This window comes from Paradesulfitobacterium aromaticivorans, assembly GCF_054657415.1.
On record NZ_BAAHYT010000010.1, the window covers coordinates 1 to 57,671 of the forward strand.

The window sequence follows — 57,671 nt, forward strand, 5'->3', positions numbered from 1 at the left end:
TGCTCTTCTTATCAAATGAACAGGAGGTCATACAAATGAATGCACAAAACCTACAGGATAATTATCCCAAACTCATTTCCTACATGGAAAACAATGGCTACTCAAAAACATACGTTGATAGGTTCAAACGGGAGATTACAAAAATTCTGGTGCTTGCAGATTCAGAGGATTGGTCCTGCTATACGGATGTATATCTGGAGTATACAAAAACATCTCATTCTCCTGATTATCTCCGTGATAAGCGGACTATCATAGGAGCCATTGAACAGTTTGATGTCCATAGCAGATTCCCAGATGGTAGACGCAGACATGAGCTTTTCAAAAGAGGTGCTTATCCGTTGTTGTCACCAGAGTTCAAATCAGTCATTGACTATTACTGTGAAGCAGAAAAGAAACGTGGCAAGAAAGTTACCACCATTTATACAGAATCTCATAATACATCCACATTTTTCTTATCCCTCCAGCAAAAAGGAATAGATAGCCTGGTTAAAATTACAGAAGAAGCCGTGCTTTCCATATTTATGTCTCCTGATGAAACACTGCTAAGGAGCTGTTCTTACAAGAAAAACATTACTGCCGTATTGAAGGCGTGTATCCCCTATTATCCAGAAGCTTGTCATCGGATTTTGGCTTTTCTTCCTGCCTTAAGGGAAACTAGAAAAAATATACAGTATCTAACATCAGAAGAAATCCAGAAGGTTAAGGAAGCACTAGCTAATGGTGAAAATCTCCTTACGCTCTGTGATAAAGCTATCGGGATGCTTGCACTTTACACAGGACTGCGTGGCTGCGATATTGCAGGAATGACACTTGACTCCATTGACTGGGGCAGGGATTTAATCTATATCAGACAGCAGAAAACGGAGTTTCCTCTTGAACTTCCTTTAACAGCAGTTGTCGGTAATGCCATTTATGACTATCTGACTTCTGAGCGTCCCCACACAGAAAGCAGGTATCTTTTTGTTTCACAAAATAAACCATACGATAGATTGAAAAGCAGAAGCATTGGCAACGTGGCAGTCCGGATCATGATAGCTGCAGGCATCCGTCAGTCCAAAGGCGACCGGAAAGGATTCCATATCTTCCGCCATCACCTTGCTACAGCCCTTTTGGGAAACGGAGTCCCTCAGCCTGTCATCAGCAGGACACTTGGTCACACTTCGCCAGATTCCCTTGAGGCATATCTAAGTGCAGATTTTCTGCATCTGAAGGAATGCTCTATCAACATAGAGCATTTTCCTGTGTCAGAGGAGGTGTTCTCTCATGAATAAGTTCACTTCTTTTCTTGCACCGCTCATGCAGGCATATGTTTCCTACCAGAAAGCATCCGGACATTGGAATGAAGCTTCTTATGAACCAAACCTCTTCCTGTTTGACCGGTACTGCAAGAAACAGTATCCGGAAGCTGCTCTTCTGTCCCAGGGAATGGTGGATGGATGGTGCCATAAACGCGACACGGAAACCAACAATTCATGCAGATCAAGAACCTATGTTGTTGCCAGTTTTATACAATATTTGAGAAAGCGCGGAAAAACAGACGTTATGGAGCCTGATATTCCAAGGAAAGAGCGACTCACGTATATTCCCCATTCTTTTACAGATGCTGAACTGGAAAATTTTTTCCGTGCTTGTGACAGTCTGCCTTCCGTATCGCGCACTCCCGAACAGCTTTACAGGAAGATAACCATTCCTGTATTCTTCCGTCTTCTTTACAGTAGTGGAATACGAACCAATGAGGCAAGAATGCTGAGGGTTGAGGATGTCGACTTGTGCCATGGGATTCTGGACATCCATTATTCCAAAGGGCATGACCAGCATTATGTAGTGCTGCACGATTCCATGCTTGAACTTTTGAAAAAATATGATGCAGCAATACGGAAGCAGTACCCTCACAGGGCTTATTTTTTTCCTGCAAGGAGAAACTCTTTCCATAAAAGGAAATGGATACAGACAAATTTCCGGGAATTGTGGAATAAATATAACAGCTCTCATGCTACTGCATATGAGCTCAGACACCATTATGCCATAGAAAACATTAACCACTGGACAGATGAAGGCTTTGGATTTGACGCAAAGCTGCTTTATCTCAGCAAAAGCATGGGACACAGCACACTGGAAAGCACAAAGTATTACTATTCCCTTGTCCCAGGACTGGCTGACATTCTGGAAGAAAAAACAGGAATGGATTTCGAAAGCATTGTGCCGGAGGTGGATTATGAAGAAAGCGACGAATGAATCCGTCATAATCGCACGCCATATCAATGCCTTTTTGAGTGAATATGTCCCTTCCCAGAAGAGCCGCAGCAGCCAAACATTGAAATCCTATCAGTATGCGCTGGCATTATACATCGGTTTTCTGGAGACAGAAAAAGGAATCCGTGCAGAAAGCCTGTGTGGTGGATGTTTCAGCAGGACAATAATCGAGGAATGGCTGCAATGGCTAATGGAACAGCGTGGCTGCAGCCCAGAAACCTGTAATAACCGGCTGGCATCCTTAAGGACGTTCCTAAAATACCTGGGGAGTAGAGAAATCTCCCTGTTGTACCTTTCTGAGGATGCAACAAGAATTCCACGGAAAAAGGAATTACGCCAAAAAGTAAAAGGGATGAGCAAAAAAGCAGTACAGGTATTGTTATCAGTTCCGGATTTATCTACAAAAGCAGGGCGAAGGGATCTGGCACTTATGATTATCATATACAGCACTGCCGCCAGAATTGATGAAATCCTGTCTTTAAAAACAGGACAGCTGCATTTGGATGCGGAAAAACCGAATGTCACCATCATTGGTAAGGGAAGCAAAATCAGGACCCTGTATCTTCTACCTAAGGCAGTTGCACATTTAAAGAAATATCTGAAAGAATTCCATGGTGATAATCCGCATCCAGAAGCTTATGTTTTTTATTCAAGGAATACTGGGTCACATGGGAAAATGAGTCAGACTGCAGTAAACAAGCAACTGAAAAAACATGCCAGAGTAGCACATGAAATGTGTAATGAAGTACCACTGGATCTTCATGCTCATCAGCTGAGGCATGCCAAGGCCTCCCACTGGTTGGATGACGGCATGAATATCGTACAGATTTCCTTTCTGTTAGGACATGAACAGCTCCAGACAACAATGGTATATATTGACATTACCTTAGAGCAAGAATTAAAAGCCCTTGCAACACTTGAAGATGAGAACGACAAAAAGGTATCAAAGAAATGGAAAAATGTAAAAGGTGGACTGGCAGAATTCTGTGGTGTTAAGTTAATGAAAAAGTAAAGAAAAATATCCAAACCTTTTTTCATAAAAATCCTTAAATATCAGGCATATTTGAAAAAGGTTTGGATTTTATTTAAGTTTGGATAACGAAGGTCGTGAACCCTTGGCCCGGCAGACGTATGCGGAATGTCTGCCATAAGCAGATAATCTCGAAAACGACGGTAAACGGCACTTTTATCTGTTCTGTTTCCAGTCATACTAGGAAACAAGAAGGAGTCGTCCTTATTGAACCTGTGGTATGTATCCAGCAGAAGCTGTATCCGTTTGGTCAGACTCTGTGCAATAGGGACAAGCCGATCTTTGTTATTCTTGGCATGACGTATGACGAGAACATTTTTCTCAATGTCGATGTCCTTAAGCTGCAGGTTTAGTGTTTCTGAGACTCGCAAACCACTTCCATACAGAAGACGGAACAGTATCGGATCAAGCACGTTGCGGTTGTTGGTTCCTTCCAAGGGGTAGGAATCGACTGCCATAAAGAACTTATGCAATTGCTTTTTTGTAAATATATAAGGAATATGAGAACTCCTCTTCTGGGAGGCGGATTTAATTATGGGTATATGAACTAAATGTCCGTGCCTGCTTAGGAATTCAGCAAAATTCCTCATAAGGATTTCCTTTTTGTAATGAGTACACGGCTTTTCAAATTCACCATAGATGTAGCGGTCTAGCATCGGCTTTGTCAGATTAATTCCGCTGTAGCCGTTGTAATAGTAATAAGCATCGAATCGTTCCAATTCTCTAGTCTGTTTCTTGTATATGAAGTTAGTCATCTTTTTCTCTTGGATGAATGTACAGAGAAGGCCCTTCATGTCACTTTTCCACTCATAGATTTTTTTCATAGGTCCACCTCATCAGGATCAAGGGCACATCGGCGAAGGCCTACAAGATCAATCTTTAAATAGATGCTCGTTGTATTTATGTTCTGGTGCCCAAGAGTCTCGGAAATAACAGGAAGCGTTGCATTGCTTTCCAGCATCTTCTTGGCCAGCGTGCTTCGTAACGAATGTAGTCCGCAGTGGACATCAAGAGGTATATCCAGCCCAGCCTTGACCATGTAGCGATGCAATTCTCTATGAAAACTTTCGTTCTCACCAAATGCGTCGAATGGCGCCCTATGGCGAACAAATACCCTATCACTTGGTGTCTGAGGACGTCCGTTCTTTAGGTAATCAATGATCGCCCAGCCAATATCCTCAAGAAGAGGAAGCTCAATCGGCCGCTTCGTTTTTTGCATACTGATGCTTATGGTCTTCCGGTTCCAGTTGAGGCTAGAAAGCCTCAATCCACGAAGGTCGCTGACACGCAATCCGAGCCGGACAACAATCAGCAGAATGGCATAATCCCGTTTCCCTTTTGGGTCTGCCCGATCAACTGCCCCTAGCAGTTTCTTAACATCTTCGGTGTTCCATGAATAAGGAATAAAAGCGTTGCGCATCGTCCGAACTCTAGGAAGAGATTTGGAGAGGTCTTCCTTTGTAAATCGCTGCTGATACAGGAAGAAGAGGTAATTACGCATAACATACAGGATAGTGCTTACATATTTAGGTTTTGCAGTGCTGTAATTTCCCAGAAATTTTGTGACTACAGAAGGAGTAATATCTAAGGAGCTCTTAATATTTTCGTCATTAAGGAAATAAAGAAACTTATGTAAGATATTATTATTGCTCACGATGGTTGAGCTGGCGTAATAACGTTCTTCATAGGAGTCCTGGAAAAGAAGATATTCTTCGTTAAAACATTCTGGACACTGAAAGTCGGAAATCTTTGACCGCATGTAGAAGGATATGTTCCCGGTCTTTATGAATACGAGAAGGTTCTGGACCGGCTTCATAAATATATTGGTCTTCCTGTCACCTCGTCCATAAAAACCGTCCATAGATGTTCCGGTACGGTTATGCACATACTCAAGGCCGACTTCTTCATTCAAGGTTGCGTAATTATTGGATTGCATGAACCTGAGAAGGCCATTGTATACACCCCGATGAACCTTGAGAGTGGTTAACGCATACCCCTGCTTTTCCTGAAGTAAAAGCACTTGATCCATAATTTGTTTCAAATCGAGTAGTTCATCCAAAATAATCATCCTTTCTTTTTCTAGTTAGGATGATTATGAAGTATTATGGTGAGTGATCCAATAAAAAAAGACCTACAATTGGTCAAATCATAGCAACACTCCCCATAATCTGAGGCTCTACATAATGCCGGAGATCGTGTTTCAATCCACGCACCCGCACGGGGTGCGACGGGGCGTGAGAAGTTGCTTGAGTTGTTGAGCGTCGTTTCAATCCACGCACCCGCACGGGGTGCGACTTACAAACGAAGGCAGAAGGAACAGACGTACAAAGTTTCAATCCACGCACCCGCACGGGGTGCGACGAACTACAGGCAGCGCTGCTTAACTTCTTAAGCGGTTTCAATCCACGCACCCGCACGGGGTGCGACAGTGACAGCAAAAAAACAGGCAATATCAATAGCTAGGGATCTAATTATCGCGAACCCAATCTATTGACGACAGAAGGTCTTTCGTAAAACTTACCTTTTGGACAAGAATCCATCTTTTAAGCTGCTTGCGATACCCCTAGCAAACCATGTTCACATCGGGTTCGCACTTATTCTAAACAATTATCACTCCTTCCGGATCAAATGTCGTTTTTGCCCCTACATGTTCTACTCTTTTCTTCCAGTTACTGCCTAGGAAATAATATCTCAAACTGTCCACCTCTACATCTATTATCCCCTCCAACTTATTTTTTAGCTGGGCAAACTGCGTAGGGTCAACGAGACATTCGAAAACGGAATTTTGTACCCTTTGCCCGTAATTAACACATTGCTTAGCAACCTGCCGAAGCCTCCTTTTACCAGTTTCTGATGTGGTACTAACGTCATATGTGATCAATACCATCATTGCCAACTCACCTCCCTATTTCCAAACAAAAGGCGGATAATCGTCCATATCACCTCTTAAATATCTGGAAAGCAACAAAGCTTGGGCATATGGTAATAACCCAACGGTGATTTTCTCATTTAAAAAAGGATGGGTTGTTTCTTCTCTCTTTCTTGTTTGCCAAGCCTCTAAAACTGTTTTTCTTGCCTTTTCCTTTAAGATCACACCACCTGACTCCTTCTTGACAAAGTCATCAGCTGTAACCTGTCGACGGTTAATAAGACTAAGAACAAGTCTATCTACTAAATAGGGCCGGAATTCTTCCATTAAATCCAATGCCAGACTAAGTCTGCCTGGACGATCACGATGCAAAAAACCAACATATGGATCCAGGCCCACCGTTTCGAGGGCACTTCTTGTTTCATTTGCTAATAAGGTATATAAAAAAGAAAGTAAGGCATTTAAATTGTCCATTGGGGGCCTTCGGCTTCGTTCTTTCATAAAAAAATAATCTTTCTGGTTTAGCACCATGTCGTCAAACACTGAGAAATAATCTCGTGCAGTTTCTCCCTCTATACCTCTGATTTCATCCATCGATGAAGCCCTGCTGACTCTAACGATATTGCGAGCTAAATCTTTATTGATCGGCCCAATCCTATCAAAACTATACTTGTCTCCATGATCACTGATAAAACGCCTCAGAACCGTTCTACAGTTAGCTATTTTACCAATGATAAAGCGCGAAGCTAATTTTGTGCAATCATTGGGTGAATCCGCCATTCTGTATTGCTTGCGCCTTAATAGTACGTTGCCCTTAATCGGTCCGGAAACACTTGCAAGAAATTTTCCATGTTCATTAAGAAATGTAAGTGAAACTCCCCTTTCTGCACATAAACCTAATAAAGCGGGACTGCCCCCTGTATAGCCGAAAGTTACTATTCCTTCCAGATAATGAATCGGAGTGCGGAAGACCTCTTTATCCTGTACCTTAACCACCAAGTTTTCCCCGTCTTTTGCTAAATATGCTTCAGGAGTTGTTACATATAGAACATTCAACATTTTCTTCATAAGGGTTAATCTCCCGCTTCCTGTTGCGCTTCCTCAACCAGATGCTTGAGGTAACGATCAGCCACATTCCTTTTCTTACCAAGTTCCGGTACGCATATGTTTTCCAAGGAGCAGTTCCTACATTTTGACTGTTTCATAACGGTAGGGGTTATTCCTTTTTCAAATAGGTCGTGCATTCTTTCTGCAAGCTCTCTAACCCTTGTTCTCAATGTTTCGTCAAGATCAACTTTCTGCCTGTGCCTTGTTTCACCATAAAATAAATAACTGCAGTCGATTTTTACCCCTAACATCTCCTCAATACACATAGCCTGGGCACATAACTGAACTTCATCCCTGTCATCTGCTTTTGGTTTACCCCTTTTATACTCGACAATACTTATTATCGTGGAGGCGATGTCTCCCGAATCCTGCCAGTACTCGATTGCGTCAGCTACTCCATACAAGCCTAGGCTTCTCGATACTAAAGGAACAGAACGCACAATCCTAATGTTATTTCTGGTTTCCGAAAAGTATGGGTCATCCACTCTCTCATGCATTTGTTTGCCTTCTACGGTTCGCACGTTTTCTTCCCACTGTTTTTCTATATGGATTAATGCCCACTGCCTCTCGCAGAAAGCAAAATGCTGTATTCCTGATAAGGCCAATAAATCTTCGTCATCATAAAATATGGAATTCGTCATTTTTCTATTATGTTCACTCCAACTGGCAATTGGGAGCGGTCTAAATTGATTTCATAGTCATTAAAACTGCGGGCTGGGCGCAGAGGTTCTTTCCTGGAAACTTGCAATAGGTCTAACAGTTTATATGCTGGGGCATTACCCAACGCAGACTCGTGTTGAAACACAACTAATTTACGAGTAGCCATTTTACCCCTAGCAGCGGAATGATCATGGTCAAACATATTGACTAAGGCCTCCCACAGCAGTTCAAGATCAGCGCCGGAAAAGCCAGTCTTCCCTGCCAAATGGGCGGACACATATCCTTCTACCCTATAAAGTGCATAAGGAACAATATGCTTGCGGCCCATCTCCCGGTCTTTCTTCTCGGCATCTTTTTCTGAGGTAACAGCCATTCTGGTAATCGTTACCTCCTGTTGCACAATTGGATCGATACTCCTGGCGAAATTAAGCTGGACTGGGCCACGAACTTGGCCGCAGTTAACTTCAGTAGTCATAACTGCCCCAAACGCCCTGATATCGAAAAAATGATGACACATAAACCCAGTAACTTTCTTAGCATCCTCTTCATCTTTAGGCAGTTTTTTATCCTTAGTGTTGGGCTCGATCCCTACAGCTGCATAGGCCTTGCGATGCTGGGTATTTAGTACAGCTCCCTCACGGACATAAATGTCGTATCCTTCAGATTCTCCTTTTACAATATCAACATAATTTCTGATCTTACGTTTTAAGGATACGTCTGTCACCAGTCCAAGACCAGTCTCGGCATCAATTCGCGGCATGTTTCCAGCGTCCGGATCGCCATTGGGATTACCGTTTTCCACTTCAAATAAGAGAACAAATTCATACCTATTTTTGATAGACTCAGCCATTAATTATCCCTCTTTTCTTCTTTTTTCGTAAAGAGTGCCTGGCGTTGATGATAATAACCGAGGACAAAGAGCCCCTGTTCATCCAGGTTCAGATGTGCTGGAAAGGTTTGAATGGAGTTAATTACTTCTTCAATTCGTTTATCCGTTGAACGACCGTATTCGGCCTTAGCTATATGATGTTGAGCTAATCTGAGTAAAATAGGAAAAACAGAACCAGGAGTAGCAGATGCCGCACCAAAAAACCTGTCCTTAATCGTAGCATTCAAGCCTGGAGTGGCATCTTGTTGAGCTTTTTCCAGAAGGGCAAATAATCGTCCCAGCCTGTAGGCTACATTTGTACTCTCACTATCTAAAGCCATATTAATTCTCACCTCATCCCTTCCATTATTCCGTTGCTTTCTTACTAAATAGGCCTTAACCATAGCCGCCCGCACATAATTAATTTTGTAATCAGCCTTGATGCGTACGATTATTGAGTTATATAAAACTTCCGGGTAGGGAGCGCCTGTTAAGATTGAGCGCATCAACACCCCGCCTAAGAGCGGTGGGATCCTTTTAGAGTCTCCCAAAGGAGCAGTTTCCTTCAAAATCATGCTGATGGGTATAAAATTCGGTTCGTTTTGATAACTCTTCATTATAGCCATATCACTGTAATGCTGACCGATTTTGTCCAAGAACTTCCCGTATTCATCAACATGCCAGAACCTAACCGCAAGTCGGCTGGCATTGGGAGCCAATCCTAAAATGTAGAAGTTTACGCCTTGGTCAACACCTGTCAACCCTTCACGAATCGGTGCCCCTATTCGTATTCTGCTTAAGACATCATGCAGGAGTTGTACTGTACGCGGATCCCTAGTCCTTTGCCATGTGTTACTTTCTTCTCCATTATTTTCTGCTTGTTCATTAGGGAAGAACAAAGCCTGTATCAAGTCTTCCTCGACCCCATCATTCGAACGTTCTGCCCAAAACACCATGGACGTATCTCCAATACGTATACGGTGTTTCTGGCTACCTAATAGATAGTTAATAGCAGTTGTATAGCCAAAAGCAGCACTTTCACTAATTGGTGCATTATAACTTTGGCTCTTGCCATAAGACGTAAAAGCATTAAGATTAAACGAAACCAAGGAAGCACCGCTTGATTGTGCCCCCGTTACTCCTTTGATGTTAGGATGCAGTCGTGCTATAGGCGACTTCTTGCCCGTAACTAAACATTGGCTAATGACTTCGGACTCGTGGCTTGAACGAAAGTAATCCCAAGCTTCCATGATAGCGGGCCGTTCGTGAAGATAACCCTCTTTTCCTTCCAACCTAAATACAAGGTTTCCCCCTTTAGATAAGTCCCCTAAAACTTCCTCTACTTTAGGATGGTTAGGTGCTCTGGCAATATCCCAGTTATGCAAGAAAGTTAATAAAGCTTCTGCCCCCTCATCGCGTATTCCACTCAATACCTCTTCATGAAGATTAACAAAAGCCTCAAATGCTTCTGTTCTCCGTTTGGGTTTATCTTTTTTTCCCTCTTGTTGAAGGCACAGCACATATGTACAGTTGTCACACATGAAATTAGCCGCTACCCCAGAAGCACGTTTTATCTGTTCAGGCACGTTCATTTCTCTTGCAACAAGTTTTTTGTCTCTTTCCACTTGTAAATCTACAAAATTAAGTAAATCACCCTTCGAAGAAAGGATTATAGCATAAGAAACTCTAACCCTGCTGTATCCGGGCCTGCTAACCCCGGAATCCTCATCTTCGAGCAGCCTTTCGTAGTATTGGTATAAAGCATGAATAATCACCCAGGTATCCCCCCTTCCTCCATGCGGGGTATTTCAATTGCTCCATCTTTCATCACAGCCTTGAAAAACCTTGGATTCATATTATCCTTAAAATCAATATCTAAAAGCATCCATCCCAGATCCTTTTCACCTTGATGCAGTGAATGCGGAAATGGCTCGTCTTCTTCCAGTAAACGGAACTTAGCAGGAAACTCTCGGCATCCAAGGTAAGGTTGGTGATAACACTGCCCCTGTCGCGCGCGCCGAAGCACAATATTATAATGCTTTTCAGAGGTATCACCAGGTCCAACCTTGTCCGTGAGTTCAAAATGTGCCTCTATAACATACGCGACATCCCTTAATAGGAGGGTTGCCCTTTGCTGCCTGTCATCTGCCGCATACTGGCAGAGTATGACAGGCTCACCTTTCATAGCCTTTTTAACATTTCCTGCCGGTATCTTACTTCCTACTTCATTACGGCGCAAATTGTCAAAGCGAATATTATTTAAGACATGTATTTTGTCTACTGTCCATTTAATTGCGGGTTTCCAGTGAACAGCTTCAAGAATTCCTCTGGCAGCAGAGGGTGTCATCACATCATAACTAACCCTTTCTACCTTCATTTCCGGCCTGGTAAAGCAAGCATAATCCCCCCATACTAATAGGCGAATACCGTAACCCATTTCAAAATCCCTCCTTTCCTAAATGATTAAAGTATCTCTAAGAAACATACTGTCGGTACAGGGCAAAAGTCCTGTTGCAGTGTTGTAGTTCGCTTTGTATCTTTCCTCACTCAAAGCGAAAAAGCAGCCCGCAATATCTTCGAGTATACCGTACCGGAGCATGTCCTTAAATTCAACATCATAGACCTGCACTGTATAGCGCTGCAACTTCCTAGCGTATTGGCGGGGGAACTTACTCCACTTGGCTTCCTCTAGCAACTTTCTACACTCATCATCCCAAGGTATTATTACTGCGTTTGTACTTTCATCAATGAGCTTAAACTTGTCCGCGATAAACCGAAAAGGAAATCTCAATCCCTTTTCTTGTTCTTTGATTTGAGCCATGATTCTCTCTTTGTCCAGATTTTCATCCTCAATATCATAAAGCAGAGTAAAATACTCCTTAACTTGTTCTAAGCTTAAAGGATCCTGCGCTTTACTAAAAATGCTTTCGCCAATCGATGCTGTTCTACTAAGCCAGCCTGCCGGTAAACCATGTTTCTCCGGCCTAAAAACACACACTTCTCCCTTGTCTCTCGTACCTTCTCTGTTGCACCTCCCGGCCGCCTGGGCAACCGAGTCAGTCCCTGCTATACTGCGGTAAACAACTGGAAAATCCACGTCAACCCCAGCCTCAATCAACTGTGTGGAAACTACCCTGCAGGTATCTCCACTCTTTAATCGTGTCCTCACAGTCTGCAATATTTCCGATCTGTGAGCAGGACACATGCGCGTACTTAAATGAAAAGTTCCTTCCTCCTGTATTTTTTCGAAGATTATGCGGGCATGTTTTTTAGAGTTGACTATGCACAAGACCTGCTCGTACATTAACAATTTATCGGCGAGCGAATCATCTGACAGTTCTCCTAAATTATTAACCCGCACCCGCTGCAACGCTTGATATAACCCCTCGGGGTCATCAATTATCTCAAACGTTTCAATATCGAAAGGCAGAAATTTTCCGATGGCCGGCTGAGTAGCGGTACATAAAACCACCGTAGTATTATAATTTGTCACTAGCTCAACCAACGCATTAAGGCACGGTCGTAAGAAACCTGTGGGAGTCATTTGCGCTTCATCTATGATCACTACACTGTTTGCAACATTATGTAGTTTCCGGCACCTTGAGCTTTTTGATGCAAACAAGGACTCAAAGAACTGCACGCTAGTCGTAACAATAACAGGCATATCCCAGTTCTCCGCCGCCAGTTTCAATTTTTCTTCCATCGAGGAATTATTCTCTGCTTGCTCATCCTGCACAATATCGGAATATGAGAAATTGCTGTGATGCTCCAGCACTTTATCATCACCAAATATGTCTCTGAATACTGCTGCATTCTGTTCAATTATGCTCGTGTACGGGATAACATATATCACTCTATCCATGTTGAAGGTTACAGCATGTTTCAGGGCAAAAGCCATCGAAGAAAGGGTTTTCCCGCCTCCCGTTGGTACTGTGAGAGTAAAAAATCCTGGCCTTAAAATCGCCTTGGTCTTGCAGTTGGCTAAAACCTGCTCCCTGTACCCTTTAATCTGCGTTCGAAAAGTTCTAACACTAAGATCTTCCAAAAACGAATCAAGAACTTGCTTCATTTCGCTAAGCAAAACTCTATTCCCACGCAAATATGATTTGTCCGGGTTCAATCCTCTTTCCGTATCAAGGAAATCAGCATCCACTAGCGCCGAGTAAAGGAAGCGGATAAAGAACTGAACACTAAACCCATAGCCCATAGGCGCTTTTTTGATAGGAAAAGCGAGTTCTTCAGGTGTTGGGAGTACAATTTCCTGTTCAAAGGCGCTGTAATTTGGCAGAGAACCTTTATTTAACCTTCCTTCCAGCGAAGATTCATCAGCTTTACTGCCCCAGTCAGGGAGACCTGCATGGTGACCGGAAATTACATAGGCTAATATTTTACCAAAAACTTTGTAATATTTGTCTGCCTCTACCGCTCCGGCTGTGGAATGATCTACTTTGTTTTTAGCTCCATGAAGACGTTGTTGAAACGCATCTGAATATTTGCCAACGTCATGAAGAAGCCCAGCCACATAACCTATCTTCGCAGCCTTGAACTTTTCTGCGAAATGTGCAGCTAGGACTGCGGTATCTTCTAAATGTCGTTTTAATAGGTGCCACTGGCTTTTGTCTTTTTGACTGTCTGAATGAGCGTAATATTCCAAATTATTCATCACCGCTTACTACAAACATTTCTCCCTTTACCATTTTCTCCATTTATCGCCTTTTTCCTTCGTGCCTAGAAAAAAAATTAGGAGCATTGTACGCTCCTGTATAAAAATCTATATCAAAATGTTAGTTTAATATATTAGTTATACCGACCTCAAACGACAGAGGAAGTGACGAAGTACTTTATTCACCTATCTCCGGTTCAAGGAGGGTGACGATGCCCTGAGTGCCATCCACCCGAATCTTCTGGCCATCCTTTATCATACGGGTTGCATGCTCAACCCCTACCACAGCCGGAATGCCATATTCTCTGGCCACGACCGAACCGTGGGTCATGAGACCGCCAACCTCCGTCACCAGACCGGCCGCAAGCGGAAACAACGGTGTCCAGGCCGGATCAGTGTACGATGCCACCAGAATATCTCCCTTATCCATTCTCGCATCTTCCAGCTTCAGAATGACCCGGGCTCGGCCCTCGACGCTTCCGGCTGATACCGGACTCCCGGCTAGCGCGCCTGGAGGCACATGAACTCCCGGTTTGGCGGAAATGATTTCCCCTTCGCTGGTGAGGGCGCGGGGAGGTGTCAGCAACACATCGTGCTGGAACTTTTCCCGACGCCTGGCGATAACACTGCGGTCTAAGCGTTGCGTTGCGATCAATGCTTTGATTTCCGTTAGCGACAACCAATAGATGTCTTCCGGATGACTCAGAATGCCGGCCGTGACCAGTGGCGCGGCCTCCTGCAATAGTGCCTGCTTGATCAAATCTAAATGCTGCACCATTAAATATTTGGGACTTTCCCGCAGCCCAATCAAGGAACGGTGAACCTTAATCAGTCGCTGCATGAGCCTTGCTTTGAAAAATCCCCAGGGTGTTTGCCGCAGACGCTCAAGCAGCCTGGCGGCTGCCTGTTCAGCTTCCTCTTTGCCGGCCAGGAAATCAAGGCGGTGCTGTCCGGGGCGGGTATTTTTGATATGGCTCAGAATGGCTGGTAGCCACTGGCTCGGAGCCTCGCGCCACCGCGGTCTGGTCACGTCGATTTCCCCGGTTCCCCGCATACCATAGCGTTCCATGAACGTCTGGAAAAGAGGAGTAACCTTTTCTCCACTAGGAACAGACTTTAAACCCTCCCAAAAGGTTGCGTCAGCCGCCTGAGCGAGGTATTCGATGACGGCCGGATGTTCGCGCACGGCATCGGCCAAATCCCCCAGTGCCAATCCCATTTCCGTGGTCACATTACCCGGCGGCGATTTACTGATGCGGCCCAACTCGGTCGTGTCACTCAGCCACTTTTGGGACAGGCTCGCAATGAGTTTATAAGTCATAATCGCGGGCGCCAAATATTGGATGATCCTTGAAAAAACCGTAGGCATCAGGGTGGACAATATGTTCTGAATCTGTGTAATTCTGGCCGCACCGGATACTTCCTGGAGTTTTTCCCGATTTTCTTGGACCAGGCCACTGATGAACCGGTTCATCTCATCCATAGCCCCATCATGGTTGCGGTACAGGACATTTCTGAGGATAGCCAAAGCTTTCGGGAAGACCCTTTGAGCCTGAGTGAACTTTATCTTCTTTTCAGAATGTCTTTCCGCCTGGAATCCCGCGCTCTCACTGAACTCCTGCACCGCCTTGCCGAGCAATTCATCAACATTGCGCGCGATTGCGGGCAGCCGTTCCCTCACCTGTGGATATTCCAGCAACGGAGTAATGTCAAAATACAATCGTCCACCGGCTTCCAGCAGGAATTTGCTCTCGGCTGGCGGCGAAGCTTTGCCGACAGGGGCTAAAGTCCTGAGTACCGATATCCCCAGGGGTTTCATGGCCTCAGTCATCATTTGCGGATGACCGAAGGATAAGAAAAGATGAAGTTTGTCATCGGAGACTGGGGGAACTGGGTAGAGGGTCGTAATCGGTCGGCTCTGCAAAATGAACAGTTCCTTGTCAGCAAGACACCACTCAATATCCTGAGGGCTGCCGAAGTGTTCTTCAATGCTGCGTCCCATGCGGGCCAGCTCAAGCGCCTGCTTCTCCGTTAAAGCCGGGGTTGTTTGCATCTCTTCCCTAATTTCCGCTTGGGCTGTGCCGCCTTCAGGTTTAGCATAAATAGCAAGCGCTTTCCGGGCGATTTGTTTTTTGATCAATCGATCGGATCTTACCTGGTATAAATCGGCGGAAACAATACCGGATACCAACGCTTCACCCAGCCCAAAACTGGCGTCAATGGAGACGATCTTGCGGTTGCCTGTCACCGGATCGGCAGTAAACATAATTCCCGCTACTTGAGGAAAGACCATGTGCTGCACTACCACCGACAGAAAGACCGAACGATGGTCAAAACTATTTTGGACACGGTAGACGATGGAGCGGTCGGTAAACAAGGAAGCCCAGCAGTTGCGGACAGCCTGCAGCAATTGTTCGGAGCCTTGGACATTCAAGTAGGTTTCCTGCTGGCCGGCAAAGGAAGCCGTCGGCAAATCTTCGGCGGTGGCACTGGAGCGGACAGCGTATTTCTGGTCGGCCCCGGATTTTCGCCAAGCATCGAGGATCGCAGCTTTAACCGGTTCTGGTATGGCAAGGGAGTGTAAATGATCCCGAATTCGTTTTCCCAGGTTGCTGATGGCGTTTAATTGGTTCGGCTGCAAGGTATCCAGCAAATCCAACAGCTCAGCCATCTCTTGGCTTGTCTGAATAAAAGTGCGATAGGCCCAGGTCGTAACACAAAAGCCCTGGGGCACCGGAAAACCGGCCTGCGTCATTTCACCCAGATTGGCACCTTTTCCGCCCACAATGAGCATTTGGGATTTGTCAATTTCATTGAAATACAAGACGTATTTCTTCATATGCGAACCCTCCATTTGAATGTTAGCATTCAATGAAAAAAGCTCCCCTGCATTGTAATCGTAAGGCTGGGCTTTGCGATTTTCTTCCCCTTATCCAAATGAAAAATCCCCCTCTTACCTAAATACTCCCATTTTATCCAAGTAGAGGTGGATATGGACATCAAAAAGATTAGATAAATTAGTGACCATTAATATCCTTGATCAGACCTTCCACAAACTTAATATAATTTTCAATCTGATCGTTAAGGCTGCCTCTTAATGACTCTGTCTTAGATGCTAAGGTTTCTACCTTACGCCAGCGCAACTCTGCCCCATACGCATGCCGGAACATGTGCCTAAACCTTCGAAACTCATCCAACTCATCCCAAAGATCCTTCGTGATGATAGCGGGGCGAACATCCGGTATCTCTAGTGTCATCGAACGTAACAGCTCCCGATGATAATCTCCACCGAGAGGCTGCCCACCGTCAAAAGCCTTTGAAATCCGTTCTAAAATTGCCTCTATACCGGTATAAAAATGGTGTAAGTAAGCAGCAACGGCCATCACATCCGAGCCACGAACCGGTCCCTGGTCTTTCTCTAACTTTTGCACCAACTCCATGATGGAATCAACCTGCGCCTGGCAGGACTCCCAATCAGATCGGATATTAGCAATAAGAGTTTTATAGCTGGCGGCCCGCTTTTCGGCAGCGGTCATAGGATCACCCCATCTCTTTCAATGTTAGAGCGCAGAGATTCCCGGGCAAATTCAAGCTGCACGATATCCACCTTAATCGGGTCAGCTATACTCTCCGCAATTCCGTAGGCTTTGAGGTAATGCTCTTCGGGGAGTCCTTTTACTGCCAAATCAATATCCGAATCAAGTTCGAACTGTCCAGTAGCCAGCGAACCGAACAGCACGACTTCCACGCCAGGGAATTCTTTACGCAGGGCCATTGCAATTTGTTCCGCCTTAGCCTGAGCAACTCTCAACCGCTCCTGCGTCCTTGCTTCTTCCTCCGCTATTCTCTTTAAGTGCCCTGCTAAATACGGAGACGTCCCCACGATCAGCCCTCCCTTGTTCCAATAATTTCCTTAAGCTTAGAATAGCATGGAATTGGGGATAATTCAATGACTAATAATACTGCGGGTATTTGCCAGTAACTTGAAGTAAATGGCAACTCCGGCGTTTTATTCTTGTGTTCTCGCTTAATTCTAATAAATGTATGGTTCACGGTTAAGTGCTTCGGAGGATTGAAAGCACTCTACGGTCTTTTATCAAATCAAAATATCTTTGGCCGTTTTATCCCCGCCTAGCCGATAAGCCCCTGCCACCATCGCGAGTTTAAATATATAAGGAGTCGGAACAAACAGTGTTTTACCCCCGCAATTGAGCGAGAAAATCTACCAGCAGTCTATTAACTTGATCTGACCGTTCAGACATACATCGGTGTCCTGCACATTCAATAATTGTCAACTCGGAGTTATCTAACTGAGTATTAAGATACTCTGAGTATTTAACCGGAGTCATTTTGTCCTCAGATCCAACCACTATTAGACTGGGAATTTTAATCTTTCGAACATCTTCCATCCGGTTAAATGTATTGCACGCGTTAAAATCTGCCAGGTAAACCGCAGATGGAATATTGTCTATTTCCTGAAATGCTTCTTCCAACAAATCTGCCGGAGCTGAAGCGGAATAAAGATGCTTTGCATTGCGAAAAGGTTTTTGTCCCCTGGTCAGTGCTGCAAGAATATCAGGGTTCACTTTTAGGCGGGCACCGGTTCCAATTAATATCAGGCCTTTTGGCCGCTCTGGAAACTGCAGGGCAAACTCTAAAGCTATCGCCCCGCCCAGGGAATGTCCAGCAAGGACAAACTCGTCGAGGAATAATGACGACGCAAAATCAGCGACAAATCTGGCAAGATCGCCCACAGTACTGAGTAGCACTCCCCCCGACATCCCGTGTCCGGGCAAATCAACAGCTATAGTCCGGCAAACATTGTTTAGTGCTATCTGTTGGCGGAACCAATGCCGACTCGAACCGCCTGCTCCGTGAACAAAAACAACAGTTGGTTGCCCATTGCCCATTTGTTCATAAAATATATCTGTCCCTGCTACAGTAACATATGCCATGATAATCAAGTTAGATTTTCGACAATGGTCGAAATACCCATACCGCCACCGATACATAATGTCGCCAAGCCGTATTTCTTACCTCTACGCCGCAACTCATTGAGCAATTTAACTAAAATAATTGCCCCTGTGGCCCCTAGAGGATGTCCCAGGGCGATGGCCCCGCCGTTGACATTGGTTTTCGCAAGGTCCAACCCCAACTCTTTTACTACGGCCAAAGTCTGTGCTGCAAAAGCCTCATTAAGTTCAATCAAGTCAATCTGACCCAGACTGAGACCAGTCATTTTCAAAGCAGCCTGCGTAGAAGGTACCGGCCCGATCCCCATAATCTGTGGCGACACTCCTCTCGCCCCCATGCCGATTACCTTCGCAATGGGCTTAAGGCCAAATTCTTTTGCCTTCTCAGGGGTAGCAATGATCACAACAGCGGCGCCATCGTTACGGCCGCTTGAGTTCCCGGCAGTAACGCTTCCACCGTCCTTAAACACCGGCGGCAATTTGGCTAACTGGGCCAGGGTCGTCTCCCGCGGATGCTCATCTGTGTCAAACACGGTAACTCCTTTTTTTTGTTTCACTTCGTACGGAACTATTTCTTCCTTAAATAATCCATTCCGAATCGCGCGCAGAGCCCGCTCCTGGCTCATCAAGGCAAACTCATCTTGTTCCTGGCGGCTGATGTTATATTTTTCGGCCAAGTTTTCCGCCGTAAGTCCCATGGTTAAACGGCCATAGCGATCCTCCGGCTGACAACGTGGCTGGCTTTCAGTATTGGGGTCCAAAATTTCAGCGTTACCCATACGATAGCCATAGCGCGCATTTCTAAGGTAGTAGGGAGCAGTACTCATACTTTCTGCTCCACCGGCGATCACAACATCGGAATAACCGGACCAGATCGCTTGAACGGCGTTATTGACTGCCGTCAGACCGGACCCGCACTGCCGGTGTACAGTATAAGCGGGTACGTCTTCAGGCATGTTGGCCCGCAACAGAGCCAAACGGGCCAAGTTAGGGTTGTCGCTGCTTTGTTTGGTCTGACCGAGGATGACTTCATCCACAGCTTGATCCGGGATACCGCTGCGTTCGAGAACTTCCCGAATAACCCGAGCCGCCAGGAAATCAACCTCTACATCCTGCAAACTGCCCCCAACTCTGCCAACAGCTGTACGTACACCGGCCAAAATTACTGCTTCTTGCATTAATTTTTCCTCCTCTTACCCGGACTATGTCAGTGCCCTTCATTTATACAATTGTTTTTAAAAACTACCTACCTTTATATACGGGTGGCCTTTTCTCCAAGAATGCGCTCAGCCCTTCGATCCGATCTTCCGTAGCAAACAAGATTGTCTGAGCCAGTCTCTCAAGGATCAATCCCTGGTCAAGACTTGTATTGCTGCCCCAATCCAACACGGATTTGGCAACGCGAACCGCTAAGGGGCCTTTGTTCAGGATTTTGCGGGCCATTTCCTTGGCTGCATCGACAGCCTTACCGACAGGAACGACCTTATTGATTAAGCCTATGCGCCATGCTTCGGCTGCATCAATGGCCTCACCTGTTAGAATGAGTTCTTTGGCTTTTCCTATTCCGACCAAGCGCGTTAAACGCTGGGTACCGCCGGCCCCTGGCAAGATACCGAGGTTTAACTCGGGCTGACCCAGCTTGGCATTCTCAGAGGCTACCCTGAGATCGCAAGCCATTGCCAGTTCACAGCCGCCACCTAAAGCGAAACCGTTTATAGCAGCAATTGTTACCTTATCCACTGCAGCAAGCTTGCTCAAAACTGCCTGGTTTTCGTTATAAAAAGTCTCGATTAAACTCCTGTCTTTCAAAGCCGCTACATCCGCTCCTGCTACAAATGCTTTGTCTCCTGCGCCGGTAAAAATAATTATCCTTACTTTCTCATCTCTTTGCAGTTGCTCCGTGACTTGGGAAAGTTCCGCCCAAGTCTCACGATTTAAGGCATTTCTTACCTCAGGCCGATTAATTACAACGACACATATTTCGCCGTCATATTCTAACAGCAAATTCTTATAATCCATATTCAGCCACCTTATTCTCCAGTGTAATCATAGACGCCCTTACCAACTTTACGTCCCAATCTGCCGGCTTTCACATATTTAACCAGCAAAGGAGCGGGCCTGTATTTTTCGCCCAGAGTTTCGTACAAATACTGCTGGTTTTTTAATCTTACATCAAGCCCTACTAAATCTACGAGTTCGAAGGGACCCATTGGATGGTTTAGTCCCAATTTAAGAGCTTTGTCTATGTCCTCAGGCGTTCCTACGCCCTCTTGTAACATTAGGAAAGCTTCATTGCCGATCAGGCAATTAATGCGCGAAGTAACAAAGCCGGGGAATTCATTAATTTCTACAATCTCTTTGCCAATCTGCTTGCAAAATGCTGATGAAATATCATATGTCTCATCAGAAGTTTCCAAGGCACGGATGATCTCAACCAACTTCATCATGTGAACGGGATTAAAGAAGTGTAGCCCAATTACTTTATGCGACCGTTCAGTTGCCGAAGCAATCTCCGTAACACTCATGGTTGACGTATTAGTGGCCAAAATCGTATGTTCAGGACAAAACTTATCCAACTTAGCGAATATTAAAAGTTTAAGTTCCATAATCTCAGGAATAGCTTCAATTACGAGATCTACATCTTTAACTGCTTCCTCTAAATCGGTAATACAGCTGATCCGGGCTAGGGCAGCCTCTTTAGCTTCGGGTGTCAATTTTCCTCGTTCGATCCCTTTTTGCATATTGGCTCCGATCATACTAACCGATTTTTCAAGAAGTTCAGTGCTGATATCTTGCATATTTACTTGAAAACCACCCAGGGCACATACGTGTACAATACCCCGCCCCATGGTACCTGCTCCAATTACGGCTACTTTTTGAATACCCAAGGTTCTTCCATCTCCTTCTCTTAAGAGTGTTAAGCTAACTCGTATTCCTTCAACAACTGAGCAGCGATGATGTTTTTCTGGATCTCTGATGTTCCTTCGTAAATTTTAGTTATTCTGGCGTCTCGATAGTAGCGCTCAATTTGAAAATCTTTGATGTACCCCATTCCACCGAAAATCTGTAAGGCTTTATCTGCAACCCGGCAATAAGCTTCAGAAGCGAAATATTTAACTGTTGCCGCGTCTTTTATCACTTTCATGCCTTGATCAACCATCCAAGCAACGCGGTAAGTCAATGCTCTCGTGGCCTGTATATCAGTCTCTATTTCAGCCAGATGGTGTTGTATAGCCTGAAAAGATGCAATGGGTTTCCCGAACTGGATCCTTTGCTGAGCATATTTAGTGCTCAGTTCCAGCAGCTTTTGCATAGATCCCAAATTGCGGGCTGCAAGACCTGCGCGTCCGTTGGCCAGAATTTTTAAAGCGTTGACATAACCCTGACCCTCCTGGCCCAAAACATTTTCCGCAGGAACCTCACAATCTTCAAATATTACTTCTGCAGTATGGGAACCCCGCAGTCCCATCTTCCTTTCTACCGTACCAATTGAGAAACCAGGGAAGTCCTTTTCAACGATGAAAGAAGTAATCCCTTTAGCACCTTTTGACTTGTCCGTTGCCGCCATTACCGTAAAAACACTGGCTTCAGTGGCGTTGGTGATAAAGTGTTTGGTACCGTTAATAATGTATTTGTCTCCCTTGCGAAACGCAACGGTTCTTAGGTTTGACGCATCAGAACCAGCCTCCGGTTCGGTCAAGGCAAAAGCTCCGAAGCTGTTGCCAGCGGCCAAGTCGGGAAGATATTTTTTCTTTTGTTCTTCATTGCCCAGTTCGACGATTCCTACTGTACCTATGCCGTTATGGGCGCCAATAAAAGTGGTGAACCCGTTGGCAGTCCGGCCCAGTTGCTCGAAAATAAGGCACTTACCCAACATGCTTAGACCTGTTCCGCCGTATTCTTCCGGAATACTTAAACCAAACAGGCCCATATCTTTGGCAGTGTCAATAATTTCTTGAGGAATCCTGTCTTGTTCATCGATGGCTTGCCCCAGGGGATCGACTTCGTTGTCGACGAAATCTTTAATAGTTTTAACAATTAACGCCAAATCTTCATCAACAGTAAAATTCATTTTCTCTCTCCATCCCTTCTCCACACAATATCTAAATAACTCCTTTATTCATCAAGGCGGCAATTTCTTCAGCTGTATACCCCAAGCGGCTAAGCACTTCGTTATTGTTTTGGCCCAAGGTTGGCGGTGCCATCCTGATTGATCCGGGAGTCTCCGACAATTTTATCGGAATTCCCAGCATCTTGAGGGTACCAATCGTCGGGTGCTCAATTTCTTGAATCAGCTCTCGATGAATAACCTGTGGTTCAGCCAAAACTTCGGCAATATTATTGATCGGCCCCCCTGGGACACCGGCTTCCTTTAATCTCTTAGAAATATCTTCGGTAGTTTGGCTTCGCGTAAATTCTGTTATTAATCCGACTAATTCGTCCCTGTGTTTTACCCTGTTGGCATTTACGGCAAACTTGGGATGATCTCGCAAATTGTCTAAACCCAAAGCGTCACACATTTTAAGCCATAACCCATCATTGGGAACAGCAATAATGACGTAACCGTCTTTGGTTTCGAACACCTGATAAGGCACCAGGCTCGGGTGTCCAGAACCCAGGCGACCAGGAACCTTCCCGGTTGCCATAACATTCTGGGCCAGATATGTTTGTAAAGACACGATAGATTCAAGAAGAGAGGCTTCGACAAGCTGACCTTTGCCTGTTTTTTCTCTGACCCACAATGCAAGCAAGGTACCAATGCATGCGTACATACCAGTAGTTAGATCTACAATGGAAAAGCCTACTTTAACCGGGGGCCGGTCCGCTTCTCCTGTCACACTCATCAGACCACCAAAGGCTTGCATCACCAAGTCATACGCTGGCTCGTCTTTCAAAGGTCCAGTCCTGCCAAACCCGCTTACTGCGCAATAAATTAAACGTGGGTTAATCTCCTTAAGTACATCGTATCCCAGGCCCATTTTTTCCATGGTCCCAGTACGGAAGTTTTCGATTAACACATCTGCTTCCTTAACCAGTTCTTTTACAATTTGCTTTCCCTCTTCGGTTTTGAGGTTCAGAGTGATGCCTTTTTTGTTTTTATTAAGACTTAAGTAGTAACAGCTTTCTCCAGCCAAGCTTGGTGGCGTAAAACCCCGGGTCTCATCCCCTATTCCGGGCTGTTCTACTTTTAGTACATCTGCCCCCATATCCGCCAATAGCATACTACAATATGGGCCTGCCAGTGTTCTAGCTAACTCTAATACCTTAATGCCGGCTAACGGGCCTGACATAACCTTCTCCCCCTTACTGCTAACAACTATCTGCTTAATAAGAAAAGCGAAACTATTTGGAAAGGCCAGCGATTGCCAATAAGATATGGACTTCTAAATGCGAGCATGATCGTAATAAATTACTCATAGTGTTCCGCATACGGAACTATATACCCCTTATGGAACCATCGTATACCACTTTAGCCTTTAAGTCAATACTTTTTTGAAAAGTCCAAAAGCTCTAAATTTTATTGGTAAAATCTTTTCCGATATTGAATAAACCGAACAAATTTAATATGATGTATGAAACGGAGTTTTACTATTGAAACGCTGAATAAATACTAAAGAGGTGGTTGTATGGTGGAAAAACAAGAACGTTCTATGGTTCCGGCTGTTGAGACAGCAATAAAGATATTAGAATATCTTAGCCGCTTTAAGCATCGCGCGAGCACTTTATCTGATATTTCAAAAAATATTTCAATTAACAAAAGTACCTGCCATCGTATCCTTAAAGTTCTTGAGAACTCTAATTTTGTCTTTTACAACGAAGAGAAAAAACAATATAGCCTTGGTTCTCACCTTGTAGTGCTAGGTACTAGGGCTTCCGAATTTATAGACTACCTTGAACTTAGCAAACCCCATCTAAAATGGTTGTGTCAGGAAACCCAACAAACCGTTGTATTATTAGAACCAATTTCTAATAACAGATTAATGTATATAGCCAAAGAAGAGCCCCCCTTGCCAGTACGAGTAACTGTCAATATCGGGCAACGGTTTCCGTTAACTAGTGCGTCTTTCGGAAAATGCTTTTTAGCATTTATGGACGAGATGAAAGCTGAAGAGATTATCAAGAATATTGGATTAAGGCAATTTACAAACAAAACGATAACGAACCTTAAAGAGTTTACGCAAGAGCTTGAACATGTAAGACGTAAGGGGTATGCCGAAAGCCATGAGGAGTATCTGCCTGGTGTTTGTGGGGTTGCTGCGCCGGTATTCGATTTACATGGTAATGTAAAACAGGTAATCAGTTGTCTCTTCCTAGCTCAACAACCAGACACTGATAATGTATCCTTGTACGGCAGCAAAGTATTAGAAGCAGCTACAAAGTTAACAAAGATCTTGGGAGGAAGACCTCCCTTCGAAGTGCTTACAAAAGATGGATATGACGATGACGATGAAGATTAAACATCAATACAAAATGTACAGCGTCAAGTTTCAAGGTAAAAAATCCAAAGGTTGCATAAGACCTTCGATTTATACCATATCAAGAATGACTTAATAAAAGAATCTTATCCTCCAAACATTGGTGGGATGAGATTCTTCTTTACATGTTTAGGAAGCCATTTTTATACCAATTCTATCACAACAATAAGATTATTTAGCTTCTTCAGAAAATTTGATAAAAAACATATTGATTACTCAAAAAAAAGGATTATAATGTTGTTACAGGCAGGGTATATCGTTCCATCCATGGAACAATAAACACTCTCGCCTGTCGGTTAATAGCCATTCAAGTTTTGGAGCAAAATTGCAAACGCTACCTGTACTGTGCCCAGGAACTATGAGGGGGTGATGAAAGCGATTGGTCGAAATAGGTGTACTGCTTAAAAGTGGCGGTATATCGAGGTTAATTATCTGTAAGCAAAGGAGGTCGTTGAATGTCAAATAGTATGGCAGATATTTTCGCAAAATTCATAAAAGATACTACATTCGAAAGTATTCCGCCTGAAACTGTCCGTTTTACCAAAGAGTTCTCCTTAAAAACCTTAGCCGGTATGGTTGCGGGTTCTGCAACCGATGCAGGGAAACCAATTGTCAATTATCTTAAAGATACTGAGAGTTCTCAAGATGCCGGGGTTATTGGCAGTAAGTTCAAAAGTTCACTGGAAGGTTCGATACTAGCCAATGGTCATTTCGCACATGCAGCTGAACTGGAGGATGACCAATTTCCTTCAGCTACAAGTGACATTACTATTGTTCCGGTAATTTTCCCACTCGCAGAAAAACTCGAGATATCGGGCAGAGAGGTTATAGAAGCTACAGCCGTTGCCTCCGAGGTAATGAACCGGGTTGGTATGTTCTCGCTGGCATACAAAGGAATTACGGATCTTCCTTTCTTCGGGATTATTGGTGCAGTAGTAGCAGCTGCCAAAGCCTTAAAACTGGACGAAAACCAAATAAAAAATGCCATGGGGATTGCGATTGGCAGGGCGAGCGGGTATATCGAAAATTTCGGAACAGATGCTCACTACTTTGAATCATCAATGGCCTGTCGTGATGGTTACTTTGCCGCAATTATGGCTCAAAAGGGATTAACGGGAACTTGGAACCTTGAAAAATGGCTTAAGCAACTTCACGACCGACAAGACCTTCCAATTGAAGAAATTCTGAAAGATCTCGGTAAGCCACGTTGGCATACTCATAACTTCTGGATCAAAAAATATCCATGCTGTTTTCTAACCCATCGTCAGATTGATATTATGTTCTCGATCAAAGAGAAACATGAATTGACACCGGATAATGTCGAACTTATCGAAATCGATGCTGGTCCGGTAGATGCCACCTGTGACCGTCCATCGCCAAAACATATTGAGGACAGTAGGTTTAGTTTTCAGCATATTATGGCTGGAATCCTAATTGACGGGGATCTTAGCTATAATACCTTTACCAAAGAAAAGATCAACCATCCCGTTTTCCAAAAAATGCGTGAAAAGATCCGGGTTATACATCGGGATTTCTGGGCACCCGAATTTAACTCCGGTATTGCCAGGGTGGCAGTAAGGCTCACAAGCGGGGAGGTCATTGAAGAAACGGCTGAACAGCCTCTTGGGGGCTCCAAGAACCCCCTTTCCCAGGATCAGTTTTTAGGGTTGTATAAGAAATATACGAAAGGATTCCTATCAGACCGGCAAATCTATGAAACAGCCAAGATGATCCTGGAACTGGAAGACCAACCGAATGTAAGTCGCCTCATGCAAATATTGACTTTCGGTTAATACACCGGTGAAAACATTAGATGGGGAGGTACAAGCATGTATAAACACGCCAATGAGGTGTTAAATAAGGTAAACACTCTTAAGGATTTGTTGCGTGCCAAGGATGAACTCACTAAAAAAACTGGCCACTATTTCGGCATCGAAGTACTGGCCTTAAAAGAAGAAGACCCGATTAAGTTTGAACGGTTTTATTCTGAGATTCACAACTTGGCGCTAAGAGCAAGAGAAAGCGCCAGATTCGTGGCTGCATCCCCTGGTGGCCGTGAAATGGGCGAGTCATTATGGTCGATATGTACTCCTGAAGGGGATACATTAGCTAACAGTCTCGGATTTTCTACTCATATGGTGGCTTATGATACTTGTATTAGGTTTATGATCGATAATGATTATGAAGAAAACCCGGGGATAAACGACGGGGACATTTTTAGTACAGATGACGGCAAAACCGGGGGCGCTCCTCATCCGGGAGACACGTATTCCTACATGCCGGTATTCGCGGAAGGAGAAATTGTTGGCTGGGCTGTTGCAGTAAACCACATTATGGAAGCAGGCGCACCGATTGCCGGTAGCTGGCCAGGGTTTTCTGTAGACACTTCTATGGACGGCCTAGTGTTCCCTCCTATGAAGGTTGGTGAAAACAGAACGCCGGCACGCTGGTGGGAACAGTTATGGAAATCCAGAACAAGAGCGGGTGTTTTTAATGTTCTGGATGATAAAATGAGGCTGGCCGGGAATGTTATCATTGCTGATGGAATCAAAGAAATTGTCAGGGAATACGGCTTGGATTATTATAAGAGAGCAATTCGGGAAGTTATTGAAGATTCACGCCGGGCCATTAAAGAAAACATCAGAACGTCTTGTGTGCCTGGTAAATTCGACGGTGCGACTTTCAGGGTTGTCAAGTATAAGGGCCTGGCCAAACTTTGGCCCCATGCTGACAAAGATTTTATGCTGCATACAAAGATGACACTGAATGTTAACCCTGACGCTACGATACTTGGCGATATGACGGGAACTTCTAAGTGGGACTATTGCGCTTTCAATGGATACCCCGGAGGAGCTGACATCGCATTTTACTTACCTATAACGGGAAATTTCGTGCATAACACCAAGATGACCTCGGGGCTCTTCTACGATGTTAAATCTTACTATCCTAAAGGGTCAACATATAATCCTGATACGGATTATGCTGCATTCTCCAATATTTGGGCACAGTCAATGGCAATGGGTGCACTTCATTGGAATGCTATTACCCGCTCAATGTTTGCTAAAGGGTATCTGGAAGAATGTCTTTCCGTAGAGGGAGACTGGGCCGGAATTCAGGGAGGGGGAACTCTTGCCAATGATCAGAATTACGGCTTTACGAATTTCGAACAAGTCGGTGGTGTTGCACAAGGAGCCTATCCATACAGAGACGGCTCACCAGTCACTTGGGCAATGTGGACCCAATTAACTAATATCGGTAATGTCGAGGAATGGGAATATCTAATTCCACCCCTTTTCTACCTAGGGAGAAGATTGGTAACAGACTTTTGTGGACACGGGAAGTACCGTGGGGGGATAGGTTTATCCTCAGTACACTGGATTGTGCAACCCGGTAAAGATTTGTACGTAAGCAGGGGAGGAGCCGGAACCTCTCAGACAACCCATGTTGCACTCGGTCAGGCGGGCGGATATCCGGCACCTAACTCATGGTATCTCGCGGTTCGCAACTCCAATCTTAATGATAAGATTAAAGATGGATTGCCCTACCCAAGAAGCGCCGACGAAATCCTAAACTACCTAGCTGAAGAGAAAATAACAGCTCAGGACGTTGAAATCTTTAAGTACGATCCTCCCCAGTTAAAGATGAAAGACGGTGATGTTTTCTCAGATGCATCCGGAGCAGCTGGAGGATGGGGTGATCCGTTGGAAAGGAACGCTCAATCGGTTATCAATGATCTGAACGAGGGATGGGTCAGCGAAAAAATAGCTTTGACCTGTTACGGAGTTGTTGCCCGCAAAGAGACCAGTGATAATGAAGTGCGTTATCTACTTGACGAACCGGCTACGCAGAAAGCAAGGGAAGACAAAAGAAACGCCAGGCTGCGGTGTCAGAGTGTTAAAGACTGGTGGGCAAACGAGCGCAAAAAAGTTGCCAAAAAAGAGTTAATTGAGCCGGTTAAATACATGTATAATAGTTCTTTCTCTACCCAAGACGGAGGCATTTATAAACAGAGTTTTATTGACTTTTGGCAGTTGAAAAACGATTACGACCTTAATTAATGGGGGGGATAAAGCATGGAAAAGATGGAAGTAAGCAAGGAATTAGTAAAGAAATTGCTGGACGGTGTCATTAGCGACCAGGAAGTCTTGAGGCTCCTAAACTCATATAAAGATGAGGACCGGTTTCAGAAATATATGGAACTATTACAAGAAAGGGTACCTTGGCAAGACAAAATTCTACTCCGGTTATCAGAGCATGTTTATGTAGTTCGTAAACCATCAGGGGAAAGAATTAGTAAATGTTCTTGCGGACATGAGTTTGGTGATTATCGAGTCAACTGGAAGCTGAATTGCCTGATTAATGTAAGAAGAACAATCCAGGAAATGAGCGAGGTTTACTCTCCGGAACCGGCTTGTCCAGAACCAGAGTGGCAAGAAATCAGAGAATTTTTCTGCCCGAATTGTGGTACGCAACTAGCTGTTGAGGTTCTACCTCCGGGATATACTGTTCAATTCGAGTTTTTACCAGACCTTGACGGTTTTTACCGGGACCAACTTGGTTCTCCCTTACCGGATGCAGACCAATATAAATATGAAGATAAATCAATAGAACTAATTAGAGCCTGGGCAAAGGAGGGTTAATATGACTGTACAAACTAAAAATTCATACATTATTGCTATCGACGCGGGTGGCACCATGACAGATGCTGTCATCATCAGCGATGACGGATCTTTTGAGATTGGTAAATACAGGACTTACCGCGCCGACGAGTCCGAAAGTTACATGGGTGCTTTAAAGGCAGTGACTGATCAGATGTCACTTACCACGCAAGAAGTCCATGAAAACTGTGAGGTAGCAATTTACGCAGGTACTGCCATGACTAATACGCTGATTACTTTGGACGGAAGCAAGGTAGGTCTGATTATAACCCGGGGTATGGAACACATGCCTATTATTGAAAACGGCTTAACGTATATCGGACAATCCCAAAAAGAAATTTTACACCAACAGTTAAGAAGACATACCGCACCTCTCGTGGAAAAGAAAGATATCTTCGGTGTCTCAGAAAGGGTTACAGGAGGATCATATTTTGGAGATGCCCATTTACCAGAATCGACTGTACTAATCCCTCTTAACGAGAAAGAGGTAGAAGCCGCTGCGGAAAAGCTGGTTAAAAATGATGTAGAAGTAATTGGGATCATGTTTTTGAACTCTCATGTTTTCCCCGATCATGAGAACCGCGCTGCTGAAATAACAAACAAGGTCATTAAGAAACACGGAAAAAATATTAAGGTAGTTGCCTCTAATAAAATTGCCCCGGTAGGTAAGGATGCATTTAGACTTAAGAGCTTGCTTGTTCAGTGTTTTGCCGCGGAGAAGGCGCGCAATCAGTTAGAGTATGTTGAATTGGCAGCCAGAAAAGACGGTTACCAAAAGGAACTCTTGACTTTACTCTCGTTTGGCGGTGCGGTGAGTATAAAATATCCCCGCTTATATGAAAGTATAGTCTCCGGACCTATCGGTGGCTTGATCGCGGGTAAAGAATTAGCCAAACTGCTGAACATTAACCGTCTGGCTGTTGGAGACATAGGCGGTACAAGCTACGATGTTGGAGTCATCCTTAATAAAAGAATCGAATTGCGGACTGATTCGGATTTCGCCAAACACAGGTTAGCGATGCCGATGGTTGAGCTAGATTCCATGGCCCATGGTATGGGAACGGAAGTAAAAATAAACGATTTTGGAAATATTGAATTGGGCCCAGAGAGTGCCGGTTATCGTGTAGGAGTTTGTCTTGATTATGATAAACTTACGATTACCGACTTGCAGGTTGCTCTTGGCTATATTGCAGAGGACAGTTTCTTAGGTGGTAAAATCATACTAAACAGGGACAACGCTATTAGAGAGTTAGAACGTGCAGCGAAGAAGATTGGCATTAGCAATCTATATGATGCAGGCGAAGGCTTCCTCGACATCTTCTTCACTAATTTAAGACAATTTACCCGAACTTCAATCGAGTCTAAAGGATTTTCCTTAAAAGATTTTGTACTGATTGCATGTGGTGGTGGTGGTCTCGTTAACATGCACGGGTTAGCAAACGGAAATGTCTTTAAAGACGTTATCACTACACCTTTTGGTAGCGCATTCTCCGCATTCGGGGTAGGCTGTGCTGACCTGGTTCACCGGTATAATAAGGGAGTTGTCTCCTTTGTCCGTCCTGGAATGGATGAAGATGACAAGAAAGATGTTTTGGATCAACTAACGCGGGAATGGAAAGCTCTTGAAAACACCGCAGTAGAGGAATTTAAGCTTGAAGGAGTTAATAAAGAGGATATAAAATTCGCCAGAGGAGTCTTTATGCGTTATGTTGGACAGTTGGAGAGTTTTGAGACCAAACTTGGTTTTGAGGTTACCAAGACTCAAGACATTGACAAGGTAACTGCTGCTTTTGAGAAGGGTTACGAACAAAAATACCCGGCCGCAGCGAAGTTCACTCAAGCAGGTTATGCTATCACTCAGGTATTCATTGAAGCTACCGGTCCAAAGCTGATGCCGAAGATAAAGGAGTATTCGATATCCTCTGCCAAACCATCTGACAGTAGTTATGCCGGTTCAAGAAGAATATATCATAAAGGTAGATGGACAGATTTCAATTTGTTCCACTTAAGCGAACTTAAGGCAGGAAACGTGATCAAAGGACCTGCAGTAATATTCGATGATATCAGTACTCTGGTTGTCGGAGAAGGTGATTCAATAAACCTTGACCGGTATCGTGTAATTCACTACACTTCCGGTATCTAACATTAATTTAAGCGTATGCTGACTAAAACTGTTCGTATTTAGCGTATGGGTAGCTCCTTCCCAGGATTCGATTGGGAGGGAGCTTACCCCTTTTTTTATAAAAAGCTAAATCTCAGGAAAATGAGACAACCCCTTCTGAATAAATCGAAGAAACGAAAAAATATTGCGAGTATGAAAACCCCGATCCTCTTAAAAAACATAGGTCATAAACCTTCTTACTACACCAATATCACTACATCCACCCCAGCCCTTGCATCAGGAACAACGCCCCAACCAACACCACAGACGAAATCACCCCATACGGACCGTTCCACACCGGACCTACGCAAACCGGGGAGCGCTCAGCCAAGCCGGAAATTGCAATTACGTTGCCTGCAGACGGAGAGATGGAGATCCCCATAGCCCAGCTAATTGTAAAGATTAAGGCCATCAGGGTCGGAGATATCCCGTATATTAACGGGTCTACCGTGCTCCCAATTATGGTCGTAGTTATAATAGGGTGAATGCCGACGACGGCAAACACTAGAATTCCAAATACCACGACTAAAGCATACAACTCAGCACTGTTTCCTACCATATTCTGCAATAACAGAGGTACATAATCCCCGATATGGGAATAGCCCACGCTTGTGGCCAAAAAACCTGCCCCCACAAAGAGGACAATTTCGCTTTTAAGCTTAGGCAGACTGTCTTTGAAATAATCCCCGGCAAATTCTTGTGCCAGTAATGGCAGTTTTCCGATCATAGCCATCCAAATGACAGGAAAAACCAGCGAGGCCATCGCCACTACGACCACCGTGGCTATCCCGGTCAATCCTGAAACCACGACGATTAATGTAATCAAAACCGCTCCGTAGGCGCTAAGTTCCCCTACTTTGCGCCAGTTTAGCTCTTCGGGGATTTCTTGCTCACTTGCAGCCGAAGGTTGCACTTGCGCAGTACCGGTAACAACCTCCTTCATCGGAAAAAGAGCAGCAGGTTTTGACCTATACTTTTTCTTCTGCTCCAGCACAGCCATAATATACCCTACTGCCCCTGCCAGCACCCCCAGGAACAGGGCAAAAGGAAAAAATATATGCCATTCAGCCTTGGTTAGCTGAAGTATCAAGGCCATACCTGCCGTAGTCGGTGCCCACACCGTACAAGCGGCAAATCCCCGACTGAGGGCAGAAGTGAGCAACTTTTTATCGTTGCTTTTCGCGCTGGCCGAGCTGATTTGATGCAACAGCGGAATCACCGCCAAATTTATCAGCACCGCCAGGAAGGATGTAAGCACACTGATTAAAAGGTAAAAACGGCTGTCTGTACTGACATACCGCATAAATACGCCCTTTAGGGCTTCGGTGTATCCTCCGTGCCTGATTGGAATCCCCAGCAATGGCACTAAGGTAAACATCACGACTAAGTATAGGTTTTCTTGCAAGCCCTGGGCCCAGATTGAGAGAGGCGCATGGGCGTGTACGAGCAGGATTGCACTAACTATAAAGGAGAAATAACCGATTACCCGCGCTGTACCGGTGACTGCTAAAAGTCCGAAGGCCAACACTAAAGCCATAAGGATTATATTCAGAGTATCGACAAGATTGGCTTTTAGAAATAAATTAAAAAGAAAGGAAACCGCCAAGAAAAATGTTATACCGCTTCTCACTCGTGTTAATGTATAAGCCATATACCAAAACACCCATTTTCCTCTCATCAATCTTTCATCGTTCTATTTTACTATCTATCTTGAAAGTAAAACGGTCGGAATTGACAGGATTATTTTAAACCCATTATAACAATTATGTTGGATTAGCTAAAGACGCAAATTTATTTGCAAAAACTCCTCTCTGGAAATTCTCCACGGGAAATATCACGGGAGCTTTTAGTAAAGGTAATCAGCATAAGAGGGCTTGGCGATTTGCCTAAACCCTCTCATGTTTACCCTACCTTGCCACCGGATCGAGCTGGACTTTTCCCCGGGCGTGTTTCGTCAGGGCATTGACATAGGCCCGGGCGCTGGCTTCCAGAATATCTGTACTTATCCCCTTGCCCACGACCAGGCTGCCGTCGAAGTGTCGCAGCTTGACTGTGGCATCGCCCAAAGCCTCTCTCCCTCTGGTCACGGACTTTAAGGTGTAATCTTCGAGCACCGCCGTGTTTGCGGTCAGCCGGTCAATCGCGCTGAAGATGGCATTCACCGGCCCATTGGCACAGGCTGCATCAGTCACAATTTTCCCCTCAAGCTCCAAGGTCACAGTGGCTGTGGCCGTGTCGCTGCCGTTCGTGGTAACGGCTATATTCCTGAGCTTAATACCATTGTCGACAGCCGCCGCATCTCCCATCAAGGCATAGAGATCCTGATCGAAAACCTCTTTCTTTTGGTCCGCCAGCTGCAAAAACCTCTGGTAAACCTCATCAAGTTCTGGTCCTTCAACTGTATACCCCAATTCTCCCAGGCGGTGCTTAAGAGCATGCCTGCCGGAACGGGCCGAGAGGCTGATGGTATTTTCCGGGACACCGATCGTTTCCGGGCTGATGATTTCGTAAGTCTCCCTGTCTTTTAAGACCCCGTCCTGATGAATGCCCGAAGCGTGCATAAAGGCGTTGGCCCCGACGATCGCTTTATGGTCGGGCACCGGCACCCCGGTAATCCGCGAGACGAGCCTGCTCGTAGCCGCAATTTCTTTCGTGTTAATCCTAGTTTCCACGCCATAGCCATCGCGCCGGGTATAAACAGCCATAATAACTTCCTCAAGTGAAGTATTCCCTGCCCGTTCTCCGATGCCGTTGATCGTGCCTTCAACCTGACCGGCCCCGGCTTTTATTCCTGCCAGGGAATTAGCGGTGGCCATGCCCAAGTCGTTATGGCAATGGACGCTGACGATAACCTTGTCAATATTTTTTACATAGTTGAGAACGTAGGATATAAGATCCCCATACTCCCAAGGATTGGCATACCCCACTGTATCCGGAATGTTGACCACCGTTGCCCCGGCTGTAATTACTTTCTCCAAAACTTGCACTAAAAACGACGGATCAGCGCGGAAAGCATCTTCCGCATAAAACTCAACATCGCTTACGAATTTCTTGGCATATTTGACCGCTCCCACTGCTTGTTCAATAACCTTGTCCGGAGACAGCATCAGCTTTCTTTCCATATGCACGGGGGACACCCCGATGCCCGTGTGAATGCGCGGATACTCAGCCGGGCGCAACGCTTGGGCGCAGAGGTCAATATCCTCCGTCACTGCCCGTGTCAGCCCGCAGATAGCAACTCCTTTCATCTCCCGGGCAATTGTCTGTACAGATTCCAAGTCTCCGGGCGATGAAGCCGGAAAACCAGCTTCGATAATATCCACTCCTAAATTAACGAGTTGTCTGGCCACATCCAGCTTCTCGTGTACATTTAATGTGATTCCCAAAGACTGTTCCCCATCTCTTAGAGTCGTGTCAAAAACGTATAACTTGCGCATGGCTATTCCTCCTTATTTTAATATTCTTTGCTTAAGAAAATTAAAAACCCCTCATCTCGTTTGAGACGAAGGGTTACTCGCGGTACCACTCAAATTAACGGCCAAAGCCGTTCTCTCTATAAGATACGGGACAAAGTCCGATATCTCCTTCCTTGTAACGGCGGAAGCTCCGTCCGAGCCTACTTTTATCATTTCGGTCGGCTACTCAAGGGAGAGTTCAACACCTTAAGCGCTGCTGCCTCGCACCATCCGGCAGTTCTCTAAAGCGCGGTTCAGGAAATCTACTATTCCCTCTCATCGTCATTTTGAGCTTTGTATTTTGTATTCTTCTTTATTTTGGCACCATGTAGTTCTTTTGTCAAGGCCTTGACGTTTCCTTAGTCCATGTTATTATATATTTAGTTAATTACCTAAATATCTAAAAACAAGGAAGGATTGACGATGAATGAAACATTTAAAGCCTTGGCCGATCCCACGCGCAGGCAAATCATTGCCTTATTAAAAGAAAGAGATATGACGGCCGGCGACATCGCTGAGCATTTCAACATCAGCAAGCCCAGTATCTCGCACCACCTAAATCTGCTCAAACAGGCAAACATCATCCTCGACCAGCGGCAAGGACAATTTATCTATTATTCTTTGAATGCTACCGTCTTTCAGGAGCTTATCAGCTGGTTCATGCAACTCGGAAACTTCAAGGGAAAGGAAGGTGTCTAGCGTGAAAAATAACTCAGCTTAATTTAAAAAAGGGCGCACGAAACTTAGGCTTTGAAAGCTCAGAAAAAATGAAGCTTTAGTTAAGCTACAGTAATGTCAGTGGCTTTTATTAGACCAAGGGAAATCAGAAGTTTTGCTGCTTGTTTAATAGCTTTCACTTTCTGCTTTTCCAGCATTTCTTGTGGCATATCAACTTTATACAGATCACTCGGATTGAACTCTTCACCCGTAACAAACATGTGGTATATAGCGGTGAGTATCATCCTTGCGATAGCGATTATGGCTCTTTTTTTGCCTCTTCTTTTACTAATGCGTTCATACTTGACTCTGTAGTAAGGAGAGATGTTCGATTTCACGGCTGCATGGGCAACTTGTACCAATGCAGGTTTGAGGTAGACACCGGCACGTGTTATACGAACAGATTTTTTCTTACCTGCAGATTCATTGTTGCCAGGTGTTAGTCCCGATTACTATACGTTCCTTTTGTTCCTTGGTCATCTGATATCCTTCAATGGACTCAATTACAGTATCTGCTTTTTTCTTCAAAGACTTTTGAAGAAGTGATGAACAGTATTCCGGGTCAAAGGAGTCAGATGAAATTAAGTAATCCGTGATGGAAGAGGCAGATTTGCCAAACATGTCGGAAACGACAGCATCAAGGGCTACATTACAAACAGTGAAAGCATTTTGAAAACGGTTCTTTTCACTGCTCTTACAGGAAACAAGTTTGGAACGATTAAACAACCTTCATGGCACAGCCTCCTTTCATAGTTGAGGAGGAAGACATTGACTGAATCATCACACATTTAACGATGAGCTAAAACAATGATTAGCGTTCGGTCTTATAGGACCACTTATTTGTGCTTGAAAGACGATTCTTACACTGGTTAATATACTGATTTAAGCTGAGAAGGGCAGTCTACGACTCACCTCACCGTGCTTTGTAGTATATCTTCTCCCTAAACTAATCATAACAAAGTGGGTGAAAACCGCGCACCATTTTTCATTACTATTTGTGCCGCCAGCGGTAGCGGCGGAATGGAGGTTAATATGAAAGGTCTTAAAAAATCGGATTATCTCCTTTTAGCGCTAATCGTCCTAAGTTTCATCCCCGGGTTGGTTGTGTATGGGCAATTGCCCGCGCAAATGCCGTCCCATTGGAATGTCTACGGACAGATAGATGACTACAGCAGCAAAGCAGTGGGCACTTTCCTTTTTCCGGGAATCAACCTGGCGATGTATTTTCTCTTTTTATTCCTGCCCCAGCTTGACCCAAAACGCAAGAACTATGACTTATTCTCCGGATCTTACACGATACTCCGCTGGACCATCCATCTCTTTATGCTCATCCTGTATTTCATCACGCTTTACAGCTCTTTGCGCCTCGCTCGTGGCGAGGGCTCACTGGACATTTCCATGCTCGTGCCTGCTGCTATCTCGGTCTTGTTCATCATCATCGGGAACTATATGGGGCGTTTCCGCCACAATTATTTTGTAGGGATTCGCAATCCCTGGACCCTGGCGAACGAACAAGTATGGCAGAAAACTCACCGTCTCGGAGGCAAACTCTTTGTCCTAACCGGGGTGCTGGGTTTAGTCGGAATTTTCTTCAATCCCATCCTTCGCTTCATGATCTTCATAAGCGGGTTGGGAGCCTTGCTTGTGATCGTTACAGTTTACTCTTATTGGCTGTTCCGCAAGGTAACTCAGTGATAAAGTCTAATATAATAAAAAGTCTGCTTAAAGGCAAAACACCGGCGGTTAATCTCCGACCGGTGCTTTCTTGTATTAGCTGCTTCTCAGACAACACGACGCTGCAAAGTTCGGATATAAACCTCATGTTCACCAACGATGTGCGTAAGAGAAATCTGTTGTTCGTGAATATAACTAAGCATTTTTTCCGTATTGTGCCTAAATTCTATGAGCCCCGCAGTCTGCTCGAAAACACTTTCCAGCCTGTTCTCTACCCGTTCCATCCTGGTCTTAAGATCCGCTACATCTGTCTTAAGTCCGGCCACATCTGTCTTGAGTCCGGCCACATCTGTCTTGAGTCCGGCCACATCTGTCTTGAGTCCGGCCACATCTGTCTTGAGTCCGGCCACATCTGTCTTGAGTCCGGCCACATCTGTCTTGAGTCCGGCCACATCTGTCTTGAGTCCGGCCACATCTGTCTTGAGTCCGGCCACATCTGTCTTGAGTCCGGCCACATCTGTCTTGAGTCCGGCCACATCTGTCTTGAGTCCGGCCACATCTGTCTTGAGTCCGGCCACATCTGTCTTGAGTCCGGCCACATCTGTCTTGAGTCCGGCCACATCTGTCTTGAGTCCGGCCACATCTGTCTTGAGTCCGGCCACATCTGTCTTGATTTCTTTAATGTCTGAACTCATCTCTTCCAGCTTGTTCAGAACCACTTGCAGATCGCTCACCCGAACGATCCCCCCTTTCTTTCAGAAATGCCATAGACTGGTTAAGACCTATTCCCATTAGTTCCCTCAGTGGACTATATGCTAACCTTGCTCCGATCACTTGATTTGACTTTATTTTATCTTAGAACATTTGTTCTGTCAAGCTGTTTTTTCCATTACCTGTAATTAAAAATACTTTCGACCTGAATGTTTATCTACAACTTAAATCCAGTAGCGCGGGTAGCTGCGATTCGGTGATAAGTTGTTTACAATCATCCCGACCAAAACAAGAATTGCCGCCCCTGCAGCCACCGGCGTCAGGATGAACAGCGGTTGGGCCTGGCTGAGTACAGCGACAAGTGCCGTCGCTCCTCCCGGCGGATGGGTGGTCTTGGTGACAAGCATCAGCATGAGCGCCAAAGAAACACCCAAGGCCGCTGACCACCAACTAAGGCCGAACAAGAAGTAGGTAAGTACACCCACAGTGGCCGAAACAGTATGCCCGAAAAAAACATTGCGTGGCTGAGATAGCGGGCCATCCGGAACACCGTATACCAAAATGGCTGAAGCTCCAAATGAGGCCACCAACATAGGGAGTCCATATACTAAAGACAGGAAGGCTACAGTCGCAATGCCCACTAAAGCTCCCAGCCCGGAAATAAAAATATCGAAAGGCGGCGGAGCAATGAGAGGAGCAGTACGGGGATTCCCCTTCATCTTCCTCAGATAAGCAAGCAAGCGCATCCGCGCCACACCGGTCTTAATCACCCCCGGATCAGGTATTGCCTTCGTGCGCTCCACCCGCGCACTGTCGTTCTCCAATTTTACTCCTCCTTACCTGTACCCCAGCGAATTACTGCGTTCGGAGCTTCGGTGGCCTGGCTGCTGCGCGCATCCACACTGTTCTCCTCCGCCGAATGCAAAAGCAGACTAACTGTTGTCTCTTTGTCCTAAGTTACCTAAATATTCCGATAACGTACCCGGTCAATAGTATGTTTGGTATACCAAATTGACTCCTTATCACAGCGGGGTTTGCACTATGGCAAACCCCTCACATAACTGATTAGTTCTCCCACGAACGCTTCTGGTCCTAAGGCTTCTGCGGCAGAAAGTTGTAAAGCGTGAGCGCATACGAAACGACAAACAAGATCAAGCCGAACGGAAGCAAGGCGACCGCATACTCAACCGGGGAAGGGGAATAAGGCCAAGAGCTTACAAATACTGACATCCCCTCCCTGAGCTGCCCTGATGCTATCGGATAGGACCAATTTTCGATCCCCAGCCCCGCTAAGCTCAAACTCAGCGGAATTGCATTAAATGAAGGAAACATCAGCATCAGGCGGTGGGCGAACACTCCGACAAATAACAGGGCACTGCCGCCAAGCAAGCTGTTATATGAGCTCGAACCTCTGTTACTGAAGAAGTAGAACATCGTGAAGGCCGGCAGCAAAATTTCCGTGGCATAGACCGGTCCGTACCTGCCAAACACCAGGGACAGCACTTCCAGCCCCTCGGGTTTTCCCCACCACCAGTGCACCAACAAATCCACTGACACCAAGAAAAAGTGCACCACTAAAGCACCGGCCACGATTAAAGCCAAGTTCCTGAATGCTCCCTGGTATTCGCTGAAGCGGTCCCTGCCGACGGCCACCAAGGATATAACCAACACCAACGCTGTACCTGAAGCTACCGCTACGGAGATAAAATCCGGAGGGAGCACGGCCGTATTCCACCAACTGCGCGAAGCCTGGGTGGCAAAGATTAAAGCGGTCACCGTATGAATCAAAATAGCGACCGGCAGCCCGATCATGGAAATCCGCTTTGACCACTTCTTGGCCAGAGCATCAACCTGCTCCTGCTCGCGGGACTTCGTCCAGCCGTTCAAAAAGCCTCTTCCATCCCGTTTCCAATCGGGCAAAAGTTGAACATAAACACTTAGGAAAGTTAAGACCAGGTAAGTCGAAATAACGATTACATCCCACACCAAGGGAGAGCGCCAATTCGGGTGCAGAAACACATTAAAGACTCTGTCCACCCGACCCATGTCCGGCAGGATCATCGCCCCCGCTCCCAGGGTACTGGCAAAAGCGGACAAGGATGCGATTTTGGTAAAAGGCTTGAGCTTTTCAATATTAAAAAGGTAGACAGATGAGGAAACGATCAGTCCCCCGGCAGCGATGCCCACGAAGAAAGCAAACGTCGCGATATAAAGCCCCCAGCTAAAAGGATTGCGCATATTGGTAACGGCGAGGCCGTTTCTTAGCTGATAGCCCCAGGCAATTAAACTGACTACAAGGATCACAGACGCAAGAATCAGCATGATCTTGGAGTTTTTCTTCATATTCTCCACCTCCCACAGATTATTCTCCTCCGGTTAGAAACCTTACCAAGCCTTACCTTCCCGGCTTGGTCGGCGGCAGATAAAACACCTTCGGCGAAGTCCCCAACTCTTCCTTGAGCCTGAAAGCCTGGCGTTCCTGCACCAAGCGGCTCACTTCAGAATCCGGGTCGTCGAGATCCCCGAAGATCCTGGCTTTGGCCGGGCAGGCCCGGACACAGGCCGGTTGTTCCCCTTTGCTGGTATACTGCACGCAAAACGTGCACTTCTCCGCTACTCCCATCGGTCGGTCCGGGGTATACACCAAGCGGCCGTTCGGATCGCGGTAATCCGCGGGATAGCCGTATTCATACCCCTCCTGGTAACCCACGCGCTCCTTGGCTTTCTGCGGATCCTCCCAGTTGAACTGGCGCACGCCGTAAGGACAAGCGGCGATGCAGTAGCGGCAGCCAATGCAGCGCTCATAGTCCACCAGGACCACGCCGCGCTCGTCCGTATACGTGGCCCCTGCCGGGCACACTTTTTCACAGGGGGCGTTGTCGCACATCTGACAGGAAACGGGCAGGAAATTCATCTGTAAATGCCCGTTGGAGCCGACAGCCACCTGGTGTTCCTCGCTCCCGGGCGTGAAAACCCGGTTCCACCAAGTGCCCGGCGGCTGAGCATTATGCGCTTTGCAAGCGACCGCGCAGGAGCGGCAGCCGATACAACGATCGAGGTCAATGACCATTCCCAGTCTCATTACATGTCACCAGCCTTTCTCACATCGCACAGGCACTCATTCCAGGCGGTATTGGGAGACCACATCCCAGGCACAAAATAGATTTCATGCGTGGGCTTGATAAACGGATAAGTGAGAGAATTAAAAGACTCCCCATTAAGGTAGCGGCTCCACCAGCCCTGTTCAAACACCACCACCTTGCGTCCGGCCCCGGGATCGAGCACCGCATAAGCGTGCAGACTGCCCCGGTTGTTGTACACTTCGACCCGGTCCCCTTCCTTGATACCTTTGGCTTCGGCATCTTTGGGGTTCAGCCAAACTCTGGGTTTGCCGTCCTGCAATTCATTCAGCCAGACATTGTTCGAATGCGTGGAATGTACGCGGTAAATAGCATTGCGCGTGATATAGCTGAATTTATATTTATCCCTCACCCCGGGGTCTAACGCATATTCGCTCTCTTCAAACGGTGGTTTGTGCACCGGCAGCGCTTCCCCCAGTTCCAGCATCATATCTTCATCCTTATAAAACTCAATCCGTCCGCTTTTGACAAACTGGGCCGTCTGTTCGATTTTGGCCGGAATGCTTACCGGCGGAAAGGGTTTCTTGTGGGCGACCTGCTCATAAAAAGGAATCTGGCGGTTGCCCGGCACCTCGGATTTGACGCGTACCGGCCCTTTTTTCAGTTGTTCCAGGGTAATCCCCTCAACCGTGGGTCCGCCGGTTCGAAGCATGAGTTCAATCGCTTTCTCGGCCGCAGCATCCGCATCCAAGTCCGGGAAGAAGTGTTTTTCGAATTCCGGATTGAGCCTGCGCGCCAGTTCCCGCGCAATCCAAAGCTCCGATTTTCCTTCGTACAGCGGCTTGATCGCCGGCTGCTGCAGCTGCAGGTAAGGATGGACCGGAGAACCCACCAATTCCATCTTTTCATACCAACTCACCGCCGGCAGCACCACATCACTATACTGACAACTTGTCGTCATCTGGAAATCCATAGTGGCGACAAATTCAAGCTCTCCCTTTTCCACCATTTGCCTTAGCTTATTAGCCATATTGTGCTGGTCAAAGGGATTACCCCAACCGACAATTAAGGCTTTGAGCCCGTGCTTGGGCAACTTTACTTTCATGTTCTTGGTTGGACCGTGCAGCACATAGAGCCAGGGGAGCCAGTTCTGCTTTTTCCCTTGCGGCACCCACCATTCCCCTACTTTCAGGCGCATCCGGTACTGGCCGGCATAGGTGGAAATCCCAGCTCCGCTCTTGCCGATATTGCCGGTGAGCACAGGGATCAGCGCCAGAGCCCGACCCTTCAGGTCTCCGTGGTACCACTGGTAATTGCTCGCCCCGTACACGAGGTGCAACGGTTTGGCTGCAGCCATTTCCCGGGCCAGGCGCACCAGTTTGTCTTGGGGAATCCCGGCCAGTTCTTTCACTTGGTCCGGGGTGTAATCCTTCAAGCTCTCGCGCAGTAGTTGAAAGCCTGGTTTAACTTTAACCCTCTGCCCGTCTTTTAGTTCAACTTCCAGCTCCCCTTCAAGCGTGACATCCAGGGGCAAGTCAAACTTTTCCGGATTCACTGCAAGGAAATTTCCGTTAAAGGCCACATACACCTCCCGGTAAGGCGGCACTCCGCCAGGCCTGTTCAAACCTTTGACTTCCTCAGCCTTGAGGCGCTTGCCGTTGTCAAGCCGCACCAGCAAGGGGAAATCCGTGTAAGTCTTCAGGAATTCCGCATCATAGCGATTTTCTTCAATAATTACGCGCGCTAGGCCCAAGCCTACAGCCGCATCGCTGCTGGGATTAATAGGAACCCATTCGTCCGCTTTCCCGGCCGTAGGGCTGTAATTCGGGTCAAAGACCACAAGTTTGGCACCCCGGTTGCGCGCCTCAACCAAAAAGTGGGCGTCCGGCAGCCGGGTAGCCAGGATGTTGGAACCGAACACGGCCACATAGCGGGAATTAAGCCATTCCAGGGGCTCCAGTTCTTCTGTCTGCACGCCGAACGTCATGGGCCAAAACATGGGCAAGTCCCCGTTTTGGTCATAGGGGTGGTGCAGGCTCCACCCAGCCATTGTCGCCAAGGCAACGACCGCTCCTTTGTGCACATACCCTGTGCCCCCAACCTGGAAAATCACTCCGATTGACTCGGGACCGTATTTGTCGGCGATTTCTTTGAGCCGACCCGCGCTAAAATCGAGAGCCTCCTGCCAGGACGCTTCCTTAAACTCCCCTTTCCCAGGCTGCCCGCTCCGGACCAACGGTTTCTTGAGACGGTCCGGTCCATAGATGAGATTCATCATAGACAGCCCTTTCAAACAGCCCCGCGGGTTGTATTCAGGCTCGGGATAATCGGCAGCTTGCACGATAGCCTTAATTTGCCCGTTCTCCACAATCGCCTTCATCCCGCAGGCCCCGGTGCAGTTCGGGGAGCAGGTTGTACGCACGTATTTCAACTCCGGCTCGCTCGCCATGGCTTGGGCCGGCCTCTGCCTAATAAACGCCGCTGCCCCGCCTGTCCCCGCTAAAACCCCGGCAGCCACGGCCGCCTGCACAAACCGACGGCGGCTAAGCTTAAACTTTCTTTTTTCCATTACGAACACCTCCGCTAACCAAGATTGTCCTAATCCAACCTCACTTCACGATGAGCACCGGGCACTCTGCCTTCTGGAGCACGCGCTGGCTGATGCTCCCCAAAAGCGGACCGGCAATCGGCCCGTAGCCGCGGCTGCCCATCACGATCAAGTCGACACCTTCCCGCGCGGCCTCCTCGATAATCACTGCTGCCGGATGCCCCGGCAGCTGCTTAGTCCGCACCTCCACTCCGTCTCTTTCGATCTCGTCCAGGCTCGCGGTGAGGAGCATCTCCCCGCTGCCCGCGAGCTGGTCCTGAAGGACTGAAGCATCCTTAGCCAGCGTGTAGCCTAAGGCTTCCGGCGTATAAGTTACGTGCAAAACCAGAATTTCAGCTTGGAATACTTTAGCCAAGTCTAAGGCTGTAACCAGTGCACGGTGGGAATAAGGTGAACCATCAATTGGCACCAAGATTTTCTTGAACATACTCTTTCCCCCTCATATGTGAATTTTCAAGTTTTTACAGGCTTTTGTTGCTTACCCTAGCATTATGCAAAAGGCATGCCAAATTTTAACCAACGAAAAAACCCCGCAGAATTAGGCTCTGCGGGGTTAATCCAAACCAAAACTCTCTAAAAAATGCGAAACACTCTCTAAGTTTATAGAAAAGTAAGCAGCATCAGAGCTTTTCCCTTTTTTCAAGGCGGCAGGCTGCCACTTTGTAGATGGGCTGTTTGGAAAAGGGATCGACCCAGTTCAGGGTCAAGTGGTTAGCCGCTTGTTTCAAATGCTCCTCTCCGGGATCCAAGTCTCCATAATGAAATGGGACAAACACTTGCCCCCGGCTGACTGATTCTTTCAAGACCGCTCTAACTTCAATAAAACCGCGCCGGGAAACCACCCGGATTCTCTCCCCATCGGCTATTTCCAACTTGGCTGCATCCTGCGGATTTAAGACCGCAAAGCCCTCCTTGGCCAGAGCGGACAGTTCCGGTACCCGTTTAGTCTTGGTGCGCGTGTGATAATGCTCGATAATCCGACCTGTATTAAGCCATAACGGGTACTCCTGATCCGGAACCTCCGGGGGGTCTGTATAATCCACTGACCAGAGCCGGGCCCGACCTTCCTCGTTGTTAAAAACACCGTAGGCTTGGGAATCATGTTCCCTCGTAAGAAAATTCCCTTCGGTATATAAGCGGGCCGCCCCTTTATCCTCAAGCTCAGGACAAGGCCACTGCAGCCCTCCCTCTTGTTCCATGCGCTTATACGTCATCCCGGACATGTCATTAGGCCGACCACGCGAAAGCGCCGCCCATTCGGCAAAGACTTCTGCGCTGCTGTGCCAGGTAAACATCCTGCCAACCCCGAGCCTCTGTGCCACCGCCTTAATAATGTCCAAATCGGCCTTGGCTTCCCCCGGCGGCTCCACTGCCTTATACCCCACATTCACCCGCCGCTCCGAGTTGGTGTAAGTACCGGTCTTTTCCCCCCACTGTGCGGCCGGAAGGAAAATGTCCGCGTATTTCGCGGTTTCCATGGGATAGTAGACATCCTGGACGATTAGGAACACCTTGTCCAGGAGCGCGCGGACATAGCCCTGATCCGGTAGGGATACAGCTGGATTAGTCCCAATCACCCACAGAACTTTGAGTTTATCTTCTTTTATCAGTTCCAGCATGCGCATGACATCAGTTGTCTTGCGCGGGAGTTTTTTTTCCTCCACGCCCCAGAACTCCGCTACTTCGTGCCGATGCATCGGACTTTGCGGATTGCGAAATCCTGGGAGGTATCTCCCGCTCCCCACTTCGCGGTTGCTCATAGCTGTGGCCTGACCCGTAAGGGAAAAGGGCGCAGAACCAGGCTTCCCTATCTTCCCGGTAATGAGGTGTAAATTGTTGATCAGGGTCACACTCTCCGTTGCGGACATGCTCTGGTTAACCCCCTGGCAGAAGAAAGTCGTAACTGAAGGGGATCGCCCAAACATCCGGGCCGCCTCGATGATCATGTCTGCCGCAACCCCGGTTAAAGCCTCAGCCCGCTCAGGGGGATAATGTTTCACAAACTCGCGCAGTTCTTCATACCCACTCACATGTTCAGCAATATAGGCAGGGTCAGTTAAACCCTCTTCAATCAGAACATGGGCGATACTGTTTAACAAAGCCACGTTCGTCCCGGGCCGCAAAGCCAGGTGCAAGTCGGAGACTTGCGCAGCCAGGGTTAAGCGCGGATCAGCGACAACTAGTTTTGCCCCGTTTTGGTCCCGGTTGCGAATAATCCGTTGCCAGAGCTGAGGGTGCATTTCCGCTGGATTGGAACCAAAAATGAATATCAACTGAGCCTGATCGAGATCGTCATAACAGCCAGGAGGCCCGTCACAGCCAAAGGAACGGATATACCCTTCGACGGTGGAAGCCATGCACAGGCGTGTGTTCGAATCGAAATTCGGAGTGCCCAACACCCCTTTGGCCAGCTTGCCCAGAGCATAGTATTCTTCCAACAGGAGCTGACCTGTATGGTAAATCCCGACAGACTCCGGGCCGTAGGCCTGCAAGTTTTCCTCAAGTTTTCCCACCATCAGGGAGAGCGCTTCATCCCACGTCCCTGTCACTAAGCGACCATCACGGCGGATCATCGGCACAGCGGCCCGCTCCGGATGGTGCAACACTTTCCATTCATAGAGCCCTTTAATGCACAAGCGCCCGTGGTTGACCGGGTAAGCGGGATTTCCTTCCACGGCTACCGCCCGGCCGTCCTTGACCCCAATGTATAACCCGCAGCCAACTGAACAGTAGCCGCAGGTGGAATACACCCACTCCTGGGGCGTTTCCGCCACGGTAGAGCCACTGCTGTCAAAGAACGATTCAATTGCTTGTTTCAAGATGCTGTCCATTATGGCCCTCCAGTACTACGATTGTAGAGGTTATCGTCTCGTTGTCCTACTCCGAAATCCCATACTTCTTAAGTTTCTGATAGAGCCCGGACGGATGAATCCCGAGCATACGCGCTGCCTCCTGCTTGTTCCCTTTCGCGAGACGCAAAGCGCGTCTGATCGCTTCTGCTTCCGCCAGGGCTACCGTCTCATCCAGTTCCAACAGCTCTGATCGGCCACCCTTGTCCCTGAACACGCTGTCCCCGAGCACCCTGTCCCCCAACGCGGCAGGCAAGTGCTCCGGCCGGATCACTTCCTCCCCCGGCTCCATAAAGTTAAAAGCATGTTCCAGAACATTCTCCAATTCCCGTACATTACCGGGCCAGGAGTAGGAGAGGAATATTTCCTCCACTTGGGGATCAAATCCGCTTGCCTTGTGCGCGTACTTGACGCTCAGTCTTTTGCTAATCCCGGTCGCAAGCAGGAGGATATCCTCGCACCGTTCCCGCAAAGCCGGGATATGTAGGTTAATCACAGCCAGGCGATAATAAAGGTCAAGCCGGAACTTCTGGTCTTCGATCATGTGGCGTAAATCCCGGTTGGTAGCAGCAATGATGCGCACATCTACGCTTATAGTTTTGGTGCCCCCGACTCGCTCGAAAGCCTTTTCCTGTAGAATCCGCAGGATCTTGGCTTGCATCGCCAAAGGCATGTCCCCGATCTCATCGAGCAAAATCGTGCCGCCATTGGCCAGTTCAAATTTTCCGGGTTTGCCGCCCCTTACAGCTCCGGTGAAGGCCCCGTCCTCATATCCGAAAAGCTCTGATTCCAGCAGGTTTTCCGGAATCGCGGCACAGTTAATTTTAATAAAGGGTTCGCCACTCCGGGGACTGAGGGTGTGAATCCCCTGTGCCAAAAGCCCCTTACCGGTACCGCTTTCCCCGGTAATGAGGATATTGGCATCCCCGCGGGCCACCCGTTCAGCCTGCTGTTTCAGCTTCTGCATGTGCGGGCCTTCCCCGACGATCTCTCCCAGCGGAGCCTGCAAACGCCTCAGTTCCTGCAGTTCTTCCTTATAAAACATCAGCCTGCCTTCCAACAGGCGCACGCGTTCCATAAAGTTCTGAAATTCCTGACCTTCCACGCCTTCTTTGAGCATGAGCTTGCTTAAACCACCAAGCACTGTGCCGCCGCTTGTGATCGCAGTTTCAGCGAGGAAAAAAGTCTGCCCCCGGTGGCGCACACCGGTATCTAAAAATCCGTCCCCCGTCTTCATCACTTCCTGCAGGCGTGTAAACGGCGCAACTTTTGCCAGCGGCAGCTCGACTGCCTTTTTCCCATCGATTCTCAAATACTGGGAGTATTGGGAGTTGATCATCACAATCCGGCCCTCGCGGTTGACAACCGCCATCCCTAAAGGCAAGTCAGTCAGTATCCCTTCATAAAGCTCAATCAAAACCCGGGCCGCTGCTTCCTCTTTCTCTGCCGCATGGTCCTTGGCTGAGTACAGGCAGACGACAACACCCGTGAGAGTGCCTTGTTTACGTAGAGGGAAGTAGTGGGCCTCTATCGACAGATCCCCCAAGCGGTGTCGGCAGAGCAAAGCCTGCCCGGAGGTAAAGACCTCGAGCACCCGCGTCTCCGGCAATACTTCAGCCAGGCTATAGCCAATTGCTTTAGCAGCAGGAATCTTCAGAAAAAGCTCGGCCTCACTGTCCGCAAACGTAATAGCCCCGCGGCGATTGACGATGATCACACTTTGGCCCACACACTCACCTCCGCTCTTGTACATACTATCTTACCGGAAAAAATACCGTCTGCCTAGAGACGTTTTCTTGCATTACCCAGGAACTTTCTGCCATAGGACTTTTGTGAAAATAGAAAAACCTCCCGCCTATGTTAAGGCAAAAGGTTAATTCGTAGCGGCTTAGCGCGCATCTCCTTCAAGTATCGGAGTTTCTTCCTTTTTGGTCCCGAGCACTTTGTTTCCTTCGATGCGGGCATTCCCGACCATTAAGCTGGCAACGATCCCAACCATAACAATTCCCATGGCCACCAAAAAGACCAGATGCAAGGAATCGGCCAAAGCGTTTTTCAGCGGAGGAAGCATAACCTGCTGCAACTGCTGCGGTATACTCTTTAAAGCTTCGGGGCTTAAGAGCATATTAAACAAACTTTGCGGGTCTGATTTGGCTTTGGCAAGCATTCCGGCAAAAGGACCGGTTGCCAAACCGGGGATTTTCTGAACGGCGGGAATGAAGTCATTCTGCAGGGTGCCGATTGAGCGGTGGTTCATGACCACGCCCAAAATAGTCATTCCGAGTGTGCTCCCAATACTGCGGAAAAATTGGGTGGCTGAGGTGACGACACCCCGCTGTGAAGGCGGAAACACGCTTTGGACCGCAATCGTGATCGTCGGCATGACCAGACCCATCCCCATGCCTAAAACTACGATATAACTCATCGCTGTGAGCGTCGTTGAGTCGGCTGTCAGGGTGCTTAAGAGATAGAAACCGATGGACATGATGCTCATGCCTGCGGCCAACTGCGTGCGAAAACGAATCTTGGTAATAAGTTTCCCGCCAAGTATGCTGGTTATCATCATCGCCGCCATCATCGGGATCATGGTGTTGCCGGACTTCGTGGCGCTTACACCGACAACTCCCTGCAAGAACAAAGGCAGGAACATAATCGCGCCGAACATCCCAAATCCCATGAAAAAACCAACAATGTTGACCGAGGTGAATACTCTGTTCTCAAACAAGCTCAAGCTGAGAATTGGGTCTTTCGCTTTTTTTTCGATCAAGATAAATGCGGTTATAAAAATAAGTGCCACGGCGAAAAAACCAATGATTTGCCAGGAACCCCAGGGGTAATCCTTGCCACCCAGGCTTAAACCCAGGAGCAAAGAAGCCGTGCCAATTATAAGGGTAATTGCCCCCGCATAGTCGATGGAAACATGATCTTTCTTGTAATTCTCCCCGCTCAATCCCAAGAAGATAAAGACAGCCGCTAAAAGCCCGACCGGCAGATTGATGTAGAAAACCCAGCGCCAGGACGCATGATCGACAATCCAGCCCCCAATGGTGGGCCCGACGATGGATGAAAGCCCGAACACCGCTCCCATTATCCCTTGCCATTTACCGCGCTGGCTTGGCGGAAACATATCCCCGACAATCGTCATCGCCATCGGCATCATGACCCCGCCGCCCAACCCTTGCAAGCCACGGGACAGAATCAACTCCGTCATGCTTTGCGCTTGCCCTGCTAACGCAGAGCCCAGCATGAAGATAAAAATTCCTAAAACATACATGATACGGCGACCAAAGATGTCAGCCAGCTTCCCGGCAATCGGCACGACCGTAGTTGAGCTCAACATATAGGCGGTGGTTACCCACACAAAGATATCCAGCCCTTGCAAATCGGCGACTACCCGTGGCATCGCTGTGCCAACGATTGTTTGATCCAGGGAAGCAAAGAGGAGTGCAATCAGCAGTCCCACTAGTAAGACTTTGCGCCTGGGATTATTCTTCATCTCTAAATGCTTTGTATCCATCCTTATTTCCTTCTTTCTTTGAAATAATCCAAGGTCAAAGTAAGCAGCCTGATAAGCTCCCTGCTGTCCTTCTCTCCCAGAAAACTTATCAGTCCCTGCAAGAATGCAATATGCTGAGCGTGCATTAACTCAACCATTTCCCTGCTCTTGGCTGTAGGGCGCACGAGCACAATCCGTCTGTCCGAAGGATCTGGCAGACGCTCAATATGTCCCCCTTCTTCAAGGGAATTCAGCGTGTGAGTCACCCCTGCCGGCGTGATTTGCAAATGTGCGCTCAAATCCGAAACTTTCATGCCTTTCGCATCCGGGGGCAGCGCGTGGATCAAAGTGTGCAGCAGCATAAATTCACTGGGCTTGATGCCGTGCCAGGAAGCGGGACGCACTGCAATCCGCTTTATCTGCCCCATCGTGCGCGCTAATTCCTGCGCTAAAAATCTCGTTTCATTCGTGTCCATATTATTTATCTCCTCAATAGTTTACTTAGTAAAGTATTTACTAAATTAGTCTTATTGTCAAGTGCCAAATTATAAAATAAAGCTCAGTTTTGCGAATGCCAATTGCTGATCTGTTTGGAGGACATTGAAGTGATAAGAAAGACCAGCCTGACTGCATTAGTCTGCAGCCGACCGGTCTTTTAATACATGAGCACAATGATTTTCTGTTTGGTTCATTTAAGCTGATAAAGCGCCTTTGTCAGATAAGTTCACGATCCTGTGCGCTTGCGTCCGTCCCACAAGTGCCTGATCGCGATTAAGGGATGAGTGTAAAGCATTCTCGGCCCGGAGAACCTCATAACTTTCTTAATCCGTTCGCGCATGTCCGGTTTGTAGCAGTGCACAGTGCACTTGGCGCAGGTAGGCTTATCCTCCCCGAATTTACAGTTTCCCACGCGTTTATGTGCATAGTTCAGCAATTCCTGGCACTCCGTACACAACCCTTCGACCGTACCATGGTTCTTTTTACAGTAGAGCGAAATCATAGCCTGGACTATCTTTTTCTCTGTATTAAGCCGTGAATGTGGCGGCATCTTAGACCCTCCAATCTCGTCTTGAGTTGTGGATGCAGCACCTCAAGCAGAGTTCCTTCATGCGGATGCGGTAATTCTGCACACAGTTGAAGTTCTATGGCGCTACCCGTGGTGCCGGGACCCACCTACATGAAAATGCGAGCGTTCATGAATCAAATTCAGTTCTAATAGCAGCCTCCGATTGGGCAAAAGCTCCAACGGCTGCCCGTCAGCAGCCACTGTATGATCTTCACTGAAAATGACTACCCTCTGGGCGATATCCTCGACAATCGACAGGTCATGAGTCGCCGTAATCACGGTCTTGCCCGCCTCACGCAAAGCAATGAGAAATTCCACCAGCCAGAACTGGGTGCGCGGATCAAGCCCATTTGTCGGTTCATCCAAGAACAAAACCCCCGGGTTGACGGTGAGCACACAGGCCAAGGCCACTTTTTTCTTCTCTCCGCCGCTTAAGCGGTGAGGGGATCGGTTGAGCAAGTTTTGTATCCCCACTAAAGCTGCCGTATCTTTCACGCGCTCTCTGACTTCTGCCGCGGGCAAACCTGCCTGCAACGGTGCGAAAGCCAGCTCATCCCAGACTGTAGTAGAGAAAAGCTGGGCCTCAGAATTTTGAAAGATAAATCCCACGCTCTGCCTAAATTCCTTAAGGAAATTTGGTTCCTGCAGGGTTTTCTCTGTTAGCTCTCGCCCAAAAGCCAGAATCTGCCCAGAAGTCGGATAAATAAGTCCGCACAGCATTTTAAGGAGCGTTGATTTCCCGCTCCCATTGGCCCCGAGAATGACTAAGCTTTCCCCTGCAATAATCTGCAGATTAACATTGTTAAGCACAAGCTGATTCTGAATATATGAGTAGGAAACATTATTCAAGTCAAAAATCGGCTCTAGGTCTTGCTGCAAAGCATCCTTCATTTTCTACTCCCCCCTTAATCGATATTCGATATTCGATATTCGATGTTCGAGTGCATGTATTTTTCATTCATCTCAATACTTTGTCTGCAACATAGAAGGTCAAAGAAGTTAAAAGCACAAAGAGGGTAAAGAACCAGTCAAGCATGCGCAGCCGGAAACGATGCATGGTATAGACTTCCCCGCTGTAGCCGCGCGCAGTCATGGCCGCATACACTTCCTCACTCATGTGCAAAGAGCGGGCAAACAAAGCGGCCATCGCCGAAGCGATGAAACGGCGCTGTTCAGACGTGGATGATCGCCCGGCATCCCTCGCCTTGCGGGCCAGGAACATCTCTTCCAAGATCGTTATGAGTACGAAAATATAACGGTAAGTCATCTCCAGAGTCGTGACGAAAATCCGCGGTACGAAAAAAGAACGCAAGGCCTTAAGCAAGTCCGTCCAGCGGGTGGTCAAGGTCACAATAAAGGCTAAAGTTACCGAGATCCCCACCCGGCTCACAAGCAAAACCGCTCCGTTCACGCCCTGTTTGGTAACAGCCAACACAGCCGGAAAATGCAAGAATCCCACGTGCCAGGGCTGATCCGCAGCAAAGATAGTAAACAGAGGGTCTCCCGGGCGCACCCAGTTAAAGATAGCGGGTAAAACCATGATCCCGGAAAAGAGCGGCACCACCAGCCACACCCGTTTCAAAAGTGGACCCAACCCTACACCTGACCAAGCGGCCAAGGCTAACAAGACGAGATAGCTGCCCCAGAGTAGACCCGGATGACTAATAAGGTTGTTCGAAAGCAGCAAGACAACTAAAGCCAGGATTTTTACGCGTGGGTCTAAAGACTGAAGAAACCCAGGGCTTAATGCCAGTTCTTCTGAGAAGAAAGAATCCCTGAGAACGCGTACGATCTCTTCCAGTGTCTTTTGAATAAAGCCCCGCTTGCGGCGGGGCCTGAATTTTGTAATTCCCGATTTGGCAGGATCTAATTCCGGATTTAGTTTTGGCTTCTGAAAACCGGGGTTATTTTCTTGGAGCCAAAGGGGCAGATCCATCGCGGTCTCCTCCTTTGCGCATAATGCGTTGTATGATAAAGGTTGCTATTGCTATTAAAGCCAGACCGGCAAGAGCGGAAATGAGGTAACCAAGAGTTTGCTGCCAAAATGTTTGACCATATCCGGCAATAGCGTAATCGGGCAAGAGAGTATGCTGCCAAAAGCTGCTGAATCTTTGCATCCCTGCCGGGATAAAACCGGTGACGGCCTGTATCTCTTCCCCGCTCCACTCTCCCCATGCTGTCCCTTTTGCTAACAACCCGAGGGGTGTGAGCGCCACCAGAATCGCAAAAGCGGCAACGATCCTTCTCCAGCGCACAGTACCTGATGTTCTTTCTTTACTCTCCCCTGCGAGCAGAGCAGAATTAGAACGCTGTAAATAAGCAATGACCATGGCGGTAACAATAGCTTCTACCGGACCCGCGATTGTCAAATGAGCGAATAGCATCGCCGGCACGGCTACATTTAGCCCGTAGGGGCTGTAAAGCGGGGTACCGTTGGCCGTGTGAAACAGGAGCGGCTGCAAACCGAACTCAACCCCCGCGATGGCTGCCGCCGCCGTGATCCCAATATACCCGGCAATTGCGGCAGCCGCCAGACGCCGCTTCGACGTGAGCGCACTGCCTCCTGCTGCCACCCGATACACAGCATAACTTACAAATGGTAGAATAACACCCATGTTAAAAATGTTTGCCCCTAAGGCCAAAATTCCCCCATCCCCGAAAAAGAGAGCCTGGAGAGTTAACGCTACCGCAATAGAAATCATCGCGGCCCACGGACCGAGGAGAATTGTGAGCAAGGTCCCACCCACGGCATGAGCAGTCGTCCCGTCCGGCACCGGAATATTGAACATCTGTATCGTGAAGGCAAATGCTGCCCCGATCGACAGAAGGGGGATGTACTTGGCCTTAACCGTGCGCGCGGTTTTGGCGGCAGCGACTGCCACAGCCAGGGCGCTGGCTGCTCCCAGAACAACATTAGTTTGCGGGCTTAGATACCCGTCAGGTATGTGCATAACTTTCTCCTCCTTCACTCCTCTGAAAACTTATCTGAAAATATAATGTCCGTCTGCACTTGCTTAACGCTTCTCGTTCGGAATGCGTTTGTCCTCCCTGTCCAAACGTGCTATCTCTGCAGACCGTCCTCAGCAGTCGTTTCCTCTAAAATGATGCGGTGGTTTAACAAGGTCATATCTTTTATTTTGGCTTTGACAAACTTTTGTTTGCCAAAGATATCAACCAGCTTGAGTCCGTCTTCATAAGGCTCAATCACATCTACCCCTTCCATCAATAACACTTCTTCTTCTCCCTCTTTGAGATAAGCATTAGCTTCACACATAATCATTCTCCTCCTCCAAATAAGTCTCCTGTTCAGATGTTTGCTACTCAAAAACACTCAATCAATACCCTTAAGAAACAATAAAAGACCAAGGAGTGACCCATTTCTTTGGGTCTTGACCTCCATGGCCTTTATTCCAAGTATTAAATTAAGCATGGGTTAAAAATTTTACCCGAACAAAGTTGATTGTCCTATACAGAATTATTCTCCTTATTTATCGGTTTTCCTGCTCTTACGCGAAATTCTCTGAAATAAATTTTTAGGATGGTCTTGGAGTGATTCGTACCGTTCAATCTCTTCATCCGTCAGATCAAATTCACGCGCGTAGTCCCGCGCCCGTTGAAAACAAAGGCGCAATGCCCTAGAAGTGATTTTCAGAGGACCAAGGAATCACTCAAGGTCTCTACGAAATGCATAAACTCGGAAATTTGTTCAACAAGAGTTTCTGTCAGTAAAGCTACACCCTTGGCCAATGGCTCCATCTTGCGCCAACGCAACTCGGATCCATAATTACCATCACAGACAATGGGAATTTACCCTCGTAGAGAGATTCAGCCTTGTCTCTATGACCTAATACGTCATAAGAGTGCCGCGTTCACGGATGTCTATTTTTGTTGTATTTCTTGCAAAAGTCCCATAACCGTTGTAGCTGTGTCACGGCAAAACCATATACCGTAATTCTCCGCTTGCTTTAGGAAACGGGCACTGCCTATATCTCCCCCTGGCAGCAGGCAGTTTCTCTTCGTACGCAGTGTAATTCGCGTTTCTGCCTGTCCTGCGGATGTAATCTGCGCTGGAGTTTCAGTCGCAGCGATACGTCCGCGCATTATGATGGCCATACGGTCGCATAGAGATTCTGCTTCTGCCATGTAATGTGTAGCCAGTAGGATCGTGACCCCGGTGGCTTTCAACTCGCGAATGGCATCATGAAGTTGGGCTCAAAAAAATCTTCCTCACTTCGTGTTTTGAGGAAGATTATTCTATAAACCCGGGGATAGCGCCGGGCGAGTACAGTTTGATGCTTACAGCCACGTAAAGCTTCCCTTCGCCTTTTGACACTTTACTCGGCATTTTCTAATACGAAGTTTTTAATCCGCTTGGCGCTCTCGATTGCCTGCCTTGTATCCTCCTCGGTGACATCAAAATGAAAGGGATATCTAACTTGAACCCCATAATCGGTTAAACTAATACAATCATCCTCTAAACCTGATACACGGGTGATATACAAACGGCACTGATGATTGAGAATGAGAAGGTCATGGGTCTTTAGCAGTTCGCCACCATTCAAGGCAATAAATCCTTTGAGGTATTTTTCGGCCTACTGCTGACAGTGGTAGCAAATAATCTCAAATGGGGCCGGATGCATCTTTAACAAGAAGAGAGCAGATTGCAAGTCTGCTGCTGCGAAGGTAAACCACTCTTGGGCCACAAGCTTATTGTTCATAGACTTTTATCCCTTCTCGTTCAATCTTGAACTCTAAGGTGGTCGGTAAGAGGGCTCTTTCTACAAATTCATTTTCTTGATATACAAGAATATCAACGGGCAATGAAATGGCGGAGGCTATCGATTTTCTAATTTCACGCGTAATGATTAACTTTCTTTTTGCAGTCTCTCGCGTAATAACGCAAACATCAATATCACTTTCTTTAGTTGCCGTACCTTTAGCCTGGGAACCAAACAGAATAATAGCGGTTGCAGGAGTCGCTGCGCGAATTTGATTAACTAATCGGGTGATATGTTCAGACGTGATACTATCCAATGGTTCCACCATCCTCATTGGCAATATTTGTTAACCTCATTATAAAGGATACGGGGCTCAGTTATCAAGTATCAAATACGCATAACCACCTCGCTACCAAAGCAATCGACCTTGAAAACTGTGCTGTTGGATCTCTAGTGGTCTGAACACCTGCTTGCGCAGCACGCACCAAGTGTCGTGCGCAAAATTGCTTTAGTTCGGCGTTCAAATTGTGTGAAAGCTATTTTTGTGGCCTTGCGCAAACGATAAACACTGACTGTCTTGCCATCAGTAAAACTGACCTGTTCGCTTAAAGTGTTGTTATTCAAGGAGTCGGCAATGAAACTCATCATATACGCTAGGTCGGTCCCGAATTTTCCAGAAGCGTCGCGCTTTAGGTTCAAATCAAAGAAAGCAAATACAAAGTCAAAAAAATCCTCCAAGTAGTCGTCCGGGACGATGCCATGAATCATGATGTTTGTCACATATCGACTCTTGTTGGCCTTGGACCCTTCCCAAACAAACAGGTTATGCGTTCGCAGTGTATTCAAAAAGACCTGTCCCAGATGCTGGCTCTGGGAAGTACTGATCTTAAGCCCCAGTGTTTCTTCCAGCATCCCCCAAAAATTCCCGTCTCTGTATGCGTGCATTCCGATGCGTACCAAAGCTACAGCCAGCACAAGATCCGCCTGTAGAGACAAACCGCTATACCGCATAACTTTAATCTTGTTAGAGGCTATGGGCAACAAAGCCTGATATTCCTTGTCCGAAAGAGGTATATCCCCCAGAAGCCTTTTACCGCGCGCTAAGGCTTTGATGAACTTCTCTTTGAAACGTTGTGGGGAATACAGCTTCATTTCGCAGCCTCCTTGCCCGTGAGAACACGTCCCGCAGCAATTTCCATAAACCTGTTCCGTACATGAAGGCTCAATTTGCCTTCGATACCCAAATATTGATCTTTTTCTTGATCCATATCAAAAATCTTTTTTAATCCAATAAATTTGTCATCGTTTTTTGAATATTTGGGTGTACCAACAGACTGTGTGGACTGCTCTACTCTCAACCTGCATCATACCACCCATTTCAGACATTCTATTGCCACCATGGATATGTTTCCGATGCCTGCACTCGAAACCATAAAAACGCTCCATCGGTTTTCATTAGCCGAAGGAGCGTTTTTTCACCTGAAAAATTTCCTCAGTGTCTCTCGTCTACCTCCCACCGAGGGGCAATCATGCAAATCCTTCCACACCCAAACATTGATCTCATGAAAAACCGAAGCTC

General features: G+C 46.9%; 49 protein-coding genes, 2 pseudogenes and 1 other annotated feature. Of the genes and pseudogenes, 10 read left to right on the top strand and 41 right to left on the bottom strand.

Annotated features, from left to right (window positions below; all coding sequences use genetic code 11):
- From ACYQ2N_RS05355 to ACYQ2N_RS05365, 3 genes are all read left to right on the top strand, one after another.
- On the top strand, positions 1-1,271 hold a 1,271-nt coding region (locus ACYQ2N_RS05355), incomplete at its 5' end, for a tyrosine-type recombinase/integrase (protein ID WP_459998005.1).
- Positions 1,264-2,235, top strand: a complete 972-nt coding sequence (locus ACYQ2N_RS05360) for a tyrosine-type recombinase/integrase (protein ID WP_459997749.1) — start codon at positions 1,264-1,266, stop codon at positions 2,233-2,235. The genes ACYQ2N_RS05355 and ACYQ2N_RS05360, both read left to right, overlap by 8 nt.
- The gene (locus tag ACYQ2N_RS05365) at positions 2,216-3,265 is read left to right on the top strand and encodes a tyrosine-type recombinase/integrase (RefSeq protein ID WP_459997748.1); all 1,050 of its coding nucleotides are present in this window, start codon (positions 2,216-2,218) and stop codon (positions 3,263-3,265) included. The genes ACYQ2N_RS05360 and ACYQ2N_RS05365 overlap by 20 nt, the downstream gene beginning before the upstream one ends.
- Positions 3,266-3,306: 41 nt before the next feature.
- Here ACYQ2N_RS05365 and ACYQ2N_RS05370 read toward each other — a convergent pair whose 3' ends face one another.
- The 18 genes from ACYQ2N_RS05370 to ACYQ2N_RS05455 all read right to left on the bottom strand — a co-directional run bounded on the left by ACYQ2N_RS05370 (position 3,307) and on the right by ACYQ2N_RS05455 (position 23,714).
- Positions 3,307-4,107: a tyrosine-type recombinase/integrase gene (locus ACYQ2N_RS05370; protein WP_459998006.1), complete on the bottom strand. Its 801-nt coding sequence runs from the start codon at positions 4,105-4,107 to the stop codon at positions 3,307-3,309.
- Entirely contained in the window at positions 4,104-5,342 is a 1,239-nt protein-coding gene (locus tag ACYQ2N_RS05375) for a site-specific integrase (RefSeq protein WP_459998007.1), read from the bottom strand. Before ACYQ2N_RS05375 ends, ACYQ2N_RS05370 begins: the two co-directional genes overlap by 4 nt.
- 540 nt (positions 5,343-5,882) lie before the next feature.
- Complete coding sequence (gene cas2, locus ACYQ2N_RS05380; protein WP_459998009.1) at positions 5,883-6,173, bottom strand: CRISPR-associated endonuclease Cas2; 291 nt, start codon at positions 6,171-6,173, stop codon at positions 5,883-5,885.
- Between the two features lie 15 nt (positions 6,174-6,188).
- Positions 6,189-7,220, bottom strand: coding sequence for a type I-C CRISPR-associated endonuclease Cas1c (gene cas1c / locus ACYQ2N_RS05385; protein WP_459998011.1), 1,032 nt, complete (start codon positions 7,218-7,220; stop codon positions 6,189-6,191).
- Positions 7,221-7,225: 5 nt separating this feature from the next.
- Complete coding sequence (cas4, locus tag ACYQ2N_RS05390) at positions 7,226-7,900, bottom strand: CRISPR-associated protein Cas4 (RefSeq protein ID WP_459998012.1); 675 nt, start codon at positions 7,898-7,900, stop codon at positions 7,226-7,228.
- Complete coding sequence (cas7c, locus tag ACYQ2N_RS05395) at positions 7,897-8,769, bottom strand: type I-C CRISPR-associated protein Cas7/Csd2 (RefSeq protein WP_459998013.1); 873 nt, start codon at positions 8,767-8,769, stop codon at positions 7,897-7,899. Before cas7c ends, cas4 begins: the two co-directional genes overlap by 4 nt.
- Positions 8,769-10,562, bottom strand: coding sequence for a type I-C CRISPR-associated protein Cas8c/Csd1 (gene cas8c, locus ACYQ2N_RS05400; RefSeq protein ID WP_459998014.1), 1,794 nt, complete (start codon positions 10,560-10,562; stop codon positions 8,769-8,771). The genes cas7c and cas8c overlap by 1 nt, the downstream gene beginning before the upstream one ends.
- Positions 10,559-11,224: a type I-C CRISPR-associated protein Cas5c gene (gene cas5c, locus ACYQ2N_RS05405; RefSeq protein ID WP_459998015.1), complete on the bottom strand. Its 666-nt coding sequence runs from the start codon at positions 11,222-11,224 to the stop codon at positions 10,559-10,561. The genes cas8c and cas5c overlap by 4 nt, the downstream gene beginning before the upstream one ends.
- 18 nt (positions 11,225-11,242) lie before the next feature.
- On the bottom strand, positions 11,243-13,450 hold the full coding sequence (gene cas3, locus ACYQ2N_RS05410) for a CRISPR-associated helicase Cas3' (protein ID WP_459998017.1): 2,208 nt from the start codon (positions 13,448-13,450) through the stop codon (positions 11,243-11,245).
- Positions 13,451-13,628: 178 nt separating this feature from the next.
- On the bottom strand, positions 13,629-16,289 hold the full coding sequence (locus ACYQ2N_RS05415) for a phosphoenolpyruvate synthase (protein ID WP_459998018.1): 2,661 nt from the start codon (positions 16,287-16,289) through the stop codon (positions 13,629-13,631).
- Between the two features lie 178 nt (positions 16,290-16,467).
- Positions 16,468-16,986: a ribonuclease toxin HepT-like protein gene (locus ACYQ2N_RS05420; RefSeq protein ID WP_459998019.1), complete on the bottom strand. Its 519-nt coding sequence runs from the start codon at positions 16,984-16,986 to the stop codon at positions 16,468-16,470.
- Positions 16,983-17,333 carry a nucleotidyltransferase family protein gene (locus ACYQ2N_RS05425; RefSeq protein WP_459998021.1) on the bottom strand — a complete coding sequence of 117 codons (351 nt, stop codon included), beginning with the start codon at positions 17,331-17,333 and terminating at the stop codon, positions 16,983-16,985. Before ACYQ2N_RS05425 ends, ACYQ2N_RS05420 begins: the two co-directional genes overlap by 4 nt.
- 313 nt (positions 17,334-17,646) lie before the next feature.
- Complete coding sequence (locus ACYQ2N_RS05430; RefSeq protein WP_460000476.1) at positions 17,647-18,405, bottom strand: alpha/beta fold hydrolase; 759 nt, start codon at positions 18,403-18,405, stop codon at positions 17,647-17,649.
- A gap of 5 nt (positions 18,406-18,410) precedes the next feature.
- Positions 18,411-19,601, bottom strand: coding sequence for a thiolase family protein (locus tag ACYQ2N_RS05435; protein WP_459998022.1), 1,191 nt, complete (start codon positions 19,599-19,601; stop codon positions 18,411-18,413).
- Between the two features lie 64 nt (positions 19,602-19,665).
- Entirely contained in the window at positions 19,666-20,442 is a 777-nt protein-coding gene (locus ACYQ2N_RS05440) for an enoyl-CoA hydratase-related protein (protein WP_459998024.1), read from the bottom strand.
- Between the two features lie 11 nt (positions 20,443-20,453).
- Positions 20,454-21,311, bottom strand: coding sequence for a 3-hydroxyacyl-CoA dehydrogenase (locus ACYQ2N_RS05445; protein WP_459998025.1), 858 nt, complete (start codon positions 21,309-21,311; stop codon positions 20,454-20,456).
- A gap of 29 nt (positions 21,312-21,340) precedes the next feature.
- Complete coding sequence (locus ACYQ2N_RS05450) at positions 21,341-22,495, bottom strand: acyl-CoA dehydrogenase family protein (protein WP_459998026.1); 1,155 nt, start codon at positions 22,493-22,495, stop codon at positions 21,341-21,343.
- A gap of 31 nt (positions 22,496-22,526) precedes the next feature.
- Entirely contained in the window at positions 22,527-23,714 is a 1,188-nt protein-coding gene (locus tag ACYQ2N_RS05455; protein ID WP_459998027.1) for a CaiB/BaiF CoA transferase family protein, read from the bottom strand.
- Between the two features lie 339 nt (positions 23,715-24,053).
- Between ACYQ2N_RS05455 and ACYQ2N_RS05460 the strand changes: the two genes are divergently transcribed.
- From ACYQ2N_RS05460 to ACYQ2N_RS05480, 5 genes are all read left to right on the top strand, one after another.
- Complete coding sequence (locus tag ACYQ2N_RS05460) at positions 24,054-24,881, top strand: IclR family transcriptional regulator (protein WP_459998028.1); 828 nt, start codon at positions 24,054-24,056, stop codon at positions 24,879-24,881.
- A 473-nt stretch (positions 24,882-25,354) separates the two neighbouring features.
- The gene (locus ACYQ2N_RS05465) at positions 25,355-26,692 is read left to right on the top strand and encodes an MmgE/PrpD family protein (RefSeq protein ID WP_459998029.1); all 1,338 of its coding nucleotides are present in this window, start codon (positions 25,355-25,357) and stop codon (positions 26,690-26,692) included.
- A gap of 36 nt (positions 26,693-26,728) precedes the next feature.
- Positions 26,729-28,957, top strand: a complete 2,229-nt coding sequence (locus ACYQ2N_RS05470) for a hydantoinase B/oxoprolinase family protein (RefSeq protein ID WP_459998030.1) — start codon at positions 26,729-26,731, stop codon at positions 28,955-28,957.
- A gap of 15 nt (positions 28,958-28,972) precedes the next feature.
- On the top strand, positions 28,973-29,539 hold the full coding sequence (locus tag ACYQ2N_RS05475) for an acetone carboxylase subunit gamma (RefSeq protein ID WP_459998031.1): 567 nt from the start codon (positions 28,973-28,975) through the stop codon (positions 29,537-29,539).
- Between the two features lies 1 nt (position 29,540).
- Positions 29,541-31,700 (top strand): hydantoinase/oxoprolinase family protein, encoded by a 2,160-nt coding sequence (locus ACYQ2N_RS05480; protein ID WP_459998033.1) that lies wholly within the window; start codon positions 29,541-29,543, stop codon positions 31,698-31,700.
- A gap of 232 nt (positions 31,701-31,932) precedes the next feature.
- Here ACYQ2N_RS05480 and ACYQ2N_RS05485 read toward each other — a convergent pair whose 3' ends face one another.
- Positions 31,933-33,369 carry a C4-dicarboxylate ABC transporter gene (locus tag ACYQ2N_RS05485; protein ID WP_459998034.1) on the bottom strand — a complete coding sequence of 479 codons (1,437 nt, stop codon included), beginning with the start codon at positions 33,367-33,369 and terminating at the stop codon, positions 31,933-31,935.
- A 256-nt stretch (positions 33,370-33,625) separates the two neighbouring features.
- A complete protein-coding gene (locus ACYQ2N_RS05490; RefSeq protein WP_459998035.1) occupies positions 33,626-35,155 on the bottom strand; it encodes a 2-isopropylmalate synthase in 1,530 nt (509 codons plus the stop codon).
- Between the two features lie 58 nt (positions 35,156-35,213).
- Positions 35,214-35,462: a binding site (T-box leader), on the bottom strand.
- Between the two features lie 134 nt (positions 35,463-35,596).
- Here ACYQ2N_RS05490 and ACYQ2N_RS05495 point away from each other — a divergent pair.
- Positions 35,597-35,872: an autorepressor SdpR family transcription factor gene (locus ACYQ2N_RS05495; RefSeq protein WP_459998036.1), complete on the top strand. Its 276-nt coding sequence runs from the start codon at positions 35,597-35,599 to the stop codon at positions 35,870-35,872.
- Between the two features lie 80 nt (positions 35,873-35,952).
- Here ACYQ2N_RS05495 and ACYQ2N_RS05500 read toward each other — a convergent pair.
- Positions 35,953-36,607: pseudogene (locus ACYQ2N_RS05500) on the bottom strand (transposase); the annotation flags it as partial.
- Positions 36,608-36,922: 315 nt separating this feature from the next.
- Between ACYQ2N_RS05500 and ACYQ2N_RS05505 the strand changes: the two are divergent.
- Complete coding sequence (locus ACYQ2N_RS05505; RefSeq protein WP_459998037.1) at positions 36,923-37,585, top strand: SdpI family protein; 663 nt, start codon at positions 36,923-36,925, stop codon at positions 37,583-37,585.
- 86 nt (positions 37,586-37,671) lie between these two features.
- On the opposite strand, the gene ACYQ2N_RS05510 is transcribed toward ACYQ2N_RS05505, so the two are convergent.
- The 20 genes and pseudogenes from ACYQ2N_RS05510 to ACYQ2N_RS05605 all read right to left on the bottom strand — a co-directional run bounded on the left by ACYQ2N_RS05510 (position 37,672) and on the right by ACYQ2N_RS05605 (position 57,450).
- Positions 37,672-38,298 carry a hypothetical protein gene (locus ACYQ2N_RS05510; protein ID WP_459998038.1) on the bottom strand — a complete coding sequence of 209 codons (627 nt, stop codon included), beginning with the start codon at positions 38,296-38,298 and terminating at the stop codon, positions 37,672-37,674.
- Positions 38,299-38,499: 201 nt separating this feature from the next.
- A complete protein-coding gene (locus ACYQ2N_RS05515) occupies positions 38,500-39,099 on the bottom strand; it encodes an HPP family protein (RefSeq protein WP_459998039.1) in 600 nt (199 codons plus the stop codon).
- Positions 39,100-39,367: 268 nt separating this feature from the next.
- Entirely contained in the window at positions 39,368-40,618 is a 1,251-nt protein-coding gene (gene nrfD / locus ACYQ2N_RS05520) for an NrfD/PsrC family molybdoenzyme membrane anchor subunit (protein ID WP_459998040.1), read from the bottom strand.
- A 52-nt stretch (positions 40,619-40,670) separates the two neighbouring features.
- Positions 40,671-41,357 (bottom strand): 4Fe-4S dicluster domain-containing protein, encoded by a 687-nt coding sequence (locus ACYQ2N_RS05525; RefSeq protein WP_459998041.1) that lies wholly within the window; start codon positions 41,355-41,357, stop codon positions 40,671-40,673.
- Positions 41,357-43,924 (bottom strand): molybdopterin-dependent oxidoreductase, encoded by a 2,568-nt coding sequence (locus ACYQ2N_RS05530; protein WP_459998042.1) that lies wholly within the window; start codon positions 43,922-43,924, stop codon positions 41,357-41,359. The genes ACYQ2N_RS05525 and ACYQ2N_RS05530 overlap by 1 nt, the downstream gene beginning before the upstream one ends.
- Positions 43,925-43,964: 40 nt before the next feature.
- Positions 43,965-44,390 (bottom strand): universal stress protein, encoded by a 426-nt coding sequence (locus ACYQ2N_RS05535; protein ID WP_459998043.1) that lies wholly within the window; start codon positions 44,388-44,390, stop codon positions 43,965-43,967.
- A gap of 193 nt (positions 44,391-44,583) precedes the next feature.
- Positions 44,584-46,794, bottom strand: a complete 2,211-nt coding sequence (locus tag ACYQ2N_RS05540) for a molybdopterin oxidoreductase family protein (protein ID WP_459998044.1) — start codon at positions 46,792-46,794, stop codon at positions 44,584-44,586.
- Positions 46,795-46,840: 46 nt separating this feature from the next.
- Complete coding sequence (locus tag ACYQ2N_RS05545; protein WP_459998046.1) at positions 46,841-48,541, bottom strand: sigma-54 interaction domain-containing protein; 1,701 nt, start codon at positions 48,539-48,541, stop codon at positions 46,841-46,843.
- Positions 48,542-48,700: 159 nt separating this feature from the next.
- On the bottom strand, positions 48,701-50,308 hold the full coding sequence (locus ACYQ2N_RS05550; protein WP_460000477.1) for an MDR family MFS transporter: 1,608 nt from the start codon (positions 50,306-50,308) through the stop codon (positions 48,701-48,703).
- Between the two features lie 23 nt (positions 50,309-50,331).
- Positions 50,332-50,784, bottom strand: a complete 453-nt coding sequence (locus tag ACYQ2N_RS05555; protein WP_459998048.1) for a MarR family winged helix-turn-helix transcriptional regulator — start codon at positions 50,782-50,784, stop codon at positions 50,332-50,334.
- A 248-nt stretch (positions 50,785-51,032) separates the two neighbouring features.
- Positions 51,033-51,356 carry a nitrous oxide-stimulated promoter family protein gene (locus tag ACYQ2N_RS05560; protein ID WP_459998049.1) on the bottom strand — a complete coding sequence of 108 codons (324 nt, stop codon included), beginning with the start codon at positions 51,354-51,356 and terminating at the stop codon, positions 51,033-51,035.
- Between the two features lie 102 nt (positions 51,357-51,458).
- Complete coding sequence (locus tag ACYQ2N_RS05565; RefSeq protein ID WP_459998050.1) at positions 51,459-52,265, bottom strand: energy-coupling factor ABC transporter ATP-binding protein; 807 nt, start codon at positions 52,263-52,265, stop codon at positions 51,459-51,461.
- A 67-nt stretch (positions 52,266-52,332) separates the two neighbouring features.
- The gene (gene cbiQ, locus ACYQ2N_RS05570) at positions 52,333-53,310 is read right to left on the bottom strand and encodes a cobalt ECF transporter T component CbiQ (protein WP_459998051.1); all 978 of its coding nucleotides are present in this window, start codon (positions 53,308-53,310) and stop codon (positions 52,333-52,335) included.
- A complete protein-coding gene (gene cbiM, locus ACYQ2N_RS05575; RefSeq protein ID WP_459998052.1) occupies positions 53,279-54,325 on the bottom strand; it encodes a cobalt transporter CbiM in 1,047 nt (348 codons plus the stop codon). The genes cbiQ and cbiM overlap by 32 nt, the downstream gene beginning before the upstream one ends.
- A 110-nt stretch (positions 54,326-54,435) precedes the next feature.
- Positions 54,436-54,648, bottom strand: a complete 213-nt coding sequence (locus tag ACYQ2N_RS05580; RefSeq protein ID WP_459998053.1) for a CooT family nickel-binding protein — start codon at positions 54,646-54,648, stop codon at positions 54,436-54,438.
- A gap of 605 nt (positions 54,649-55,253) precedes the next feature.
- Positions 55,254-55,559, bottom strand: a complete 306-nt coding sequence (locus ACYQ2N_RS05585) for a hypothetical protein (protein ID WP_459998054.1) — start codon at positions 55,557-55,559, stop codon at positions 55,254-55,256.
- Positions 55,560-55,708: 149 nt separating this feature from the next.
- A pseudogene (locus ACYQ2N_RS05590) lies at positions 55,709-55,954 on the bottom strand (HEPN domain-containing protein); the annotation flags it as partial.
- 127 nt (positions 55,955-56,081) lie between these two features.
- Complete coding sequence (locus tag ACYQ2N_RS05595; RefSeq protein ID WP_459998055.1) at positions 56,082-56,408, bottom strand: nucleotidyltransferase domain-containing protein; 327 nt, start codon at positions 56,406-56,408, stop codon at positions 56,082-56,084.
- Between the two features lie 134 nt (positions 56,409-56,542).
- Positions 56,543-57,244, bottom strand: coding sequence for a hypothetical protein (locus tag ACYQ2N_RS05600; RefSeq protein WP_459998057.1), 702 nt, complete (start codon positions 57,242-57,244; stop codon positions 56,543-56,545).
- The gene (locus ACYQ2N_RS05605; RefSeq protein WP_459998058.1) at positions 57,241-57,450 is read right to left on the bottom strand and encodes a hypothetical protein; all 210 of its coding nucleotides are present in this window, start codon (positions 57,448-57,450) and stop codon (positions 57,241-57,243) included. The genes ACYQ2N_RS05600 and ACYQ2N_RS05605 overlap by 4 nt, the downstream gene beginning before the upstream one ends.
- Positions 57,451-57,671 lie beyond the last annotated feature (221 nt).

Coding starts and splice junctions, on each gene's coding strand:
- ACYQ2N_RS05455 (WP_459998027.1), bottom strand. CDS start 23,714: ATGTCAGGCCCGTTAGCCGGCATTAAGGTATTAGAGTTAGCTAGAACA.
- ACYQ2N_RS05550 (WP_460000477.1), bottom strand. CDS start 50,308: ATGAAGAATAATCCCAGGCGCAAAGTCTTACTAGTGGGACTGCTGATT.
- cas2 (WP_459998009.1), bottom strand. CDS start 6,173: ATGATGGTATTGATCACATATGACGTTAGTACCACATCAGAAACTGGT.
- ACYQ2N_RS05365 (WP_459997748.1), top strand. CDS start 2,216: ATGAAGAAAGCGACGAATGAATCCGTCATAATCGCACGCCATATCAAT.
- cas7c (WP_459998013.1), bottom strand. CDS start 8,769: ATGGCTGAGTCTATCAAAAATAGGTATGAATTTGTTCTCTTATTTGAA.
- cas5c (WP_459998015.1), bottom strand. CDS start 11,224: ATGGGTTACGGTATTCGCCTATTAGTATGGGGGGATTATGCTTGCTTT.
- ACYQ2N_RS05440 (WP_459998024.1), bottom strand. CDS start 20,442: ATGGATTATAAGAATTTGCTGTTAGAATATGACGGCGAAATATGTGTC.
- ACYQ2N_RS05415 (WP_459998018.1), bottom strand. CDS start 16,289: ATGAAGAAATACGTCTTGTATTTCAATGAAATTGACAAATCCCAAATG.
- ACYQ2N_RS05450 (WP_459998026.1), bottom strand. CDS start 22,495: ATGAATTTTACTGTTGATGAAGATTTGGCGTTAATTGTTAAAACTATT.
- ACYQ2N_RS05360 (WP_459997749.1), top strand. CDS start 1,264: ATGAATAAGTTCACTTCTTTTCTTGCACCGCTCATGCAGGCATATGTT.
- ACYQ2N_RS05565 (WP_459998050.1), bottom strand. CDS start 52,265: ATGAAGGATGCTTTGCAGCAAGACCTAGAGCCGATTTTTGACTTGAAT.
- ACYQ2N_RS05370 (WP_459998006.1), bottom strand. CDS start 4,107: ATGAAAAAAATCTATGAGTGGAAAAGTGACATGAAGGGCCTTCTCTGT.
- ACYQ2N_RS05505 (WP_459998037.1), top strand. CDS start 36,923: ATGAAAGGTCTTAAAAAATCGGATTATCTCCTTTTAGCGCTAATCGTC.
- ACYQ2N_RS05560 (WP_459998049.1), bottom strand. CDS start 51,356: ATGCCGCCACATTCACGGCTTAATACAGAGAAAAAGATAGTCCAGGCT.
- ACYQ2N_RS05480 (WP_459998033.1), top strand. CDS start 29,541: ATGACTGTACAAACTAAAAATTCATACATTATTGCTATCGACGCGGGT.
- cbiQ (WP_459998051.1), bottom strand. CDS start 53,310: ATGGATCTGCCCCTTTGGCTCCAAGAAAATAACCCCGGTTTTCAGAAG.
- ACYQ2N_RS05535 (WP_459998043.1), bottom strand. CDS start 44,390: ATGTTCAAGAAAATCTTGGTGCCAATTGATGGTTCACCTTATTCCCAC.
- cas4 (WP_459998012.1), bottom strand. CDS start 7,900: ATGACGAATTCCATATTTTATGATGACGAAGATTTATTGGCCTTATCA.
- ACYQ2N_RS05530 (WP_459998042.1), bottom strand. CDS start 43,924: ATGGAAAAAAGAAAGTTTAAGCTTAGCCGCCGTCGGTTTGTGCAGGCG.
- ACYQ2N_RS05540 (WP_459998044.1), bottom strand. CDS start 46,794: ATGGACAGCATCTTGAAACAAGCAATTGAATCGTTCTTTGACAGCAGT.
- ACYQ2N_RS05485 (WP_459998034.1), bottom strand. CDS start 33,369: ATGGCTTATACATTAACACGAGTGAGAAGCGGTATAACATTTTTCTTG.
- ACYQ2N_RS05420 (WP_459998019.1), bottom strand. CDS start 16,986: ATGACCGCTGCCGAAAAGCGGGCCGCCAGCTATAAAACTCTTATTGCT.
- ACYQ2N_RS05495 (WP_459998036.1), top strand. CDS start 35,597: ATGAATGAAACATTTAAAGCCTTGGCCGATCCCACGCGCAGGCAAATC.
- ACYQ2N_RS05470 (WP_459998030.1), top strand. CDS start 26,729: ATGTATAAACACGCCAATGAGGTGTTAAATAAGGTAAACACTCTTAAG.
- cbiM (WP_459998052.1), bottom strand. CDS start 54,325: ATGCACATACCTGACGGGTATCTAAGCCCGCAAACTAATGTTGTTCTG.
- ACYQ2N_RS05475 (WP_459998031.1), top strand. CDS start 28,973: ATGGAAAAGATGGAAGTAAGCAAGGAATTAGTAAAGAAATTGCTGGAC.
- cas3 (WP_459998017.1), bottom strand. CDS start 13,450: ATGAATAATTTGGAATATTACGCTCATTCAGACAGTCAAAAAGACAAA.
- cas1c (WP_459998011.1), bottom strand. CDS start 7,220: ATGAAGAAAATGTTGAATGTTCTATATGTAACAACTCCTGAAGCATAT.
- ACYQ2N_RS05435 (WP_459998022.1), bottom strand. CDS start 19,601: ATGCAAGAAGCAGTAATTTTGGCCGGTGTACGTACAGCTGTTGGCAGA.
- ACYQ2N_RS05490 (WP_459998035.1), bottom strand. CDS start 35,155: ATGCGCAAGTTATACGTTTTTGACACGACTCTAAGAGATGGGGAACAG.
- nrfD (WP_459998040.1), bottom strand. CDS start 40,618: ATGAAGAAAAACTCCAAGATCATGCTGATTCTTGCGTCTGTGATCCTT.
- ACYQ2N_RS05430 (WP_460000476.1), bottom strand. CDS start 18,405: ATGGCATATGTTACTGTAGCAGGGACAGATATATTTTATGAACAAATG.
- ACYQ2N_RS05525 (WP_459998041.1), bottom strand. CDS start 41,357: ATGAGACTGGGAATGGTCATTGACCTCGATCGTTGTATCGGCTGCCGC.
- ACYQ2N_RS05580 (WP_459998053.1), bottom strand. CDS start 54,648: ATGTGTGAAGCTAATGCTTATCTCAAAGAGGGAGAAGAAGAAGTGTTA.
- ACYQ2N_RS05600 (WP_459998057.1), bottom strand. CDS start 57,244: ATGAAGCTGTATTCCCCACAACGTTTCAAAGAGAAGTTCATCAAAGCC.
- ACYQ2N_RS05555 (WP_459998048.1), bottom strand. CDS start 50,784: ATGGACACGAATGAAACGAGATTTTTAGCGCAGGAATTAGCGCGCACG.
- ACYQ2N_RS05465 (WP_459998029.1), top strand. CDS start 25,355: ATGTCAAATAGTATGGCAGATATTTTCGCAAAATTCATAAAAGATACT.